Genomic DNA, 57,671 nt, shown 5'->3' on the forward strand with positions numbered 1-57,671 from the left:
CTGCTCTCGATTTTCTGCGTTCTTTACCAGCATTTTTATCACCCTACACCATTATACCGCATTTTCTCTCTCAATACGAGAAAAAAGGCCACCAAAAGGTGACCTTTTTCGACAGGCTGGGGGGGACGTATGTCCCCCTATTGTTTTGCCACCGCGGCCGGGGTTTTTGCTTGTGGAAAGAGCAAGCAGGGTGCCTCCGCGACCGCTCCCGGGGCTATCTGCTTCGCAGCATGCGCCCCGTCCGCTGCTTTTCTTCCACCGGCTGCGCCGGTTAAGGCCGTGGAGCTCTGCTCCACACCTCGCAAGCCTTTGAAAAGGCTTGAGCGAAACTTTTACGTTTCCTTTTCCCCCTCCAACCGGGATTTCTGGAAAAATCCCCGCCGGGGCGCTACACTTTTCCCGAAAAAAGTGGTATACTATCCTATAAGAAGAGAAATTTGAGGATGGCGCCAGGGGCGGCGCCCGCAGCCGGGCTTCGGCCATAGCGGCCCGGCAGGCGGCCCCCCACGGGACAAGGAGGTACCGGAAATGTTTCAGCCAGGAGAGTTTGTGGTCTATGGCAGCAGCGGCGTGTGCCGCGTGGTCCAGGTGGGGGCCCTGGAGGGCAGGGCCGCGGACCCCAACCGGAAGTATTACACCCTGCAGCCCCTGTTTGAATCGGAGAGAATCTACACCCCGGTGGACAGCGGCGTGTTTATGCGCCCGGCCATGACCCGGGAACAGGCCCAGGAGCTGATCCATGAGATCCCCTCCATCCGGGCGGAGATCTGCACCGAGCGCAACCCCACCACCCTGCGGGTCCACTATGAGGCGTCCTTGCAAAGCCACGAGTGCCGCCGCCTCATCAGCCTGATTAAAGGCATCCGCCGCAAGGGCGAGGAGACCGAGAAAAAGGGCCGCAAGATGGGCCAGGTGGACCAGCGCTACCGCAAAAAGGCGGAGAACCTCCTCCACGGGGAGCTGGCCATCGCCCTGGGCATGAGCCAGGAAGAGGTGGCCGAATACATCCGCAAAACTGTGGAGCAGGCCAGCTGAGGCCCGCCCCCCACACGCAGGCAGAGGCCCGCGGGGAACCTTCCCCGCGGGCCTGTTTCATGCCCGGGGCTCCTTGGGGAGGATGCGGTACTTGCCGTCGGTGCGCACGGTCATCAGGAACACCTGGCGCTCCGAAAGGCCCCGCTCCTCCAGCCTTCGGCGGACCCAGGCCTCCTCTTTGCCGCACAGGGCCAAGGACCGGCGGGAGAGCTCCCCGTCGCTGATGACGGCCACCTCCAGCCCGGGAAAGGGCACCTTCAGCCCCAGCTGCTTGGGTGTTACCGGATCTTCTTCGGGCTTGCGGATGACGCTCATGAGGCCGTTGGTCTCGATGATGGCCCAGGCCACGTCCTCCAGGTAGAACACGTTGTTCTGGCGCAGCTGCTCAAACAGGTCCTCGGTGGTCATGCGCAGGCGGCGCATCTGGCCCTGCAGCACCTTGCCCCGCTGGATGACGACCATGGGGCTGCCGCACACCAGCTTGCGAAAGCGCCCGCTCTTCAGCATGCCCCAAGAGGCCCCCAGCTCGCACAGCACCAGGGCGCACATGGGCAGCAGCCCCCGCCACAGGGGCAGGCCCTCCTCTTGAATGGGCAGCACCGCCAGCTCAGAGAGCAGCAGGGTGGCCACCAGCTCAGAGGCCTGCAGCTGGCTGATCTGCCGCTTGCCCAGCAGCCGCACCGCCAACAGGATGACCCCGTACATCAAAACTGTCCGCAGCAGAGATACCAACATGGCCCGCGCCCCTCCCTTTTTTTAGGGTTAGGTTTTCCGCCGCCGCCCCAATTATGTGCGCATGAACGGCCAAAAACAGGGAAGGCTAAGGGGAGCGGCGAAAGCGAAAAGGAGGCGGCTTGCATGGAACAGGCGGCAGAGCGGCGGCTCTCTAAAAACCTAGAGGTCAACGAGGAGTACTTCCGGGGGCGGTTTGCCGGCACCATGGATTTGATGGTGCGCCGGGTAGAGCTGGGCGGGCGCAGGGCCGCCCTGTTTGCCGTGGACGGCCTGGTGAACAAAGAGGCCATCACCTTTTCGGTGCTGGGCCCCCTGCTGCGGGAGCGGGCCTATCCCAAAGGCCCCCAGGAGATGCTGGACTACGTGGAGGGCCGGGTGCTGAGCACCGTGGACGTAAAGCGGGAAACCCGGCTGGAGGCGCTGCTCACCCTGCTGATGAGCGGCTTTGTGCTGCTGTGCCTGGACGGCTGCGCCGGGGGGCTGGTGTGCGGGGTGCAGGGCTTTGCCTACCGCGGCCCCCAAGAGCCCCAGAACGAGGTGATGCAGCGGGGCGCCAAAGATGGCTTTACCGAGTCCAACCAGCTGAACATGGCCATGGTGCGCCGCCGCATGAAGAACCCCGCCCTCAAGTTCGAGGCCCTGCAGGTGGGCGCCCGCAGCCACACCCCGGTGGCCCTGGCCTATCTGGAGGGGGTGGCCTCTCCGGCCATTGTAAAGCAGGTGCGCCAGCGCCTGCAAAGCTGCCCCCTGAAAACCGTGCTGGGGGCGGGGTACCTCACCGCCTTTTTAGAGCGGGGGCGGGTGTTCTCTGGGGTGGGCCAGAGCGAGCGCCCCGACGTGGTGTGCGGCAAGCTGGAGGAGGGCCGGGTGGCCGTTTTGGTGGAGGGCACCCCCAGCGTGCTGCTGGTGCCCTTTCTGTTTGTGGAGAACTTTCAAACCCTGGATGACTACCTGGCGCGGCCCTTCTACGGCACGTTCATCCGCTGGCTGAAGTATCTGGCCTTCTTTCTCAGCGCCTTTCTGCCCGGGCTGTATGTGGCCGTGGTGCTGCACCACCCAGAGATGCTGCCCGAAAGCCTGCTGCTGAAGATTGCCCAGGCCCAGGCCCAAACGCCCCTGCCCGTGCTGCCAGAGACCCTGCTGCTCACCTTTTTTTACGAGGTCCTGCGGGAGGCGGGCCTGCGGGCGCCCCGGTCCCTCTCGGCCACGGTGAGCATTGTGGGGGGCCTTGTCATGGGCGACACCGCCGTGGCGGCGGGGCTGGTCAGCGCGCCCTCCCTGCTGGTGGTGGCCCTTACCGCGGTGGCGGGCTACGCGGTGCCCCGCCTGTACGAGCCCCTCTCCCTGCTGCGGGTGGGCTTTTTGGCCCTGGGGGGCCTGCTGGGGGTGTGGGGCGCAATGGCCGGGCTGGTGGCCCTGCTGCTGGACCTGTGCGGCAGCCAAAGCCTGGGGGTGCCCCTGCTTTCGCCGGTGTCCCCCTACAGCGGGCGGCTGGCCTGGCGGGACGTGTTCCTGCGGGCGGGGTGGGGGCGCCTCTCCCGGGGGGAGGCCCCTGTGCAGGACATGCCCGGCAGCCGGGACGTTTGAAAGGAGGATGCCTGTGGAAGCCAAACAGACCGTCAGCGCGGCCCAGTTCTTTGGGATGATGCTGGTCGCGCGCAGCACCCTGACCATCTCGCTAAGCGCCCGTTGGGCCGCGGGGGAGGGCCTGCCCCAGGCCCTGCTCTCTTACCTGCTGGCAATGGCCCTGGGCTTTGGGCTGGCCCTGCCCGTGTGGGGGCTGCACCGGCGGTATCCCCGCCTGCCGGTGGGGGAGGCGGCCCGGCGGCTGCTGGGCCGGGCCGGGGCCGGGGTGGCCCTGCTGTACCTGCTGTACCTGGTGGTGATGGGCGGGGTGTCCCTGGCGCTGTTCCAGCTGTTTTTGCAGCAGGCCTTTCACCCGGACTTTCCCGCCTGGCTGATTGTGGCGGCAATGGCGGGGGCGGCGGCCTTTGGGGCCTGCCGCGGGCTGGAGGCCGTGGCCCGGTGCGCCGGGTGCGTGCTGGTGCTGCTGGCGCTGGGCACGGCCCTGGTGTTTGGGGCGGCGGCCCTGCGCTTTCAGCCGGAGAACCTGACCCCCCTCTTCCCGGCGCGGCCCCTGGCGCTGCTGAAGGGGGCGGCCCTCTTTCTGGGGCGCACCTCTCTGTTTGCAGACATGGCCGTGCTGCTGCCCTTTGTCAAGGGCCGCAAGGGGCTGGGCTTTGCCGCCTGGGCGGGGGGCAGCAGCCTGCTGGTGGGGTGCCTGCTGGCGCTGCTGGCCGGGTGCCTGGGGCCCTATGCCTACACCCAGCAGTTCCCGGTGTACGCCCTGGCCTCCCTGACGGGGGTGCGGTCCCTGCAGCGGCTGGACCCGGTGTTTGTGGCCCTGTGGATGACGGGGCAGATTGTCAAGGCCGCCTGCGACCTGTTCGCCTGCCGGGTGTGCCTTTCCAGCCTGGGGGCATCCCGGGGCCCCTGGGGGGTGCTGGGGGCGGGGGCGGCCATGCTGGCCCTGGGGATGGGCGCGGCGGTTTGGCAGCCCCTGCAGGCCCTGCTGCTGAACCCCCGCCTGTGGCTGGCCCTGACGGCCCTGGCCGGGGTGGGGGCGCCCCTTGCCCTGCTGGTGGCGGCCCGGCTTCGGGGCGAAAGGGGGCGGGGCTGATGCGCCGGGCGCTGCTTGTGGGCCTGGCCCTGTGGCTGGCCCTGGGGCTGGGGGGCTGCGGCGGCAAGGAGCTGCACCAGCGCTTCCTCATCCGGGGCATGGGGGTGGACTGGGACAAAGGGGCCTGCACCGTCACCCTGCGGGCGGCCACCGCGGCAGAGACTGGGGAAGAGCTGCTCACCTGCCAGGGGGAGACCCTGGCCCAGGCCCTCTCGCAGGTGCCCCTGCTCACCGGGCGGGAGGCGTTCTACTCCCACAACACGCTGGTGGTGTTTGGGCGCTCCTGCGGGGAGGGGGGCCTGGGCCCGGCGCTGGAGTTCCTGCTGGAAGAGGGCCGGGTGCGGCCCACGGCCCAGGCCTACCTGGCGGGGGGCACGGCGGCAGAGGTACTCTCGCTGGAGGGGGAGGGCGCCCTGGAGGAGCTGGAACAGCTCAGCGCCGCCGGGCAGGCAGAGGGCTGGGCGGTGTGCACAGACCTGCTGGGGCTGGTAAACGGGGCCCTGCGGCCGGGGTCCTCGGCGGTGCTGCCGGTGGTAGAGGTCCAGGGGGGCCGGACGGCGGTGACGGGCGCGGCCTATTTCCGGGGGGACCGGCTGGCGGGGGAGCTGTCCCCAGAGGAGGCCCGGGGGTATTTGGCGCTGGTGGGGGACCTGCACAGGGGCCCGCTGACGGTAAAGGCAGGGGGCCAGCCGGTGGACCTGACCCTGGCGGGGGGAAGCACCCGGCGGGAGGTAGAGCTCACCCGGGAGGGGGAAGGGGGGGCGGCGTTCTCCCTAACGCTGGAGGCGCGGGCCCAGGGGGCTGGCGTCTCGGAGGAGGCGAAGCGGGCGGCGGAAGAGGCGCTGGCAGGGGAGATGGAGGCGGCCCTTGCGGAAGCGCTGGGGGAGGGCTGCGACATTTTCGGGTTTGGGAACACGCTATCCCAGCGGTATCCCCGGTGGTGGGCGTCCCATTCCGCCGGATGGCAGGAGGGGATGGCCCGCTGCGGGTATGAGATTGCTGTAGAGATTCACTGCGGGTGACCGCCCAGTGCCTGGGCACTCAAGTCGCGCACGCCGCTTTAGGGCGGCGGGGTTTTCTGAGGGCCGCTAACTGGAAAGCCCGCGCTTGAGTTTAGGCGAGACAAGTAAAAGTTTTTAGTCAAGTTTTTTTCAAAAAACTTGCAGGGTGTGGGACAGCGTCCCACGGCCTTAGTCGCCTTCGGCAAACGCAGGAAAATAGGGAAACAGTCCGGTGGACTGTTTCCCGTAAGAAACCCTCGTCGGGGGTTTCTTGGGCGGGCCCACGGCCCGCAGAGGACTTCCGCAAGCCAGCCTGAAACCCGCCCCAAGCGCCCGCCGCCCTTTGGCGGAAGCGGCGGCGGTGTTTCAAAGCTGGGTGGCACAGAGCCCGCTCCCGGGGCTATCGCCTGCGGCGCGTGCGCCCCGCTCGCTGCACGTTTCCACCGGCTGCGCCGGTTAAGGCCGTGGAGCTCTGCTCCACACCTCGCAAACTTTTGAAAAAGTTTGATCAAAACTTTTACGCGCTTCGCGATTTATATTTCTAGGTAAATGTGATACCGCAGCAGCCAGGCATTCACCTGCAACAGATACGCCAACAGCTGCGGCCCTGCCATCAGCTGCCCAAACCAGGGCCTGCCATAGTCAAAGCTCTGGCGCAAAAGCCCCTGGGCCGCCTCTTCCGACAGCACCCGGTGGATGGGCTGGGCGCTGTCCCGCAGCACCTGGGCCAGCCGCTCCTTGATCAGCGCCTCGTACCCCGGGTTGTGGGTCTTGGGATAGGGGCTCTTCCTGCGGTGCAGCACCTCCTCCGGCAGCAGGCCCGCCGCCGCTGCCCGCAGCAGGCCCTTGGGCTCGCCCCCGGGGCTCTTCATCTCCCAGGGCACGTTGTACACATACTGGGCCAGCCGGTGGTCTGCGTAGGGCACCCGCACCTCCAGCCCGCTGTACATGCTGCACCGGTCCTTCCGCTCCAGCAGGGTGGCCATGAACCACCGCATGTTCAAATAGGCCAGCTGGCGCATGCGGCGCTCCTCCTCCCCCTCTCCCGGCAGGGTGGGGGCCTCTTTCAGGCTCTCCTCCAGGCGGCGGGCGGCGTAGCCCTCCAGGTCCAGCTCGCGGGCCAGCTCTGGCTTGAGCAGCGAGCTGCGCAGCCCCATGTCCCCGCTCCAGGGGAAGCGGCTGCCCTGCCACAGCTCCCGCCGGTGGAACCAGGGGTAGCCCCCGAAGATCTCGTCGGCGCACTCGCCGCACAGGGCCACGGTGTGGCGCTGCTTCACCTGGCGGCAGAAGTACAGCAGAGATCCGTCCACGTCCGCCATGCCGGGCAGGTCCCGGGCCAGCACCGCCTCTTCCAGAGAGTCCGCCAGGGCCTGGTTGCCGCACAGCAGGGTGCGGTGGTCTGTAGAGAGCAGCCCGCTCACCCGCAGGGCCCAGTCCTGGTCCCGGCCGGGCTGAAAGGCAGAGGGGGTGAAGAACTCCTGGTTGCCCTCAAACTCGAAGGAGTAGGTGGCAAGCCGCTGCCCCCGCTCTTGCAGCCGCTGGGCGGCGATGGCCGTCACCACGCTGGAATCCAGCCCGCCGGAGAGGAAGGCGCACAGGGGCACGTCGGACTGAAGCTGGCGCTCCACGGTTTCCAGCAGCAGCTCCCGCAGGTGAGAGACCGTGTGGGGATAGTCCTCCTCATGGGGGCGGGCCTCCAGCTGGAAGTAGGCAAGCTCCCGGTAGCCCAGGGGGTCCAGCAGGGCCAGGTGCCCGGGTTTCAGCTCCCACACGCCCTGGAACACCCCGCGGCCGGGGGTGCGGGCGGGCCCCAGGGCAAAGACCTCCCGCAGGCCGTCCTTATCCACCACGGGGCGCACGCCGGGCAGCTGGAGCAGTGCCTTGATCTCCGAGGCAAAGGCCAGCCTGCCCTGCCAGCGGGTGAGGAAGAGGGGTTTCACGCCGAAGGGGTCCCGGCAGAGGAGGAGCCGGGGGGCGGCGGGGTCGTAGATGGCGAAGGCGAAGATGCCCTGCAAGCGCCGGGCGCAATCGGGGCCCCAGGCCAGGTAAGAGGCCAGCACCACCTCGGTATCGCAGCGGGAGGCAAAGGAGAAGCCCAGGGCTTCCAGCTCCCCGCGGAGCTGGGGGGCGTTATAGACCTCGCCGTTGTAGGCGATGGAGACCTGGTGTCCCTGCCAGGGGAGGGAGAGGGGCTGCTGGCCGTGTTGGGGGTCCATAACAGCCAGGCGGGCGTGGGCCAGGACGCAGTGGGGGGAGAAGGAAGCGCCGTGGCCATCGGGGCCGCGGTGGGCAATGCGGCGGGCCATCGAGCGGGCCAGGTCCAGCCAGTGCTGTTGCTGGCCGGGGAAGGGCTGGGAGAAGTCGGCGAAACCGGCGAAACCACACATAAAAAAACTCCTTTCGTCCGTGACCGGACTGGACATGTCGCGCACGGCGCTTAAAGGCGCCGGAGCTGGCTGAGGGCGGCTGGCAAGCGGCCCGCGCTTGGGTTTGGTAGAGACAAGTAAAGTTTTCGCTCAAGCCTTTTTCAAAAGGCTTGCAGGGTGTGGGACAGCGTCCCACGGCCTTAGTCGCCTTCGGCAAACGCAGGAGGGTAGAAAAGGCTTCCTGCGGAAGGCTTTTCGCAGGGAACCCTCGTCGGGGGGCGCTGGTGCCCGGTGGGCACCGTTCAGCGCCGACCGAGCCGGCAGGCGAGACCCCTTGGGCGGGCCCACGGCCCGCAGAGGACTTCCACAAGCCCGCCTGCCCTGCCCGCGAAAGCGTGCGCCGCCCTTTGGCGCAAGCGGGCGGAAAGGGCAAGCACGGTGCCTCCCCCCGGGCTCTGTGGCACCCCAAGAGGGGGACATACGTCCCCCCTTTTTTGGAGTATGGGAAGGCGGTGGCTTCGCCCCCGCACCCCTGTAAGGTCTTGGGGTTTCACCCCAAACCCCACAAGTTTTTTGAAAAAAACTTGACTAAAAACTTTTACTCGCCTACGGCGCGGACGTGCGCTGGCTGTCAGCACAGGCGCGGCCGTAGCCGCCGCCCCATAGCGCGAATTGTCCCGCGGGGTCACCCGCTTGCAACTCTCTTTAATTTATGCTATCATAGAAAAGACTATGAGCAATTTCTTGGCAGGTGTCTCTTCATGGCGATCCTTACAGTCCACTCCCTCTCCCTCTCCTTCGGAGAGGTCCCGGTGCTGCAAAATGTCTCCTTCCAGCTCCAAAAAGCCCAGCGCGTGGGCCTGGTGGGCGTTAACGGCTCTGGCAAAACCTCCCTCTTTAAAACCCTTACCGGCGAGTATGCCCCCGATACCGGCTCTGTCACCTTCGGCAAGGATACGGTGCTGGGCTATATGGAACAGCATGTCTGCCGCAACCAGCAGATCTCCGCCTTTGAAGAGGTCCTCTCCGTCTTTGCCCCCCTCCTGCGCATGGAGCGGGAGCTGGAGGACCTCTCTGCCCTGCTGGAATCTTCCCCCGCCGGGGAGGAGCTGCAGGCCCTCATCCAGCGCCAGAGCGACCGCCAAGAGCGCTTTCAAGAGGCCGGGGGCCTCACCTTCCGCAGCCGTGTGAAAAGCACCCTGGCGGGCCTGGGCTTTGCCCCGGAACAGATGGACCAGCCCGTGGGCGTGCTCTCCGGCGGGCAAAAGGCCAAGCTCCAGCTGGCGAAAATGCTCCTTAGCGGGGCAAACCTCCTGCTGCTGGACGAGCCCACCAACCACCTGGATATCCAGGCCGTGGAGTGGCTGGAGGGCTTTCTGGCCGCCTATCCCGGGGCGTACATCGTCATCTCTCACGACCGGTACTTCCTGGACAAGGTCACCGAGCTCACCCTGGAGCTGGAGGCCTGCCGCCTCACCTCCTACAAGGGCAACTACAGCCGTTACCTGGAGCTGCGGGCCCAGCACCGCCTGGCCCAGCAGCGGGTGTATGAGAGCACCCAGCGGGAGATTCAGCGCATTGAGGGCATCATTGAGCAGCAGCGGCGCTGGAACCAAGAGCGCAACTACGTCACCATTGCGAGCAAGCAGAAGCAGATCGACCGCCTGGCCGCCACCCTGGATAAGCCCCCCGAAGAGCCGGACGCCATCCGCTTTCAGTTCCACGCAAGCAGAAGGAGCGGGGACGAGGTGCTCACCGCCCAGGGGCTCTCCCTCTCCTTTGGGGGGCCCAAGCTGTTCTGTGGAGTGGATTTGGAGATCCGCCGGGGGGAGAAGGTGTTCCTCATTGGCCCCAACGGCTGCGGCAAAACCAGCCTGTTTAAAATCCTGCTGGGGCAGTACGCCCCGGATACGGGCTTTGTGCGGCTGGGCGCCGCCCTGGACCTGGGGTATTACGAGCAGTCCCAGCAGAGCCTGCACGATGAAAAGACCGTGATGGACGAGATCTGGGACGAGCACCCCCAGATGACCCAAACCCAGGTGCGCAATGCCCTGGCGGTGTTCCTCTTCACCGGGGAGGAGGTGTTCAAGGCCGTGGGGGCCCTCTCCGGCGGGGAGCGGGCCCGGGTGCTGCTGTTAAAGCTGATGCTCAGTAAGGCCAACTTCCTGCTTTTGGACGAGCCCACCAACCACCTGGACATCTCCTCCCGGGAGGCCCTGGAGGAGGCCCTGCTGGGCTATGACGGCACCCTGTTCATCGTCAGCCACGACCGGTACCTCATCAACAAGCTGGCGGACAAGCTGTATGTGCTGGGGCCCCAGGGGGCGCGGCTGTACCGGGGCAACTACGACGCCTATGTGGAGCAGCGGGAGCAGGAAGAGGCCCAGTCCGCCCCCCAGGAGCAGGAGAAGCCCCAGGCCCTGGGTAAGGGGGGCGCGGCCTACAAGGAGCGCAAGGCCCGGGAGAGCCAGCTGCGGAAAAAGCGCACAGCCCTGCAGCGGCTGGAGGAGGCCATCGAGGAGAACGAAGCCCAGGCGGCCCAGCGGGAGGCAGCGCTGCAAGACCCGGCAGTGGCCGCGGACTATGAGCGGGTGACGCAGTTGAGTGAAGAGATCGCCCAACTGCACCAAGAGGGGGAGCGGCTGTTGGAGGAGTGGACGGAGCTGAGCGCAGAGCTGGAGTCCGTGGCCGGACTGGACGAGTCGCGCACGGCGCTTTAAGGCGCCGGGGTCTGCTGAGAGACGCTGGCCTAAAAGCCCGCGCCCAGGTTGGGTGGAGACAAGTAAAAGTTTCGTCCACCTTTTCAAAGGTGGCAGGGTGTGGGACAGCGTCCCACGGCCCTAAGGGGGTTGCAAGGGGCGCAGCCCCTGCCTTCCCCTACTCCAAAAAAGGGGGGACATACGTCCCCCTCTTGGGGTGGCACAGAGCCCGGGCCTCTCCCTATGCGCTGCGCGGTCTCGCCTGCCGGCTCGGTCAGCGCTGAACGGTGCCCACCGGGCACCAGCGCCGTGCGGGCGTTGCCCTGCATTTTTTCCACCGGCTGCGCCGGTTTCAGGTCGCGCCTTTTTGAAAAAAGGCGCCCGAAAAACTTTTACGCGCTCCGCGGTGTTCTCCTTCACTTTTCTTCTAAAACGAGGTGTTCCCATGAAAGTTAAACTCATCACCCTGGGCTGCAAGGTCAATCAATACGAGTCCCAGGCCATGCTGGAGGCCCTCCTCCAGGCCGGTTTTACCGAGGCTTCCCCCGCAGAGCCCGCCGGGGTGGTGGTGGTCAACTCCTGCACCGTCACCGCCCAAAGCGACCACAAGGTCCGCCAGGCCCTGCGCCGCGCCAAACGGGACAACCCCGGCTGCGTGGCCGTGCTCACCGGCTGCATGCCCCAGGCTTTCCCCGATGCCGCCGCCGCCCTGCCAGAGGCGGATATCGTCCTGGGCAACGCCCGCCGGGCCGACCTGGTCCCCCGCCTGCGGGAGTTCCTCGCCACAAAGCAGCGCCTGGTAGACGTGGCCCCCCACACCTCTGGCGAACCCTTCGAGCCCCTCTCCGTCTCGGCCTTTTCCGGCCGCACCCGGGCCTTTCTCAAAATCCAGGACGGCTGCAACCGGTTCTGCTCTTACTGCATCATCCCCTACGCCCGGGGGCGGGTGCGCTCTAAGCCCCTGGAGGACCTGCGCCGGGAGGTGGCCCAGCTGGGGGCCGCCGGGTACAAAGAGGTGGTGCTCACGGGCATCAACCTGCCCGCCTACGGCACGGACCTGGGCCTGCACCTGTGCGACGCCGTGGACGCCGCCTGCGGGGCCGAGGGCATCCAGCGGGTGCGGCTGGGCTCTCTGGAGCCGGAGCAGCTGACCCCCCCGGTCATCGCCCGCATGGCCAAGCAGGAGAAGCTGTGCCCCCAGTTCCACCTGAGTTTGCAGTCCGGCTGCGACGAGACCCTAAAGCGGATGAACCGCCACTACACCACAGGGGAGTACCGCCAGATTGTGGCGGATTTACGGTCCGCTTTTCCGGACTGTGCCATCACCACAGACGTGATGGTGGGCTTTGCCGGAGAGACGGTGGAGGAGTTCGAGGCGTCCTTGGCCTTTGTGGAGGAGATGGCCTTTGCGAAAGCCCATGTGTTCGCCTACTCCCGGCGTCCGGGGACGCGGGCGTACAGCATGGAGGGGCAGGTGTCCAACCGGGAGAAGGAGGCCCGCAGCCACCGGATGCTGGCGGTGGCAAGGGCCAGCCAGCAGGCGTTTTTGCGAGAGCAGGTGGGGAAAGAGGAAGAGGTGCTGTTCGAGCAGGAGAAAGCCCCGGGCCTGTGGGAGGGGTATACGAGGAATTATACGCCGGTGTTGTTGGCCAGTGGGAAGCGCTTGGCAGGGGAGCTGGTGCGGGTGAAGATAATGGAAACGCAGGATGAAGCGGTTATCGCGCGGAGCGAGTAAAAGTTTTTGGGGCGCCTTTTTTCAAAAAGGCGCGACCTGAAACCGGCGCAGCCGGTGGAAAAAATGCAGGGCAACGCCCGCACGCGCCCGCAGGGCGATAGGGCGAGGCCCGGGCGCGGAGGCACCGTGCTTGCCCTTTCCGCCCGCTTGTGCCAAAGGACGGCACACGCTTTCGCGGGCAGGGCAGGCGAGCTTGCGGAAGTCCTCTGCGGGCCGTGGGCCCGCCCAAGAAACCCCCGACGAGGGTTTCTTACGGAAAACAGTCCGCTGGACTATTTTCCTATTTTCCTGCGTTTGCCGAAGGCGACTAAGGCCGTGGGACGCTGTCCCACACCCTGCAAGTTTTTTGAAAAAAACTTGACTAAAAACTTTTAAGCGCTCCGCGGGGTCACCCGCCAGAAAGGAGATTTACTCTATGGACCACACAACCGACCACAAACAGGCCGCTTCGGCCATTGCCGCCTGGGCACGGGCCGGGCAGGGAAATCCCCTCCCCGCTTGGGACGACCTGCCCGCCATCCCCCTCTATATGGACCAGGTCATCCTCTACCTCTCCGAGAGCCTGCGCCTCTTCCAGCCAGAGGGCGAGCCCAGCCTGCTCACCAGCTCCATGATTAACAACTATGTGAAAAACGGCCTCATCCCCCACCCGGAAAAGAAAAAGTACCGCAAAGAACACCTGGCCGGGCTGATTGTGCTCTGCCTGCTGAAACAGGTGCTCCCCATCCCCGATGTGAAAGCCCTTTTCTCCGGCCGGGAAATGGACGCCGCCGCCTACCAGCTGTTCCGCCAGGCCCACAACGCCGCCCTGGAAAACACCTGCCGCGCCCTGGAAAACACCTGCCGCCAAGAGGAGGACCTGCAACAGGCCGCCCTGCTGCTGGCCGTGGAGGCCGCCGCCCGGCGCAGCGCCGCCCAGCGCGTCCTGCGGGAGCTGGAGGAGGCCCCCGGCGGGAAAAAATCCAAGGCAAAGCCCCAGCCCGGGGAAAAGCCGTGACCCCCGCTATGACCCCCGGCGTGAGCACCGCCTGCCTCTACCCAATGGAGACAGAGCGCGCCCTGGAGACATTGCTGCGGCTGGGGTACCGCCGGTTCGAGGTGTTTCTCAACGCGATGGAGGAGCTCTCTCCCCCCTTTTTGCGGGGGCTGGGGGAGCGGGCCCGGGCCTATGGGGCCAGCTTTGTCTCGGTGCACCCCTTTACCTCGGCGGCGGAGTCCACCCTGCTGTTCGGGGACTATCCCCGCCGCACCCGAGAGGGCTTCGATTTCTACCGCCGTTACCTGGCCGCCGCCGCCCAGCTGGGGGCCCGGTGGGTGGTCATCCACGGCCAGCCCCAGGGCCACGGCGCCCTTTCGGATGAGGGCTATTGGCGCCGCTTTGGAGAGCTGTACCAGCTGGGAAAGGAGGAGGGGGCCTTTCCCGCCCAGGAGAACGTGCGCCAGCACCGCAGCGCCCGGCCGGAGTTCATCGCCGGGATGGCCCGCTATCTGGGGGAGGACTGCGCCTTTGTGCTGGATGTGAAGCAGTGCCGCATGGCCGGGGCGCGGGTGGAGGACATGGTGGGGGCAATGGGCCCCCGGCTGGTGCACGTGCACCTGAGCGACGCCGCCCCCGGCCGCCCCTGCCTGCTGCCCGGCGCCGGGGAGGAGGACCTGCCCGGGCTGTTGGCCCTGCTGGGCCGGGCGGGCTTTGCCGGAACCCTGGTGACAGAGGTGTACCGCCGCAACTTTGGGGGGGAGGAGGAGCTGGCGGCCTCGCTGGAATTCACAAAAAACGCGGTGCGGGCGGCTTTTTCCTGACAAATTTCTTGCATTTGAGCGGTTTTTTGCGCTATAATAGTGGAAGCGAGTAGAAAGGGCCTTGGGCAGGCGTTGTCCGGCCCGCAATCCACCAGGAGGTGCTCACACGTGAAATGCCCCTATTGCGGCTTTGTGGAAAGCCGCGTCATCGACTCCCGCCCCACCGACGAGGGCGAGCGCATCCGCCGCCGCCGGGAGTGCCTGAAGTGCGGCAAGCGCTTTACCACCTATGAGGTGATTGAGAACGTGCCCATTGTGGTGATTAAGAAGGACAAGTCCCGCGAGACCTTCGACCGCAGCAAGCTGTTAAACGGGCTGCTGCGGGCCTGCGAGAAGCGCCCTGTCTCGATGGACACCTTAGAGCGCATTGTGGACGAGATTGAGTGTTTGCTGCAAAACTCTCTCGACCGGGAGGTTTCCTCCCAGCGCATTGGAACTTACGCAATGGAGAAGCTGAAGAACGTGGACGAGGTGGCCTATGTGCGGTTTGCCTCTGTGTACCGCCAGTTTAAGGATATCAACAGCTTTATGGAGGAGCTCTCCAAGATCATCAACACCAAAAACAGTCCGTGACCGGCGCGTGGCCCCGCGGGACATGACGCGAACGGCGCTTAAAGGCGCCGGGGTTTGCTGAGAGACGCTAGCTTTTATGCCCGCGCTTGAGTTTGGCAGAGACAAGGAAAAGTTTTTAGTCAAGTTTTTTTCAAAAAACTTGCGAGGTGTGGAGCAGAGCTCCACGGCCCTAAGGGGGGTGCGGGACCGTAGGTCCTGCCTTCCCATACACAAAAAAAGGGGGGACGTATGTCCCCCTATTGTTTTGCCACAGAGAGTGGAGTTTTGCTTGTGGAAGGGGCGGGCAGGGTGCCTCCGCGACCGCTCCAGCGGCTACCGCCTTCGGCGTATGCGCCGCTTGCGCTGCTTTTCTTCCACCGGCTGCGCCGGTTTTTAAGGTCGAAACTTTTTGAAAAAAGTTTCATCAAAAACTTTTAAGCGCTTCGCGGTGCGTACCCGCCGCGCTTGCCTTTCAGAGGGGAATACGGTATAATAGCCGCAGAAAATCAGAAAGGCAGCGAATCCATGAACACTTCCAAAGACGAATTGTGCCGCCTGCGCCAGCAGGTGATGGAGCGGGACTTCTCCCGCATGAACAGCCGCCAGCAGCAGGCTGTGTTCTCTACCGAGGGCCCCCTGCTGGTGCTGGCTGGCGCGGGCAGCGGCAAAACCACCGTGCTGGTCAACCGCATTGCCAACCTGGTCCGCTATGGCCAGGCCTACCACAGCCCCTTTGTCAACAGCCAGCTCTCCCAGGAGGATATCCATGCCTGCACGGCCTATTTGCAGGGTGCGGAGCTGCCCGATCCCCTGCGCGCCAAGCTGGCGGTGGCCCCCTGCCCCGGCTGGCGGGTGATGGCCATTACCTTTACCAACAAGGCCGCCGGAGAGCTGAAAGAGCGCCTGGCCCGCATGCTGGGCCCCCAGGGGGAAGAGGTGTGGGCCGCCACCTTCCACTCCAGCTGCGCCCGCATGCTCCGCCGGGACGGGGACCGGCTGGGCTACACCTCTCACTTCACCATCTACGATACCGACGACAGCCGCCGCCTGATGAAGGCCGTGCTGAAAGACCTGGATATCCCCGAGCGGGCCCTCTCGGTGCGGGGGGCGCTGGCAGAGATCTCCCGGGCCAAGGACCGCCTGCTCTCCCCCCAGGAATTCGCCCAAAGCGCCGGGGACGACTTCCGCCTGAAAAAGGCCGCCCAGGCCTATGACCTGTACCAGCGCCGCCTGGCCGACGCCGACGCGATGGACTTTGACGACCTGCTGGTGAACACGGTGCGCCTGTTCGAGGAGTGCCCCGACGTGCTGGAGTACTATCAGAACCGGTTCCGCTACCTGATGGTGGACGAGTATCAGGACACCAACCACGCCCAGTACCGGTTTGTCAGCCTGCTGGCCCAGAAGAGCGGCAACCTGTGCGTGGTGGGCGACGACGACCAGAGCATCTACAAGTTCCGGGGGGCCACCATCGAGAACATTCTGCACTTCGAGGAGGACTTCCCCGGGGCCCAGGTGGTGCGGCTGGAGCAGAACTACCGCTCTACCCAGAACATCCTGGACGCGGCCAACGCGGTGATCTCCCACAACCAGGAGCGCAAGGGCAAAACCCTGTGGACCGCCCAGGGCCCGGGCAAAAAGATTGGCCTGCACCTGGCCCTGAACGAGCAGGACGAGGCCGACACCATCGCCAAGGCCATCCTGGACGGGGTGGCCAAGGGCCGCAAGTTCTCAGACTTTGCCGTGCTGTACCGGATGAACTCCCAGTCCCAGGCGCTGGAGCGCATGTTCGCCAAGCAGGGCATCCCCCACCGGATTATCGGCGGCACCCGGTTCTTCGACCGGAAAGAGGTGCGGGACATGATCGCCTATTTAAGCGTCATCAACAACCCCGCCGACGAGATCCGCCTGCGGCGCATTGTAAACGTCCCCCGCCGGGGCATTGGGGAGCGCACCGTGGATTTGGCCGCGGAGATCGGCCAGCAGGAGGGGGAGACCCTGTTCCAGGTGCTCACCCACCCCAAGGACTTCCCCGCCATTGCCCGGGCGGCCAGCAAGACGGCCCCCTTCGCCGCCCTGATGGAGGAGTTTGTGGAGAAGAACCGGGCCGGGGAGCTGCCGCCCAGCCAGCTGTACGGACAGCTGGTGGAGCGCCTGGCCTATGAGGAATATGTGAAGCAGGACGACCCGGAGCGGGCCGAAGAGCGGCTGGAAAACGTGCAGGAGCTGTCCTCCATGCTGCGCCGGTACGAGGAGGAGGCCGGGGAAGAGGCCAGCCTCTCCGGCTTTTTGGAGGAGGTCTCCCTGTTTACGGACATCGACAACTACGACCAGGGGGCGGACTCCGCCGTGATGATGACGGTCCACTCCGCCAAGGGGCTGGAGTTCCCGGTGGTGTTCCTCCCCGGCTGGGAGGAGGGGGTGTTCCCGGGCACGGGGGTGCTCTACGACCCCGAGCAGGTGGAGGAGGAGCGCCGCCTGGCCTATGTGGCCATCACCCGGGCCCGGGAGGAGCTTTCTATCCTCCACGCGGAGAGCCGGATGATCTTTGGCACCACCAGCCGCAACCGGCTGTCCCGGTTCGCGGGGGAGATTCCCCCGGAGCTGTTGGAGCAGAGCCAGTCCCGCCCGTGGAGCAGGCCCGCCCCTGGGATGGGGGCGCGCCCGGGCGGGGCAAGCCCCCGCCCGGCCACGGCCAAGGCCCAGGCGGTGTACAAGCCCCATCCGGTGAAGCCCGCCCCGGCGGGGACCTACCGGGTGGGGGAGGGGGTCTCTCACAAGACCTTTGGCCGTGGGGTGATATTGTCGGCCACGCCAATGGCCAACGACACCCTGTTGGAGATTGCCTTTGAGAAGGTGGGCACCAAAAAGCTGTTCGCCAACTTCGCAAGGCTTGAAAAACGATAGGCCTTTCGGAAAGGAGTGCTTTCAATGAAGAAATGCCCTGTCTGTGGTTTGAACGTGGAGGACCGGGAGGCCTTTTGCCCCCGCTGCAGCGCGGACCTGAGCCATGTGCCTCCTATGCCGCCCCAAGCTGCGCCCCCGTACCCCTTGGCGTCGCCCCCGGTGCCGCCCTACATTCCCCGGCCTCAGCCGGAGCGAAAGCCCTTCAGCTGGGGGGATGTGGCCACTTTTTTGGGGTTCTGCTCCTCCATTGTGGGATATTTCGGGGCCAGCGTCCTATTTTTCCCCCTGGGCATTTTGGCCTCTGTGCTGGGCTTTAAGGGGGACCGTGCCCGGGGCCTGGCGGTGGCGGGCATTGTCATCGCCACTTTGGGGCTGCTGCTGAAGCTGATGGTCGTCCTGCGCCAGGCGGAGTTCCTTCCCGGGTGGTTCACCAGCGGCGTGTGGTAACCAACGCCGTGGGAAAACGGGAGGGGCTCGCGAAGCGGCGTATCGCGGGCTAGACTGGCGCGGGCTGTTTGCCGCAGGCAACCTGCGCCCCGCATCCTGCAAGTTTCTAAAAAAACTTTTCCTTGTCTCTCCCAAGCCTGAGCGGAGGGACCCGCCCTTGGGTCACGCAAGAAGGCGGCTTGTCCCGTCCGGCCACGGACCCAAGCGCGGGCTGCTTGCCAGCCGCTCTCAGCCAGCTCCGCCGCCCTAAAGCGGCGTTCGCGTCTTGAGAGCCCAGGCACTGGGCACCAAATCCTTTGGGGAGCGTATTATGGGAAGGAGAACCCCCAAAGGAGGAGATACTATGGCCGAAAACGAATGCGTCCCTGAGTACGACTGCAGGGAGTACTTCAAAGAGGCAGTCTGCATCGACGCCCAGCGGGTGTATGACTCCTGCTCGGATAAGGACTGCTTGGAAGACATACGGGTGCTGTTCCCCGCCGCCCGCCAGCCCCTGGTGGACAGCGCCACCAACGTGCGGGTGCGGGAGGTGCAGGTCATCACCGTGTACATCGACTTGCAGCCCATCCCCTTTAACAAGGGCTTTTACTCGGTGGATATGACCTTCTTCTTCGATGTGGCCCTGGACCTGTTCGGGGGCACGGGCTCTTGCCCGGTGCCTGTAAACGGGGTGGCCATCTTCAACAAAAAGGTCATCCTCTATGGCAGCGAGGGCAACGTGAAGCTGTTTGCCTCTGGCTGCTCCATCGACGAGCTGGCGCCCGAGGACTGCCGGGTGCTGCCCAAGGCCACCGTGCAGGTGGCCCAGCCCGTGGCCCTCTCTGCCCGCCTGTGCGACCACCCCGCCTGCGGCTGCGAGCCCTATTGCCGCATCCCAGAGGGCATCTGCCAGCGCTATGGCGGAGACTTTGACGCCTGCACCCCCAAAAACACGGTGTATGTCACCATTGGCCTGTTCACCATTGTGCAGATTGTGCGCAACGTGCAAATGCTCATCCCCGCCTATGATTTCTGCGTGCCGGAAAAGGAGTGCGTGGCCTCCAGCGACAACCCCTGCGAGCTGTTCCGGCGCATCGACTTTCCCACCGATGAGTTCTTCCCCCCCAAGGCCACCGACCTGCCCGGCGGCTGCCGGTAGCCCCCCATTGACAAGGCGCCCCCAAAGGAGTATAATGTTCGCATCCTAACAGTTCATGGGGGAGACAAAGTCATGGAATATCAGGAGGATTTGGGCTTTCAAATCCGCACCCTGTCCCATCTGGTGAAGCGCACGGTGGACCAGACGGCCTTTGCCGGAGAGGAAGACCACCCCACCGGCGTGCAGGGGTGGATTATAGGCTATCTGTATGAGAACCGAGGCAAAGAGGTCTTTCAGCGGGACATCCAGGCCCAGTTCTCCATCCGGCGCTCTACGGTGACGGGCATTTTGCAGCTGATGGAGAAGAACGGGCTGATCACCCGCAGCTCGGTGGAGCGGGACGCCCGCCTGAAAAAGCTGGAGCTGACCCCCCGGGCTATCCAGCTGCACGAGCGCATCGGCCGTAGCGTCCGCCAGGTGGAGGACCGCCTGAACCAATCCCTCACCCCCCAGGAGAAGCAAGAGTTCCTGCGGCTGTGCGGGAAGATCCGCGCCAGCCTGAAGGCGCTTTCCACGGACCGGTGAGACCCTGCAAAAAGCAAAAAAAACGCCCGGCCTTTCCCCCTTTGGGAAAAGCCGGGCGCCCTCTTTTTTTCTGGGAAATGGGGGGTGTCAGCCCACGTCCAGGCTGGCAATGGCCCCCCGCATGGCGGCGATGACGGCGGGGTCCTTCTCCCGCTCTAGGTAATAGCGGAGATGGGCGTTGGCGTGCTCGTTTTTCATCACGCCCAGGGCCTGGGCGGCGGCGGCCCGCACCTTGGGGTCCTCATCGGTCAGCATGTCCGGCACAATGGCGTTGAAGGAATCGTCCTTGCCAACCTTGCCCATGCCGGCAATGGCGGCCAGCTTTACCTCTTCGTCCTTGTCGTGGGCCAGCTTGATGAGAGCGGCCTCTTTGCCCTTTTCAATTGCCTTTTCCACCTTTTCCAGTTTGCTCATTTTGCAACAGACCTCCTGTAAATTGGAACAAACAGCCGGGCCCATCCGGCCCGATTGTTAGCTATCTAACAATTAGGATAGAGGAATTCTTTTACAAAATTGTAGTAAAAAAATGAATATGGTGTGAATCTTTGGAGGAAATCCCGGTTTTTGGGGAAAGAGGGCAGTAAAAAGGCGGCAAAAAGGGCCGCCCTGCGGACGGCCCCGAAAGGGGATGGGTCATCCCCGGGCGGCCAGCTCTGTGTAGAGGGGGCCCTGGGGCCGCAGCTGGGAGCGCAGCAGGCTCACCCGGCCGCAGGGCACAGAGAGGGGCCGGGGGAGAAGGTCCTGCCCCCGGAGCGCCGGGCCGGGAAAGGTCACCCGGCGGGCCAGGGTGACATGGGGCCGGAAGGGCCGCCGGGGCAGGGGAAAGCCCGCCCCCTCCAGCCGGGCGGCCAGCTCCCCCTGAAGGGCGAACAGGGCGGGGCACTCCTCTGGGAACAGCGCCCACAGGCCCTCCTCTGGGGAGAGGGGCCCCGCCTGGGAGAACCGCAGGGCCAAGGGGGGCGCGGGCAGGGCGGCCAACAGTTCCCCCAGCTGGGGCGCCCGGCCCTGTGGGGTCTCCCCCAAAAAGGCCAGGGTCAGGTGCAGGGTTTCCTCCCCGGGGTAGCGGGCGCCGGGGGCGAAGGCCCGCAGCCGCTGTTGCGCCTGGCGCAGGGCAGCCCGCGCCGCCGGGGAAAAGGTGAGGGCGAAGAACAGCCTCACAGCAGGGCGGCGGCCCACGCCGCCTCTTGAAAGCCCACCAGCACCTTGTCCCCCGCCACCAGCAGGGGGCGTTTCACCAGCATGCCGTCGGTGGCCAGCAGGGCCAGCTGTTCCTCCTCGCTCATGGCGGGCAGCTTGTCCTTCAGGCCCAGGGCCCGGTACTGCTGGCCGCTGGTGTTGAAAAAGCGCTTTAAGGGCAGGCCGCTTTGGGCGTGCCACCGGCGCAGCTCCTCCTGGGAGGGGTTCTCTGTTTGGATGTCCCGCAGGGTGTAGGAAAGGCCGTGGGCCTGCAGCCAGTTTTGGGCTTTTTTACAGGTAGAGCACTTGGGATAGCACAGAAACAGCATGGTTCATCATCCTTTCGCAATTCGCAGTGGGGCGGCCCGCTCAGGGCAGCCAGGTTTTCGAGAGCTCCTCTTCCAGAAAGTCCCGCATGGGGCGGGGGTCCCGGGTGTTGTCATAGGTGGTCAGGCACTGCAGGTAGCGCTCCTTGTCCTCAGAGAAGATGACCAGGGGCGGGTGGTCCCGGCACAGCAGGAAGAAGTTCAGCAGCACCCGGCCCGTGGCCCCGTTGCCCGCGGCAAAGGGGTGGATGTTCTCGAACCGGCAGTGCAGGTAGGCCGCGGCGGAGAGCAGCTCGGTCCCGCAGTAGCCGCTGACCTCCTCCATCAGCTGGTCCAGCTCCCGGCCCACCTCCCGGGCGGGGGCGCCCGCTCCCCCGCCATAGGCGGGCAGGTCCTGCTTTTTAAACTCTCCGGCCCGCTCCCCGCTGCGCAGGAAGGCGGGGTCGTTGTAGGCGCCGCTGTTCAGGGTGCGGTGCAGCTCCAGCACCAGGGCGGCGTCCAGCTCATCCCGGGCCAGCACCCGCTCCCGCAGGTACTCGTAACAGCGCTTCTGGTCATAGAGGCGGATGAGCATTTGGGGGTCCCCCGTAAAGTGAGAGACCGTTCCCGTTTGAAAGTATTCCCGGGCGGTTTCCAGGTCTGCCTCGCGGCCCTCCAGGCGCTCGGTGTGGTACACAAACAGGGGGTTAAACTCCCAGAGGGCCCGGTCCAGGTCGCCGGGGCGGCGCAGCTGGCGGGCGTGCCAGCGGGAGAGAATGCTATGGGAAAGAGGCATGGGCGGCCCCTCCTTTGCCAAAGGGAAATTATGGTAACTATTATACCTCCCCGGGCCGGGGGGCGCAACCCCGCCGGGGGATTTCTTTTGCATTTTTCCCCCGCTTGGGGTATAGTAGAGAAGGCCGCCCTGGGCGGCCCGGGGAAGGGGGTACTTTCCCCGCAGCGAAATGGAGGGACGAACATGCTTTTTCTGGTTCTTGCCACCCTGTCCAGCTCGGTGCTGGCCCTTGTGCTCAAGCGCCTGAACTCTGGCAACACCTATGGGGTGTACTTTTTCAACTATGTCACCTGCGCCCTGCTCTCCTTTCTCACCCTGGAGGACAAGGCCCTGTGGCGGGGGGACCCCCTGCCCCTGTGGCTGGGGGCGGTGGGGGGCCTGGTGTACCTGGCCTCTCTGGCGGTGTATGGGTACAGCATCCGCAAAAGCGGGGCGGTGCTGGCCTCTGTGTTCACCCGGCTGGGGGTGCTGGTGCCCATCGGCATTTCCGTGGCCTTTCTGGGAGAGCGCCCCTCTTGGCTGCAGGGGGCGGGCATTGCCCTGGCGGTGGCGGCCGCGGTGGTGATGAACGGCCTGCCCCGGGGAGGAGCCAGGCCCGGGGGAAAGCTGCTGCTGCCCCTGCTGCTCACCCTGCTGTTCAACGGCTGCAGCGACAGCATGTCTAAAATCTTCGCCTACGCGGGCCGCCGGGAGGAGGACGGGCTGTTTGTCTTTTTCATCTTTTTCTTCGCGGGGCTGTTCACCCTGGCGCCGTTGGCCCGCGGGGGAAAGGGCCTTACCCGCCGGGATTTGCTGCTGGGGGCGCTGGTGGGGGTGCCCAACTTCTGCGCCTCCCGGCTGCTGCTGGCCGCCCTTACCCGCCTGCCCGCCTTTGTGGTGTACCCCTGCTACAGCGTGGGGGCCATTCTGGTCATCAGCCTGTGCAGCGTCCTCCTCTTTCACGAGCGCCTGAGCCGCCGCCAATGGGGCGCCGTGGGCATGATCCTGGCCGCCGTGGCCCTGTTAAACCTGTAAAAAAGCACCGCCCCTTTCCGCGGCGCGGCTGGGGGGCGGTGTTCTCTTTAGGCAAGGGCCCGCACCACAGCGGCGATGTCCCCGTCCAGGCACAGGGCCCGGGGGCGCGCCCTGGCGGAAACAGGGGGAAAGGTTAGAACTGTGTTAAGAAACCGTTGAAACTGCGGGCCAAATATACTATACTAAGACGGAGTCAGGCGCGGGGGGAGAGTTCCCGCCCTGCCACACGAGGAAGGCGTATCGCAAGAAAACAAACAGGAAAGGATGCGGTTCCAATGAAACAATCCAACAGCGCGGTGGGTTACCTGCCGGAGGAGCGGCCCAGCTTTATCAAGCTGCTGTTCTACGGCATCCAGCAGGTGATTGTCATGTTCCCCGCCACCGTCACCGTGGCCCTGGTCACAGGCTTCCAGGTGTCCACCACCATTTTCGCCAGCGGCCTGGCCACCCTCTGCTTTCTCTTCATCACCGGCCGGAAGATCCCCCTCTACTACGGCTCCAGCTTTGCCTATCTCACGGCCATTGCCGGCATGTGCGCCGCCCAGGGCTTTGAGAAGGTGGACGGCATTCTGCCCACCGAGGCCATTCAGTACGCCCAGTTCGGCATCATCTGCTCGGGCCTGATCTCCATTGCGGCGGGCCTGCTGGTGAAGTTCTTCGGCAAAAAGGTGGTAGAGACCATCCTGCCGGCCTCCATCACCGGCCCGGTGGCCATGATTATCGGCCTCACCCTGGCGGGCAACGCCCTGGGGGACGCCATCCCCACTGTGGGGGAAGAGGTCAGCCAGGGAATGGCCGTGGCCTGGACCATTGTGGCCCTGGTCACCCTGCTCTCCACCATTCTCTATGCCCGGTACCTGAAGGGCTTTTTGGGCCAGCTGCCCCTGCTGCTGGGCGTGGTTACCGGCAGCGTGGTGGCCGGGCTCTTCTACGCCGGGGGGATCAACCTCTTCCGCGAGGTGCCCGCCGCCGCCCTGGACGCCTCCCTGTGGAAGCTGGGGGACGGCTCTATCTTCGCGGTGCCCGCCTTCTCCCTGCCCAAGGTCTCCTGGGCGGCTGTGGCGGCCATTATGCCCATTGCCATTGCCACCATTCCCGAGTCCACCGCCCACATGTACCAGCTGGACATCTACGTCAACGACGTGGCCAGGAAAAAGGGCAGCAAGAAGAAGTATGACCTGGTGGGCCTGCTGGACCGCAACCTCATCGGCGACGGCATCTGCGACATGATCTCCGGCGTGGTGGGCGGCCCGGCCGGCACCAACTACGGAGAGAACATCAGCACAATGGCCATTACCAAGGTGTTCTCTGTGCCGGTGCTGATGGTGGCGGCGGTCATCGCCATGATCGTCAGCTTCTTCACCCCCCTCATCCAGGTGATCTACGGCATTCCCCAGGGGGTCATCGGCGGCCTGGAGGTGTACCTGTTCGGCGCCATCGCCGCCCAGGGCGTGGCCATTATGATTGAAAAGAAGGTGGACATGTTCTCCTCTAAGAACATCGCCGTCATCGCCTCTATTATGATTATCGGCCTGGGGGGCCAGTATCAGTTTGGGGGCAACATCCCCTTCTTTGGCCTGCAGGTGCCCTGCATTGCCGGCGCCGCCATCTTTGGCATCGCCCTCAACCTGCTGTTGAGCATTGGGGAAAAGCGGAAAAAGACCCAGGAGTAAGCCTTCTGGAGAAAAGCGGAACGGGCCGTCCCCTGGGGCGGCCCTTTTCCGCGCCTTGCCCGCGTCCGATTTGGGAAAAGCCTTGCAAATCTTGAAAGAGTTGGTATAATATCCATAAAAGCAGCCGGGGGTTCTGGGGGGAAGAGTATGCACTTTTTTGTGCGGCATCCCAACAGAAGCGCCCCTGGCAGCAGGGAAAGAGGAAGGGTTGGGGACATATGAGCGAAGAATTGTGGATGGAATTGGCGTGCAGCCTGGGCAAGAACCTGCTGATCATCGGGATAGGGGTGCTGCTCTGTTTTATCGCCTCGCGCCTGCGGTTTAACTTGGACAACGTGCCGTCCCTGTATATGCTGTTCTCCTTCGTCCTGCTCACCTGCCAGTACGGCGGCGCCCTGTTCTACCAGGCCACCAGCGGCAACGGGAACCTGGGGGACGGCTTCCAGCTGATGGAGCCCGCCACCTGGAACACGAAGCACTGGATTATGATGGTTGGCGGCGGGGTGATCCTGCTGGGCCTGGTCCTTTACGCCCTGGCAAAACGCCATTTTGAGTGGCTTCTGGTGCTGGTGGGGCTGGCTTTGATGGAGTACTCCCTGATGGAGCTGATCCTGGTCCTGTTCAGCGAGGGCGACGGATTTTTCGTGGAAGTGATCTGGTGGGCCATCTCTTCGGCCTACAACCTGTATGTGGCGGTCGTCTGCGTGGCCTGCGTGTTTGGCCCGTTCCTCCCCAGAATCGGGGGTGGCGGCACGCCCAGGGCCGTGGCGGCGGGAGCCCCGGAAGAGGGGGAAAGCGGGTCCGAGAGCGCCCGCGACCTGTCCCGCTTGCCCAACATCATGTATGACAGCTCTAACAACCGCTGGCAGAAGGGCTGGACCAGCTATGACCATGTGACCTATCGCAACGACGATGGGGAGGAGATCACCATTTGGCACGCGGAGATCAGCGGCCACGGCGCCCTGACCAGCGAGGGCAATTTCCACTGGTGAGAAACGGCGGCTATGGGGGGAAGAGCCCCTGGAGGGCGAGCCCACGGCGGGCCCATCTCGCCGGACAGCGTGCGAAATATGCTCCGCCGGGTGCTGAAGCGGGCGGGGCTGCCTTATGTGCGGTTCCATGACCTGCGGCACACCTTCGCCACCTTGGCCCTGCAAAATGGGGTGGACGTGAAAACCGTCTCTTCCATTCTGGGCCACTTCAGTGCTGGGTTCACCTTAGACACCTACGCCCACGTCACTACCACCGCCCAGCGGGAGGCAGCGAAGAAGATGGACGGAGTGCTGGGACAGCAGCTATTATGAGGAAAAATCCAAGGGCTGGTATGCGGTGGTATCCGCTCCAGAGTTTGACCCAAACCCAGGGGGAAGCGGTATGGGTCAGATATGGGTCAGATATGGGTCAGGACGAAAAACCACCCCGGAGCCGAGAAGCTCTGGGGTGGTTCTTTACTGTCCGTTTTGGCGAAAAAACAGTGCTATCTATACAAAGGATATCGCCAAACTAGTCGGATGTGCCGGCAGTATCCCACAAAAAGGCAAGATAAAACCCCAGGTAACAAAACCTGGGGTCTTTGGTGCGAATAACCATAAGGGGCCTGGAAAAATCCAGTATTTATGCGGTTTGCAGCCACCGGCAACGTTACAAAAACATCAAAATTGGTCCCGTTGATTCGCACATTGGCAAAAATCCATTTTTTACTCTCTAATAAAACCAGCAGGGGGAAGAAGGTCCATCCCATGAAACTAACAGTCCGATTGGTGGATAGCCGCATCCATCTTGTCCGGCAGCCTGTGGCAACCCTGGGAGAGAACTACGACAGCGTGCTCCACGTTTACATCAATCAGATCACTCTGGCTGTCCAAGGACATCGTAGGCGAGAGGGCATAACCATCTATGGCCACTGCTATGTGGTGGAATCCACCAATGAGCACGACTACACGAAAACTGCCGCCAAAGAGACCTGGTTCTCCAGTAGCTGTGAGCTTCTGGAAAGGGGCGGCAGAGCGATTTCAATGAGCGCGGGGCCGGGAGGAATCCCGGCTTTTTTCCGTTTCCCACGGGGGAAGCGTTCGGAGAAATAAACTTGAAATAATGCGCAATCGCGCATATAATTGAATATGTTGAATGCACCAGGAGGGAAGAAAGCCATGGAGTATCTAACCGTAAAAGAATCCGCGAAAAAGTGGGGTCTCTCCATTCGGGCGGTGCAGCAGCTTTGCGAGCAGGGCCGCATTCCTGGAATCCAAAAATTTGGAAAATCCTGGGCGATTCCCGCCGAGGCTGAAAAGCCGGAGGGCGTCCGCTCGCGTAATGGAGAAAATACGGGGAGCCAAGCGAGCTCTTCGCAAGAAAGCCTGTTAATCGACACAGAGAACCTAATGCCCTTGATGAACAGCCCCTTCCAACCAGGACATTGCCTGGAAGCTATTGCGGCCATGCCCACTGGCCTCAAGCGAGACATTGCCATGGCGGAATACTACTATTTTAGCGGCCAAGCGGAAAAGGCGGTGCAGCAGGCGAAACTATTTCTGGACCACGAGGACCAGGGTGCCCAGCTCTCTGCCTGCTTGATCTACGCCTACGCCAACCTGTCTCTGGGTGAAATCCCCCGGGCGCGTCTGGCCCTGAGGGAGTTGGACGCCGCCATTTCCTCCGCGGTAGAAAAAAAGCCCCAGTTCCGCACGGCGGCAGCCTTTGTGGCGTCCGCGGCGGCGGTGCTGCTTCACCTGCCGCTGCCGGACAAAATGCCGGAGGCCAAAAGCTTTTTGGGCTTGCTGCCCTTGGGGACTAGGGCCTTTGCCATTTATGTACAGGCCCACTACCTTTATCTAAAAGAGGAATACGCCGTCAGTGTGGGGATGGTGGAGGCCGCCCTGGCTATGGGAATGGAAAAATACCCCATTTCCGCCATCTATCTTCACCTGATAGCCGTGATGGACTATATGAGCTTAAAGCAGATGGAACGGGCCAAAAAACATGTGCTGGAGGCCTGGAGGCTGGCCCGCCCGGACGATCTCATCGAGGGCTTGGGCGAGCATCACGGCTTGCTGGGCGGAATGTTAGAGGCTGTCATCAAACCGGAATGGCCAGAGGATTTCAAACGGATCATTTCCATAACCTATCGTTTCTCTGCGGGCTGGCGTAAAGTGCACAACCCCATCACCGGCCATGATGTGGCCGACGACCTCACCACCACTGAGTTTGCCATAGCCATGCTGGCCGCCCGTGGGTGGACCAATCAAGAAATCGCCAACCACCTAAAGATTTCGCCCAACACGGTGAAGCGATACCTTGCCACCGCCCGGGAGAAGCTCCATGTCAGTCGCCGGCAGGACCTAAAAAAATATATGCTGCAGTAAAGCGATCGCTTGCTGCCCACAGTGTGCCCACAGGGTTTTTACCCTGTGGGCACTACCCGTTTTAGGGGGTCAAACGGGTGATGTCAGAAGCGATGTTTCATGGTATAATACCTATAAGGTTATCTCTGATACCAGCGACAGATGAAAGAAAGCCACACGTCTCTTTTTTACGAAAATTCCAATAACGGAAAAACCAAGGGGCCATGGCCCCTTCCTCGTAAAGTACACTTTACGAGGAATCATGGATACACAGAACCAAAAGGGAGGAATACTAGAATGAAAAAGCGCGTATCACGTAGTGTATTGAGTTTGATTCTGACGCTTTGCCTGACATTGTCCATGCTGCCCAGTCCGGCTCTGGCCGCCGTGGGGGATCTGGTGGACAACGACCCGGCGGAAAACGAGAGCATTCTCTCCCAGTTGGAGGATTTCAGCGGCCAGAGCTATGAGGAGGCCTATACCCTGCTGGATTCTCTGGGCCTTCTGGACGAGGACGGCAATCTGGCCACCGACCAGAGCATCGTTCTGGACGGGGAGGAGTACACCCTGGAGGAGATCGAGGCTCAGCTCAATGACCCGACCACCGATCTGACAAAGGTGGCCGAGGTGGACGAGATGCCCATCGCCCTGGGCGACCTGAAAACCATCATCGCCATTGAGCGGGAGCTGCAGTATCTGCAGGAGAAGTACTTCACCGGAGCCACCTTCCAGGGGGAGGCTCAGGACAACCTGAACAGCTTGATGACCCAGCTCCAGACGGAGGGTATAACCCTGAGCGCCAGCAACAGCGCGGAGAACCAGATCGTCTTTGACACCAGCGAAGTGAAGAGACAAGATTATACATTAGGCGATGGCTCTACCTGTCCGATATATTACATTGAGGCGGGTGAAGTGTTCATCCCGGGGTGGACCACTCTCACGGTCAAGTTTAAGCTCAATTTCTCCGAAGCTCTGAACCCCGAGATTTCGGAAACTTTCCTTAAGACCAGGCCTGATGTCTATATATCTGATACGATAACAAGCAGTACCAACAAGGAACTCTGGCTGACTTCCACGTCAAACTCGGCAATCATTGACATTGAGAATGGCACCTCTAGGGAATATCGCCTGTCGATCCAAGCAAAATCTAAAGACTATAGAGGCCCACTGTATCTCTGCCTGCGAGGACCAACGTTTCAAAACCCTGGGACGCTGAAGTATGATGTGAATTTCGCCAAATTCTCATTTGGGGATCTCTGGCAGGCTGTGTCTTTCTATGATGCCGATGGCTTTTTCTTCCGGGACGGAGCAAGTGGCCCGCTGCGCGACCAGTGGAACGGCTATTTCTCTGTTTCATATGCTCTGCCGAACATGCCGTCCTCCGCGACATCCAGCGGAAGGACTAACAAAGTGGATATAGCCGGCTACACAACGTATAACTATATGTCGTTTCCGTTGGCGTATGACGCCGATCTCACCGAACTGGAGAATACGCTGACCTATCTGCAGCGGTGTATCGACGGGATGGGTCCCGACGAGTCCGACAAAGCGATACGCACCCACGTCTCTGCCACGATACAGCAAAATAATAGGGCTAACGTTAACGCCGGCACAATCCCGGAAGAGAGCCGGACGCTGATCGTACCGAAGGACGTCCTCCTCGGTAAGAACACCTACATTATCGACAACGAAAATTTAAGCGGTTTTCCGCTCAACCTCGCTTCCGGCAGTGGTACGGCGGACATCGGGTACGACATGATCTCCACATCGCCCTCCTCCGGCTCGAGCTCCTCCACCTTGACCTATCCCCTGAATTTTCTTCTGTACTTGTATTTCTGTAAGGATCAGAACGCGACATGGGATCTGGTCGGTTCCGACCGCAATGGAACCTACACTTACGACGTAAACACATATACGGTTACCACTTCCAATCTCAGTTATTCGCTGGTTGATGATGCAACTAAGCCCTCCCTTACCGTCTCTGCCTTAGAGGGCAACTATCGGAGCGGTGACGTGATCCCTATCACCATCACCGGCAACGAATTTATCAAAGTGGACAACCTGGACAACGCCAAAATCAAAATCAACGACGCAGAGTACTCTCTCAGCGACGTCCATGCCTCGTCCAGCGGCAAGTACATCTCCCTCTTCTACGAGGTTAAGGAGATCGACGCCGGTACCCTCACCGTGGGCATCCCCGAGGACACCATCACTGATTACTGGGGAAACGGGAACACTGAGGTGAACAACGAAACCGTTGACGGTGTCAACATCACCACTCCCGTGCTGAAAAACGCCGTCACCGGCCTCAGCGCCAGCTATAATGTGAGCACCGGGGAAGTGGAGTTTTCCATCGCAGTCAGTCAGGTCGAGCAATATCGCACCCTTTACACCAATACAGAAACCCCCTTCCAGCTGCTGGTCACTGTGGGGGACGATGATGCGCAGCCCGTTACGCTCACAATGGGTGAAGACTCCAATAAGAAGAACATCATTTTCACGGCGGAGCCCCTTGCTGTGGAGCGTACCACCGAAGATCAGTCCGTCACCGTCCAGATCCAGGCGAACGATGGCAGCGGCGACTGGGAAACCGTGAAATGGCTCACCGCCAACACCACCGTGCCCGCCCGAGTGCCGGTCACTGATGTGGAAATCGACGTGGCAGAGAAGCCGGAAGGATACAATTACCAGATCGCCCTAAGCGATACGGACATTCCCAAGCTTGAGGTAACAACCATCAAGCCGGACGATGCCACTTACGTGACCGGCTCCTGGCATAGCAATAATGAGGAGGTTGCCACCATCGACGCGACGGGTCAGATCACGCTGACCGGCAATGCCGTGGGAAAGGTTTCCTTTACCTTCACGGCGGACAACGGCACGCCGGAGACATCTGACGACGTCAAGTCCGATCCGCTCGAATTCACTGTCACCGCCGGCGATGAGCTGACCCTGGTGTTCCCCACCTACGCCCAGGACTCCCTGGTTCAGGAAGGCAAGGATGCCACGGTGAAGTGGAACACCAACGCCCTTGTCTATTATCCCGGTAAGGATATCACTTTCACAGTCAATCTGTACAAGCGACAAGACACCAACAGTGATCCGGTCTATACCGGAACCATTGAGAATGAGACCGAGCTTACCATCCCGGCGGAGTATCTGAAGGCGGACTATCCCCAAAGCCAGTACACCGTGCAGGTCAGCATGACCGAACCCGAATCGCGCACGGCCACCGCCTCCATCACCGTTCTCTCGCCGCCTACGGTCATGCGGGTCACGGCGGATAACACCTCCATCACCGAGGAGAATCCCCTATCCCTCAACTGCACCATCAGTAACGAAGACGCCAAAGGCACCCTGTCCGCCACCCGTGTGACGGAGAATGGGGCAACGTCCAATGCCGACGACTGTCTGGACAAGCACTCAGTCTCCGGCGGCAAGGGTACCGTAATTTTCACACCCAAATCGGTTGAGGAAGGCAGTCTTTACGACACCTACACCATCACCTTTACGGAATTTACGGAAGATGAAGAACCCAGCGACAACTTCACCCCCAGCACCGATTCCATTGTCATCACCGTTTACCGCTCCGGAGCGCTGGAGATTGAAGGCGACGATACCATCAACCTGAGCAATGTGAGCAAGGTGGAAGGCATGATCGCCGAGAGTACCTCTGAAGAAAACGAAATGGCTTCTGAGGACATTCTCGCCCTGCGGCAGGAACTGGGGCTCCTTGAATTCATCCGCGTCAACGCCGATGACTATAACTGGAGCAGCATCAGCGACGGTATCCGGTGGGTTTCTTCCAACCCTGACGCTGTGAGCGTCAACTATCGCCAGGGCGGATTGTGGGACAACATTGAGGATCTGCCCTATGAGACCTATCTGCCTGAGAGCCAGATGTCGGTCTCTGCCACCGCCGATGTGGAAGACGTCACCGTCACCGCTACCCACGCCGCCACCGGTATGAGCGACAGCGTGACAGTGAACGTGGATACCCTGCGCCATCAGTTCTACCTGTTCCAGGCGACTCCGGCGGAGAAGACCCAGGTGGCCTACACCAACGGCGACGGAGAAAGAGTCACTACCTATACCAATAAAGACGGCCTGCTGGCTCTCTATGAGCCCAGCGGCATTGACAGCAACGTGGTGTTCAGCTCCGGCGAAGAGAAGAATCCCAACCTGGGCACCATTCTGAAGGAGAACCTGGCCAGCGGGGAGAAGGACGCCGCCAAGCTGCAGCTTTACCCCCTGAATACCATCACGCTTCAGCCTGCTGCCAAGGCGGAGGTCTATCTGGTCGAGCCCGACGGTTCTCCCTATGTGGGCAATGTCACCCTCCGGGGCGGTGTGTACCTGGCCCGAATCTACTCAGACAACGCCCTGCTGGGCAACGCTCCCGGATCCCTCCAAAACGGCGGTGAAGACGCCACCTACACCACCGACCCTAACGGCAAGCTGACGGTGTATATGGACGCCACTCAGTTCCGTCCCGACGGGTACGGGGGGCAGCTCACCAACGCGGATCTGGACTACTGGTTCGAACTGAGCGACATTGACAACAATACATACTATCCCACGCTGGTGAACATTCAGGGGACCATGTCCCCGGACTACAAGCTGCGCACCGGCAGCGCCGTGGTCACCCTCACTAAGGTGCCCGACGGAGAAGCGGAGCAGCCTTTCCTCATCGCCCAAACCCTGTCCTATGCCAAGGAGAACGCCGACGAGGGGTTGCAGGTGCGCAGTGTGCTGGGCTCCACCGGCAAGGTGGGTCCCAACAGCACCTACAAATACACCGAACTCACCAGCCGCATCATGCTCTGGGGCGTGGACAACGACCTGGGTGAATCCAATGTTCTGATGACCGGCGAGGACGGTTTTGCCCCCGAGGCTCAGACCGTGGATGTGAACACCTTCCCCTTTGCCTCCATCCCCATCATCACCAACACCCTGGTGCTCACGGAGGATACCATGACCAATTCCGGCTGGCTGGAGGCGGAGACGCCGGAGAGCCTGTCGGCCAGCATCTACCAGAACGACGTGCTCATGAAGACCGTCACCATGCCCTTCCAGGTGGTGGATCTGACCAATGTGAAACTGGTGGACGATGATGCCCAGGCCCTGGTGTTGGAGATGACAGGCAGCTTCACCGACAGCGTCGGCAATAACCAATTCAGCCTTGGTACCGACAACAAGGTGAGCGACGCCTTCGGCGAGGACATCAGAGGTATGCTGAACACGCTTAACACCCTCCAGGAGACCGGCAATCCGCTGTTCCGGGTGCTCATCACCCCCTCTGAGGACAGCAGCGTATTCAACGTCCTCATCTGGGGTGGCTACAACAGCCTGGATATCGACGATTTTGATTACAGCACGAGCGGCTTTACCACGGGCAGCAGCCTGATGGAGGCAGAGCTGAACGTGGGTGTGCCGCCCCTTAACGACCTGAGCGACATGGCAAAGGGAACTTATGACCCCATCGGTTCCATCAACGAGGCCAAGTACAACCGGACCAACTCCGGTCTGGACATCGGCGCTCAGCTGGAGGGCTACTATGAAGGTCAGTTCTACTACGACCTTGATCAGGGTAAGTGGGCTTTCCGCACGGTGAGCGGCGGCATGACCGCCGGCGCCAGCCTGAGCTTCCAGGCCAACATCAACGCTTGGGTGGGACCCGTTCCCATTACGGCCACCTTTGCCGCAGGCATCGCTATGCAGCTGGACTTCAAGGCTGCCACTGTGTACAAAGATCAGGTGAGCGACACCTCCGGCTGGAAGGAAGAGCACTTGAAGGCCGACTCGGTGAATGACTATCTCACCACCCTGCGCATTCAGGGCTATATCGACGCCTTTGGTGGACTGGGCTTTGACTACTGTGTCCTTGCCTTGAAGATTGGCCTCTACGGCCGTCTTACCGGCGACACCACCAACACCTTCCTCTCCCGGACCTACCTTGCGAACGAGGATGACAGTCAGATAAGCGGCCATGCCGTGGGTGTCAACGGCGAAGTGGGCATTAAATTCTTTGCCAAGTTCCTGTTTGTCTCCTATGAGACGGTGATCGCATCGGGACACTTCAACGCTACGAGCTCTGATAAAAACTACCAAGATACCACTAGCTACTGGAATGGCTCTGGTGCCGCCGGCGCCAGCCTGACGAGTATGGGTGCGCCCACCCTGCTCAGCCGCGCTTACCTGGCGGCCTACGCCGGCAGCGCCTCCCAGCGTTGGAGCAACCCAGCATCCTTTGGTTCCCAAGCTACTGAGGTACAGAGCGATGCCAACCCCGGCTCTGAGCCTGCGGTGAACGATGACGGAAGTTTGTCGGTCTACATCAGCGACATGGGTAAGGAGGACTACTTTGCCAGCCGTATCATGGCCGGCAGTGTGGGTACCGAGGGCAAGGTCATTAATGACAATGGCTACGGCGATATGTCGCCCTCTATCTCTGGCAACAGAAACTTCACCGTGGCTGCCTGGATCCGGCTCTTTGAGAATCTGGACGAGAAGAATGCTGATGATGAGCTCTCCTCTACCGAGGAGAAGCAGCTGCTCAACAGCACCGAGATCATGGTGGCCACCACTGCGGACAACGGAGGAACCTGGACGGTCAACCAGCTTACCGAAAATGCTTCCCCCGACCTGGCTCCGGCTACGGCGGCCAACGGCAGCAATGCTATTGTGTTCTGGCGCAGCGCCTACACCTCCTCGGCCGATCCCTTCGCGGAAGGTGAAAATAACAAATTGAATTTCGACACCCAGGACAACATCTGGTTCCGCCAGTACAAGGGCGACACATGGGATGACGCCAAGATGATCTACAACGGCTCCCTGGGAAGTGTGGTGGGCTTGCAAGCTGCCATGCTCCCTGAAGGCACTGCTATCCTGGCATTCACCATCGACAGAACCGACGCCAATGATGCCACCGGCTATGAAATGGCCTACCGCACTGTGGCTTCCGACGGCACCCTGGGCGACCTGGTGGTGCTCACCAATGACAGTGAGATTGACACCAATCCCCAGGTCACAGCAGTCAACAAGGACGGAACAAACTATTTCGTTCTGGGCTGGTACAGCAGCCGCAGTGACGGCAACATCCGTCTCCAGGCCGTGAACGGCGCCGGACAGCTCTACACCGGACACAACCAGTATGCCGTGCCTGAGAGCACCAGCGCCATCATCGGGGAGTCCAATTTGGCCGTCAGCTCCGACTTCCGCTTCGCCAAGGGCGTCAGCCAGGACGTGGACGGACTGACCCTGGTGTGGGCTGAGACCGCGGATGTGGTGGCCGAGGACGGCACCGCCACGCCCGACCACAGCGTCCTCTACGGTGTCCAGCTGTGCGCGATCGACGAAACCATGTACCTTTCCAGCCCTCAGGCTCTGATCACCCTGCCGAATCGCACCCTCTCCAACTCTTTCAGCGCTTGGAAGGACAGCGGCACGGTTAATGCCTACATTTTCGGCACCTGGTACGATCCGGTGAAAATGGATCCCAACTACAAGGACCTGTCGGTACCCTTGGACACCGACAAGCTCCTCACCGGCGGCGGAAGCATGGTGCCCAACGCCGTCACAGTGGATCAGATCGTGGTGGACTACCAGAACCTGCAGACCCTTTCCTTCACGCCGGTGGTCTTTACCCTGCGCAACACCGGCACCACGAAGCTCACGAATCTGACCGTGGACGTGGGCGCCTATGCGGGCTCCCCTGTCACGCTATACCCCGGTGAGAGCGCAACCGTCACCGTGATGTACAAGACCGACGATTCCATCACCAATCCCACCTACACCATCGGTGCGGATGCTGGGAACCCGCTGGTAACCGACACGCTCTACCTCAATTACAACGATATCGGCATCAGCAGCATGGATGTGGTGTCTGAGGGCGAGGGCAAGCGCACCGTCCAGATGACGCTCTACAATGACGCTGCCGCCAAGCTGAAGGGCTCTGGCCGCACTGTAGAGCTGGGCTTCTACACCGACTCGGCCTACACCAAGCCCGCTGAGATCCAGCTGGTGGGCCAGCAGAACGGCGTGTCCCTCAGCAACAATAAGATCACCCTCAGCGGCGATGATGTCCTGGAGCGCCTCGACCTAGGCGTACTGACATTGCAGGTCACCTACAACCTTGCAAACTATGTGAACAATACGCTGAAGCAGGAGGAAGTACCTGGCAGCGGCGTGCAGCTCTACGCCATGGCCCAGATCCGGGATGACAAGGGTGTCATGCGGGAGTTTGCCACCGGCAACAACATGACCTCCGTCCAGCTCACCGGCGCCCTAGCCCGCACCGGGGAGACCACCACCCTGGATGTGACGCTGGACAACACCAGCGGAAAGACCAAGGCCACTGTGACCTTGAAGAACAATTCTCTCCGGTCTCAGCCCAGCGGGGGTACCCTGGTAGCGGTGCTGCTGGACGAGAACGGAAAATCTCTGGACAGCAAGGTAGTCACCACCAATTCCGCCCTTACCTGTGAGCAGACATTGGAGGTGGATATTGAGTTTGAAAAGCTGGGTGCGGACGTGGTAGTGCTCTACGACAACAGCACCGATTCCTCGGGGCTGCAGGAGCTTCGCTTCTCCGGCATTCCAGTGGGTCTTGGCGACTTTGAGCAAGCGCTGGATGAAGATGGACAGCACATCGCCGATCAGTATGTCCTCACACTGGATGACGATGCGCCCGCCTCCACCGTGGTGAGTTTCATCAGCGGTGATCCGGTGACTGTCAATGGCACGGAATACGACAAGGCAGGCAGCGCCGAGGTGGACATCCCCTACGGCAACGGTACCATCACCATCGTAAGTGGCGGTGTTACCTACATTATGAATCTGAACCGCAGTTATCCCTACTCCGGTGGCGGTTCCACTGGCTACAAGGTCAAAGTGGAGCCCACCGAAAATGGCACCGTGACCGTTTCTCCCACCAGCCCCAAGAAGGGCGACACGGTGACCATCACCGCCACCCCCGACAAGGATTATAAAGTGGGAACTGTCACTGTCACCGACGAGGATGGGAAAGCCGTGGCCGTGACCGGTGGGGACGGAAAGTACACCTTCACCCAGCCCGGCAGCAATGTGACCGTAGCTGTCAAATTTATTTGGGATAGCCCCTTTAGCGATGTGGGCGATGCCTGGTACACCGAAGCGGTCCACTATGTCTACGAAAATGGTCTGATGGCAGGCACCGGCGCCACCACCTTTGACCCTGAGATGAAGCTTACCCGCGCCATGACTGCCCAGATCCTCTACAACCTGGAGGGCAAGCCCCAGGTGACCGAGGATGCCACCTTCACCGACATGGACGTGGCCCCCACTTGGTCTTTGGACGCCATTGCCTGGGCCCAGGACACCGGCGTGGTCGCCGGCATGGGCAACAACCTGTTCGACCCCAATGCCAACGTCACCCGGGAGCAGTTTGCCCAGATGATGTACAACTACGCCAGCTACAAGAAGTTGGATCTCACCGCCACCGGTGACTTGACCCAGTTCCCCGATGGTGACCAGGTCAGCAATTGGGCCGAAACCGCCCTCAGCTGGGCCAACGGCAAGGGCCTCATCAACGGCCACGCCGAGTCTGGCCTGCTTGATCCTCAAGGCAACACCACCCGTGCTCAGGCCGCCAGCATCATTGCAAATTTCGACAAGAACGTGGCAAAATAAGATAGTTTGATGGAAAACAGCTCTGAAAGGGGCTGTTTTCTTTTTGCGTTGGATGAAAGACGGGCGGGGAAAGGGCGCTGCGGAGGGTTTTCACGTAACCGTCATCTCCCGCAACGCCTAGTATTGGGAAAAAGACATTGGAAAATATCGTAAAACTTCACCTGCGTGATGGCATCGAAACCCAGGATAGGTTCATCTCAAAGCACTACGCTTTTATTGCTCGCTGAACAAACGATTGTAGAAATCATCGTTTTCATACCAAGGGAAAGGTGGTTGAATGGCTTTTTCCCGTTCAGTGAGAAACGGTCCATTATTTCAGAAGCGGAGATAGACGCCTACACCAAAGACGAGAAAACTGAGAATCGGACAATTCTTCACCATCCTTAAAACTGAACCAACTGCCCCCGGCACAGCGAAAGGAGCGCGGCGCGAGCCACGCTCCTAAGGAACCGTTAAAAGGCGGAACGGGTTGGAGGATTTAGCTTTGGAGATCAAAGGCAAAATTTAAGCTTGGCTATCGAACTGACATTTGAAATAATTTGCATAGAGATAAAATCCTGTACTGAAAAGAGGGACAGAGATGATATGCTTTAGCCGAAACGCTTTAGAACGAATCGCTGGAAAAGTAGTCGCGGCGTATATGCGTTCTGTACCTGTTCGAGAAGAAAATGTAGACTAGATAGATCCCGAGTATGTGGCGGAAAACCGATTTCATCTTTCTGTGGAGCGTTTTCACCTTTCCCGCAATAGTTTCATCCTGGAAATGACTGCCCCTACGGAGTTTGGAGTGGAAGTGTTCCATGAGGATAGGAAGAGCTTTTTTATTTTTTGGACGGGAAAACCATTCTCATGGAGCAGGAACTGTTATCCGCAAAGGTGCGATTAACTATACGGCGATGCACAAGGTGGCCCACCAGATTCTGTTCTATGATTCTGCCCGACAGGGACAGAAGATTCCGTTTCGGCAATACCCGGATTCCCTTCTTTATGGCGCCGTACATTTTGGTTTGCCTAATCTTTTTGTTTATTCTCACAAGGATATACAAGACAAAGGAGTAAATATTGCTGGCGGAAAGGAGTACTTTGTAGAAGAGTACAAAAAGCTAGGAAAGGTCACGCTGGTTGAAAAAAAGGCAGCGATTTCGCTTCTGTTCCTGTTTCTTTTTATCCTTACCAGCAGTTGGCACGGGCTGGATACCCTGTTCGGATTCATTGCGGCCGTGGTTTATTTGTTTCTGCCAGGCATTAATGTAGGAAAAAAGGAAGCGGTTACCAAGGTCAATATGGGCACTATCGCGTTCATGGTCGCCTGTTGTAGCATCGGGACTGTGGGCAGCTCTTTGGGGTTTGATCAGCTGGTAACGGACTTGCTCTCTTCGCTGCTTCAGGATGCAGATGTTTATACCGTGTCGTACACCATCTTCGGCATGGGAATTATTGGAAAACTTGTGATGGCTCCCTTGGCCCTAATCAATTGTCTGGCAGCGCCGTTAGCTCAGCTGGGTGCAGACCTGGGAATGAATCCGTTAGGCCCGATCAATACTTTGCTGCTCTCCACCGATATGTATGTAATGCCCTATCAGAATTCCTGGACCATGGCATTCTTCGCAATGGGAATGTTCCGATTCAAGGATTTTATCAAATTGAATCTTCTAAGATGCGTCCTTCTTCTGGTTGCAATGGGGCTCCTTTTTATCCCCTGGTGGGGACTTCTGGGGGCACTATAATAACAAAAAAGCTGTTTTAAAAAGGAGATGGTTCCATGTTTGATGTAATGAAAGCTTTTCAGATGAACGGGAGAAATATCGCTGTAACCGGGGCTACAGGAAACCTTGGAATGCACTTTGCCGAGGGACTGGCGCAAGCTGGTGCAAATCTGCCCCTTATGGATATGCCGGGAACCGAAGAAAAGCTGAATGGACTGAAAAACAATTTTGAGGGGAACTACGGGATAAAAGTTTCTGTGTACGCTTTGGACATTGGCGACGAAGAAAACGTGAAATTGGTCAGCGAAAAGGCGGAAGAAGATCTCGGACCTGTGGATGGTCTTCTCAATGTGGCTGGTATCAACCATCATGGAACTGTATTTGATTACAGCGATGCGGATTTGGATCGGCTCATGCATATCAATGTGGTGGGAACCTATTCCTGCTGCAAGTGGTTTGGGAAAAAGATGTGTGAGCGCAAGAGAGGCTCTATTGTCAACATCGCATCCATGAGTGGATACATTGGCAACTACCCACCCAGAACGATGGCTGGTTATGGAATTTCCAAAGCAGGCGTTCATCACCTGACCAAATGCATCGCTGCAGAAATGGGGGCCTATAACGTCCGAGTCAACAGCATTTCTCCGGGTTTTTTGGAAAAAGGCATGAGTAATGTGAAGAATTTTATGCAGTTGACAGACCCGGGTATTGCGGAGCATAATTTGAGTGCAACTCCTATGCACCGTGTTGCTAAAGCCGAAGAGTTAGTTGGTGCAGCTGTTTACCTTCTCTCGGATGCTTCTAGCTTTACGACCGGCATTGATATCCTCATCGACGGCGGCTATATGCTCTGGTAAAATCCATCTACTTTCCAAGTGGATAAAAGAAGGAAAAAGCACTGATCGGTGCAATAGAAAAAGTCTGGCAGGAGCGTCCAACGGCCATGAAACGTGGGCTGTGACCAATGTAGACAAATCGATTTCGGGTCAATCCCAAAATCTGTGTGAACTCCAACTTGGGTGCAAATAGAGTAAAATTCATTCAGGACGGCAGCCGGGGAAATTCGGTTGCCGTCTTTTCAATAACATAACGACGGTGGGGGGCGGATGCCAAGGGGGACACAGCCGTTCAGCGTGTCCTTGACATCCTGTCTAAGCGGTGTTGCTCGGGCATATGCTCGGCAAAATAGATGACCATCTGGAGGTGGATTAGGCTCCAATTTTGCCGCCGTTCGCTCCATATTTTGGTAATATCCATCATGGCCAGATACAGCATTTTCAGCAGGCTACCAGCACTAGCAGGAATGCGACCTTCATATATGGCGCCGGGAAAAGAATGACAGCCCGCAGCAGGCAAAGCGAAAAATGTAGGAGAGAAGCCATCTGGCTGGCCGAAAAACCATACCGCCGATCCTATCCAATGGTATCCACCCCAGAATTTGACCCAGATTCCGGCCAAACCAAAATGGGTCAAATCTGGGTCAACTCCCAAAAGAAAGCAAAAACCACCCCAGAGTCGCAAGGCTCAGAGGTGGTTGTTTCCTGTCGATTTTCCAGAAAAAACAGTGCTATTTACACAACAGATACCGCCAAATCAAGGGAGAGTGCTGGCAGTATCCCACAAAAAGCAAGAGAAGACCCCAGGTAATAAAACCTGGGGTCTTTGGTTGTGGGGGCAGGATTTGAACCTACGGTCTCGGCTGCCGCCTCGGTCGGCTCGTAGCTTGCGTGCCACCGGCACGCACTCGCCCTTCGGGTTATGAGCGCGGGCCCCTAAGCGGAAAGGTCTTGGGCTCACATCGTGCTCCATAACAGAAAATCCTTGCCACCCCAGACGGGATAGCAAGGATTTTTGGTTGCGGGGGCAGGATTTGAACCTACGACCTTCGGGTTATGAGGGGTGGTTAGCCGTAACATACAGGCCTGTTGGGCCCTTTCCAGGGGTGTTGGCTGGCGGTTTTCGCAAGACATACCCCACATAGAGGTGGCTGTTCCACTGGCTGGTGACCGGTTCTGGGTCAGGGTATGGGTCAGAAAGTGGGTCAGGGGAGAGGAGCGGGAAAAAATGGGTCAACCGGCAGCGGCGCAAAATTTGCGCCGGTATAAACAAAGAATAGAGAAAGTCGAACCCCCGCCTTGTCAACGACAATGCAGGGGCTATTTTCATCCAACAAATTATTTGATTTCTTGCTCTAAATCTCGAAAGAGCTCTGAGTGAAAGAATTCCTCGATGGTGATGCCCAGGCCGTCACAGAGCTTTTTAATGGTGGACACAGTGGCGCTGTGATTTCGTCCGCTGATAATATTGTTCACAGTGGATTGAGTTACGCCGCTAAGTGTGCACAGTTTGTTGATAGAGATGTCTCGTTCTGCACAAAGTCCCAAAATGCGTTGCTTTACCGCTTCTCCAATGTCCATGGGCTTCACCTCTTTCTCTAAGAAAAAGGATACCCAGCACGTCTTGAAAATCTTACCCCTTTTGGGTTAATATGAACAAAAAAGTTGTTTTTTCATTGGCCATCGTGACACGCCAGAACATGTTTACCCAGCGTTGGAACAAGCGGTGGAGCAGCTTATCACCCAAGGCGTGACGGAGTTCTATGTGGGCAACCACGACAGCTTTGACCGCATGGCAGCTCGCGCGGTGATTGCGGCAAAACAGCTGCATCCCCAAGTGCGGCTGACAATGCTCTTGGCCTACCATCCCGGGGAGAGACCGGTCACCCTGCCGCCAGGCTTTGACGGCAGCCTGTATCCGCCGGGGATGGAGAACGTTCCCCGCAGGTTTGCCATTCCTCGTGCCAACCGCTGGATGGTAGAGCACTGCACACATTTGGTGGCTTATGTGACCCACCCCGCCAGCAACGCGGGGAAGGTGGTGGAGTGGGGAATTTTCAAAGACAAGAAAGTCATGAAATTGAAAGGGTCATAAAATCCAGGTACCGGCCAATAGTGCGCTGGAAAGCGGAAAGTTTGGAGAAAAACACAATATCTTGTGTTACTTCTCGCCCTGACTTATGGACATTTTCTGTGTGCTCTGGTAAAATAATAACAACAACATCGAAAAATGACTGAAAATCGGTCTTTGATAAAAAACATGCAATCGTTTTGGAAAACGCGGTGACGCGTATCTTTGGAGGAAAGTGCTATGCCCACCCTTGAATGGATCGGAAAAGATAAAGTCATCAACCACCACCAGGAGGTGCCCTTCCGGGTGCTGGAGCGCCGGTACAGCTATGACGAGGCCGGTCAGCACGACGAGGACAACGGCAGTGAGAACATGATCATCCGGGGCGACAACCTGGAGGCGCTGAAAGCCCTGCTGCCCCGGTATGAGGGCCGGGTGAAGTGCATCTATATCGATCCACCGTATAACACCGGAGAAGAGGGGTGGATTTACAACGACAATGTGAACGACCCCAGAATCAAAAAGTGGCTGGGTGAGGTGGTCGGCAAAGAGGGGGAGGACTTGACTCGCCATGATAAGTGGCTTTGTATGATGTATCCCCGATTAAAACTGTTATATAAACTTCTGTCGGATGACGGACTGATTGCGATTTCGATAAATGACCATGAGCTATATAACCTTGGAACGATTATGAATGAAATTTTTGGCGCTTCGCACAGGCTTGCTTGCGCTCCTTGGCGTTCCGAGCCAAGCGGGGGTAAGGATAAAACAGTTTTACGCACAGGCCATGAATATATTTTGTTCTATGTAAAAAATGACACTTCCAATCTTTGTAAAGAAGAAAAATCCACAGGGGTATTAGATTTAAAGGATTCCTTTGGGAAATACAGAAAAGGCCGTGAATTAAGGAAATGGGGAGCTGGTTCTTTAAGAGAAGATCGCCCTAACTTGTGGTTTCCCATTAAAGCACCAAATGGAGAAGATGTTTACCCTATTAAAAATGATGGGCAAGAAGGACGGTGGCGTTTAGGAAAAGATAATGAGTATATGGCTCAAATTCTCAAAAATCCAGAATATGCACACTGGGAAATGTGCCCTTATGATGAAGGTGTCATAGTTGATGGGAAAACAGAGCGGTTAGTTCCATTTGAAAAAATTAGAGATGCAAAAAAATCTTTTGGGTGGAATAGTTGGCTTGACGGATATGGAACAAACGCAGATGCTACAGCGGTAATTAAAGAGATTTTCGGGAGCAAAATATTCGAGACTCCTAAGCCATTACCACTAATCGAGTGGATTATATCACTACATAACGATGAAAACGCTGTAATTCTCGACTCCTTCGCTGGTTCCGGCACTACCGCCCATGCGGTGCTGAACATGAACCAGGCCGACGGCGGCAACCGTAAATTCATCCTGGTGGAAATGATGGACTACGCCGACAGCATTACCGCTGAGCGTGTTAAACGGGTGATTGACGGCTATGGAGAGGGCAAAAAGGCGGTGGAGGGCACCGGCGGCAGTTTCAGCTTCTACGATCTGGGGGAGCCGCTGCTAATCGGGGAGTGCCTCAACGAGTCCGTGGGGACGGAGAAGATCCGGGAGTACATCTGGTTCATGGAGACCAAAGCGCCCTATGCCCCGGCTGCCGGGGAGAACCCCTATTATCTGGGGACCTGCAACGACACCGGCTATTATTTCTACTACGAGCCGGAGCAGGTGACGGTACTGGACTATCCGTTCTTGTCCACGATCACGGAGAAAAGCGGCAATACGGTCATCTACGCCGACCGCTGCTCCATCGGGGCGGACAAGCTGGCCCAGATGGGGATCGTGTTCAAGAAGATCCCTAGAGACATCAGCAGACTGTAAGGGAGGTGGGCTTGGCATGGCCTTTCAATATTATCTGCCGGACGAAAATGGTAATAAGCAAGAATATGGAACGAGTTCTAACTCGCTCATTATTATAGGTGCAAATGGGTCTGGAAAAAGCAAATTAGGGGCATGGATCGAGCAGCAAAATATGGAGGATGTGCATCGAATCGGTGCTCAAAGAAATTTAAACTTCCAAGAAAATGTGCCGCTAAAGAGCTATTCCCAGGCAGAGGATTTTGTTTTTTATGGGACAGATAATAAAGCAAACCAAAAGGGCAAAGGGTATCGGTGGAACTGGGGAAAAGAATACACAACAAGGCTTATAGATGACTTTGATAATGTCTTAGCAGCATTAATTGCACTAAAGAATAATGATAACGAGAAATTTGTAAATCAATATAAAAATGCAATTAAAAATCATTCAAAAATCCCAACTCCACCCCTTACTGCAATTGACAGATTGATTCTGGTATGGGACGAAGTGTTTCCTCAGCGACAACTAAAAGTAGAAGACGCAAAGTTCTCTGCACTTCTGGCCCATGGTGATGATTTAATTTCATATAGTTCGACTCAAATGAGTGATGGAGAACGTGCTGTCCTATACTTAGTTGCACAGGTACTTTGTGTTCCGAAAAATAAAACCCTTATTGTTGATGAACCTGAGGTGCACCTTCACCGTTCGATTATGAACCGTTTATGGTCTGCTCTCGAAAAATATAGACCAGACTGTTTCTTCATTTACATTACCCATGATACACAATTTGCTGCAGCTCACGGGCCATCTGATAAAATCTGGATCAAAGAGTTTGACGGAACTCACTGGAAGTTGGAAAAAATTCTAGATAATGAACTTCCGGAGGAGCTTCTCTTTGATATTTTAGGAAGCAGAAAAAATGTACTGTTTGTCGAGGGAGAAAAGAGCAGCTACGATACACAACTATATACGATCCTATACCCGGATTATTATGTAATTGCTTGCGGCAGCTGTACTCAAGTGATTGCACGAACAAAAGCCTTCCGAAATAATTCTACACTGCACCATTGCGAAGTATATGGACTTATTGACCGTGATTACCGCTCTGACTATGAAATTAACAAATACAAAACAGAATTCATATATACGCTCGATGTTGCGGAGGTGGAAAACCTTTTCTTGGTGGAAGAATTGATACGGTTGTTTGCTACACATCTGGGACGGAATCCAGATGAAGTTTTTGCAAGCATAAAAGATTACATTGTTAATGTCAGATTTGTAAAGCAAATTGATAAACAAATTTGCCAAAGTGTAGTTGCACACTTGAAGTACCAATTGTCCTCTATCGAATTGTCTAAGAAAAGCGATGATGAGGCCAAGGCCAGTTTAAACGCTGCATTACAGACAATTGACTACGAAGAAACAAAATCCGAGCAGGAATCAAAATTTAGAGAGCCTTTAGATAGGGCAGATTATGCAGGTGTATTGCGTGTGTTTAATGAGAAAGGACTAATCAGCTCCATTGGGCATTTCTTTGGTTTAAATGATAAGGAATATTGCAGCACAATTCTGGCTTTGCTTAATGGAAATCTTCGCAATGAAATAGTAAAGGCTGTTGAAAAATATTTGCCCACTGAAATTCCAAGACAAGGAGGTGGCACACAATGGAGTTGAAAGCATATCAGAAGAAAGTCATTGCGGACTTGAATCGCTATTTACAGCTTTTGAATGAGACCCGGGACTATGCCGCCGCCTTCCGCTTTTTCTGGCAGGAGAAAAGCGCCCCCTCCCTGGGGCGGTATCAGGATATTATGCCCGGGGTGCCCAACCTCTGCTTCAAAGTGCCCACCGGCGGCGGGAAGACCTTTCTGGCCTGTAACGCCATCCGGCCTATCTTTGACGCCCTGCCCTTTACCAAGACGAAAGCGGTGGTATGGCTGGTGCCCTCGGACGCCATCCTCTCCCAGACGGTGAAGGCGTTGAAAGATCCGTCCCACGACTACCGCCAGAAGATCAATGCCGATTTTGGCAGTCGGGTGGAGGTCTACACCAAGCAGGAGCTGCTCAACGGGCAGAATTTTAACCCCACCGCCGTGACGGAACAGCTTTCCGTCATGGTTCTGTCCTATGACTCCTTCCGGGGCCGGGGCAAAGAGGGGCTGAAAGCCTACCAGGAGAACAGCAACCTGGAGCCCTTCTCCAAGGCGCTGGGCAAGCCGGAATTTCCCATTGAAAAGGCGGACGAGACCGCCCTGTTTCAGATCATCAACCAGCTCTCCCCCCTGGTGATCGTGGACGAGAGTCACCATGCACGCTCGGAACTAAGCCTGGAAATGCTGAAAAACTTCAATCCCTGTTTCGTGCTGGACTTGACTGCCACACCGAAAAAGGAGAGCAATATCATCTCCTATGTGGACGCCGTGCAGCCAAAAAAGGAAAACATGGTGAAACTGCCGGTGATCGTCTACAACCGGGACAACCAAGGCGAAGTACTGACCGACGCCATCGACCTGAGAAATCGGCTGGAGGAACTGGCCCAGTCCAGGTCGGAGCAGTCTGAGCAGTATATCCGCCCCATTGTGCTATTCCAGGCCCAGCCCAGGGGCAAGGAGGAGAGCACCACCTTTGAAAAACTGCGGGACAAGCTGGTGGAGACCGGCATCCCCGCTGAGCAAATCGCCATTCGCACCGCCGACGTCAACGAACTGAAAAACCGGGATCTGCTTTCCCCCGACTGCCCCATCCGATACATTATCACGGTCAACGCACTGAAAGAGGGCTGGGACTGCCCCTTTGCCTATATTCTGGCCTCCCTTGCCAATAAGACCAGCCAGGTGGATGTGGAACAGATTCTGGGGCGTATCCTGCGGCTTCCTCACACCACCCAGCACAGCCGCCCGGCGTTGAATATGTCCTATGTGCTGACCTCCTCCAACGACTTTGACCAAACCGTAAAGCAGATCATCTAGGGATTGAACAGTGCTGGTTTCAGCGATAAGGACTACCGCCTCTCCGACCCTGTTGCGCCCAAGGAGCCGGAACCCACGCCGGAGCAGTTGAAGATCCCGCAGCCGGCTCCCGAGGAATCCAACGACACAGAGGAGTTCCTGGACTTTGATCCCCAAGCTGTCGTCCAGGAGCTGGAGCGCCGCCAGACTGAGACAGGTCCAGCCGAGGCTGCAACCAAGGGCAGCGCCATGTTGGAACAAGCGGAGCGTGCCGGACAGGAGTACAACGCTGCGGTAAGCCAAACCGCAGGGGACCCCTATATGCAGGATTTTGCCTGGGAGGTGCGGGAGCAAGTGACTACATTCAAAGTAAAACCGGAATTTCAGCAGGATATTGAGACATTGATGATTCCGCAGTTTTTCCAGGTCGTCCCGGTCTCCCTGTTTAGCGATGGGGTATTTGAATTGCTGGAGAAAGACCAGCTTGCCGAGGACTTCACCCTGAAAGGGAAGGCCTATGACATTGACTTTTCCGCCGCCGATGACGAAATTGCGGAGATAGACGTGCGGGAAAAGGAGGGTGGCTTGCCCAGAGCATTTAAAATGAACGAGGCAGACCAGCGATATTTTAAGGAGCACTTCAACTCCCTGCCCCCGGAGAGCCGGATCAACAGGTGCAAGGATCTAATGTTCCACCAGCTCAACAAATTGAACATGGTGGACGCTGCCGAGCTGAGAAGCTATATTGACCGCATTGTGGGCGATATGGACAAAGATCAATTAGCAGGCATGGAAAAGGCCCCTCTGGGCTATGCGGCAAAGATCAAGGACAAGATCGACTCTCTGCTGACTCAACACTACCAGGAGACGTTCAAACGCTGGCTGGAGACCGAGCGAATCGTCTGCAAACCGTCCTACCGCCTGCCCATGTACATTCACCCCACTACCAGCACAAATATTTACGGCGGTTCCTTGTATCAGGCGGAAGAAGGTAACATGGACAAGCTGGAGTCGGCCCTGGTCAGAGAGTTGACCGCCCTGTCTAATGTCAAGTGGTGGCACAGAAATATATCTAAGCGAGAATTCCGTATCAATGGTTTTATCAATCATTACCCGGATTTTATTGTGATGACACACAGCGGGAAAATCATTCTGGTGGAGCCAAAAGGTAAACACCTGACAAACGATGAGAGCCGGAAGAAAATTGCACTAGGTGAGGCCTGGAGACACGCTGCCGGAAATCAGTACCGCTACTATATGGTGTTCCGAGATGGAGATAACCTCCTGCCAGGTGCCGTAAGCATGAGCCAGTTTGTGGAACTGATGAAAGCGTTGTAAGGAGAAGAAAATGAAATTAGCAACGAATAGTCAACGTATTTTAGAAGAACTTTTTCAACAAGATTTTGCAGACAATGTGGTATATACGGATCAATCACAATATTTTGAATTTTTTTCTACAAAAAACATTTTGAAGAATGTGGAATTGAGCGATGAAGAAATCGAAAGCGGTGTTCTTGGAAGTGGAAATGACGGCGGTTGTGATTCAATATACATTCTTTTCAATGGAACTTATGTGACCGAGGACATTTTAGAAAGTATTTCTGTAGGCAAGGAATCTGCTATAGAGTTGATGGTTGTTCAAGCTAAACGTGAAACCTCATTTGGGGAAGACGCTATAATGAAATGGAAAACAACGGCCTCAAATCTATTGGAAATTGGTATAGATGATTCTCGGTATCAAGCGAGATATAACGAGGATGTATTAAATGCATTTGCACTGTTCCGAAATTTATATGTAAAGTTATTGCGCTATACACCCAAAATTAATATTTCGTTTCATTATGCATCCTTTGCAAATGAAGTTCACCCCAATGTTGAGGCGCAGGCAAACGAATTGATTAAAATCGTGGAAAGCCTATATCCAAGCCCCAAAACAACCGTATTAGTTAAATTCTGGGGTGCAGAAAAGTTGCTCCGTGCTGCTCAAAGCCAACCGGAGCATAAACTTAATCTGCCGTTAGCTGAAACACCAATAAATATTGGTACGCACCAAGACTATGTAGCTCTGGTTAATTTGGAAAAATATTATCGGTTTATTGTTTCGGAGGATGGAACCCTGCGCAAGTATATTTTTGAGGCCAATGTTCGTGATTATCAAGGCCATAATGCAGTTAATCAAGATATACAAAATACGCTCGTCGATTCGACCGGTGAAGATTTTTGGTGGCTCAATAATGGTATTACATTGCTTGCGGACGAGGCAATTCTTGCGACCAGCAAAGAATTGGTGCTAACTGAACCAGCGGTTGTCAATGGGCTCCAAACCTCAAATGAAATTTATCATTTCTTTCAGGCCCATCCCGAAAAAACAGAAAATGAAAAGCGGAATGTTTTAGTCAGAATTATTGTGCCAGAAAGCGAGGATTCGAGAGATCGTATTATTTTAGCAACAAATAACCAAACTAACATCTTAAAATCTTCCTTGAGAGCTAATGACCCAATCCATTTGCAGATAGAACTTTATCTGAAGAGGCGGGGATTGTATTATGATCGCCGGAAAAATTATTATAGGAATCAGGGCAAAAAGAGCGCCGAAATAGTGAGTGTTTCATTTCTCTCTCAATGCATGATTTCCCTTATATTGCATAGGCCGGATTCTGCTCGAGCCAGACCGTCTACATTATTAACAAAAGATGAAATATATGAGGCATTGTATATAAAGAATCAAGACTTAGATGTGTTTTATAATGCGGCCAGACTGGGGAAGACAGTTGAACGGTGCTTAAAACAGTCTTCTACATATTCTCAAGCTCAAACCAACGATATATTATTTTATGTCTTGTATTATGCTGTTGCGAAAGATATAAATAGGTCTAATATCACTTCCAATGATATCAAATCTCTTGATGTATCCGCATACACTGACGAATATATCTTGGGTATATCCAAGACCGTTTTTGCTAAATATGAAAGTCTTGGCGGAGATAGCAAAGTTGCAAAAGGTACTGAACTTATAAAAGCTTTGGAAGAAACTTTTCGGTAAACCAGGCGCATCTGCAAAAAAGATAGTTAGGTAATATTTAGCAACTCATACTCTGTCCAGTTCATGTCAAAGTGCTAAAATCACAAAGGCTTTAGGATTTCCGGGTTTCTGGTCTGATCCTGCTGTGAGATATAGGAGTAACATAGCCTTTTCCAAATTGCGTCCTTTCCGAGTGTGCCCTTAAATGAACAAACTGTAAATTTTTCAGAAAGTCCGAAAAATGGCTTTCTAGTGCCCCTGTCAAAACTGACACCCTCCTTGACATAGCCGAAAACATGGCGGTACAATTATGGTAAACGAAACCTAGGAGGTGTGTTTTGAAAGAGTCCGCTTACAAATCCTATGAAGACCTCCCGCTGTTTCTGAACGCGGAGCTGGTGGCTCAGGTGCTGGGGATTTCCCAGGCCGGGGCGTACGACTTGCTCCACAGCGAGGGCTTTCCTGTCCTGAAAATCGGCACCCGCATGGTGGTTCCGAAAGAGAAATTCCGCCAGTGGGTGGAAAGAAACACGAGGCCGGAAAGCTGAAAACGTGGGGGACATTCCCGGGGCGTGACGTGAAGAAACGGTATTTCACCCTCCCCAACGAAATCTTTACGCTGGGGCTTGACCAAGGGGAAATCGCAGTGTACGCCTACCTCCTATTCTGCGAGGACCGGGAGACGTATCAATGCTGGCCCAGCTTTAAGCGAATCGGCCAATGCACAGGGATGAGCCCCAACACGGTGCGGAAGTATGTGCACCGGTTGGAGGAGAAGAGACTCATCGACACAGAGAAGACCACCGTCCAAGGGAGAGACGGCAAAGTAAAAAACGGTGTGCTCCTGTACACGATACGGCCCATCCACGAAGCCGTGGCGTACAGATTGGAGCAGGACAGGGTGGGGCAAGGTCGAGCAGCAGCTCGACCCAAGAGAACCTCTCGGACTTGAGAAGTCCGTCTTTTCCTTCGGAAAAGCACCGAGGTTCTCCCCCTAATAAAAGATGAGGTGATAGCTTAGAACCCGGCCCAGGACAGGCCGGGTTCGCTGTTTGTGTGCGAAAATACCGTGGAGCTTATGTTCTGGAGCCCGCCTTTGGCAGCGCAAAATCTGCGCCGCATAAACAAAGAAAAGGCCTTCACCCCACTGGGTTTGAAGAAACGCTTGCATGGGATGACGGACTTAACTGGTTCCATTTCAGAAAAGTGGGGCAGAGGTATTTTTTTCTTCTGCCTGAGTTCTTATACGGGATTGCCGAAAGGGAGGGTGATCCTCCTGAGATGCGCCAGGAAGCAGGCAAAAACCAAACTCGGCCCTATGAGAGCCTGTGTGCGATTTTGCGGGCCAGGTAGGGGAACGACACCAGCGAAACGGGTTACCGGCCCCGTTGAAGCGGTGTGAGCCAGCTGTGGAGGAATCTAGCAAACCGAGACAACCCGAATGGGAGAACAGACCAGCCCCTCCCCCTTTAGGGGGAGGGGTGAACTCGTTTTGGGACACAAACCCACAACTCGGCTTGTGAAGCGCTGTGTGCGGTTTTGAGAGCCGGGTAGGGAGCAACACCAGCAAAGCCACAGACCAGCCCTGTTGAAGCCGTGTGAGACCACTGTGGAGGTTTGGGTGGCAGCGGTAAAAAGCCACCGGAGGAAAGTCCTGAAAGGATGAAAAATAAAGACCTAGTAACCTAAGAGCATCGTCACAAAAATGTAAGAATAAAAAGCTGGACATATAGAGGCCGGTAGCGGTAGTGTAAAAAGCAGAAAAAACCTGCCTTTAGGCAGGGCAAGCATAGCGTCCGGCTATACGCCGGCCGCACTCGCCGGGCGCAGCCCGGCACCCCCTGGCCCCCTAAAGGGGGAGAAAGGTCAAGGACGTTATGCAGAAAAAAGGACAGAAAGGAGAATCGTATGAAAAAGAAAACCGCTATCCTTACCGCCAGGCTGACCCCAGCCGAAAAAGCTGCCATTGAACGCAAAGCGCAGCAGGCAAACATGACCGTCACCGACTACATCGTGAAGTGCGCCTTGGGTAAAAATGTCCGACAGACCGATGAGCTGGCCCCCGTTTTATCCGAGCTGAAAGCCCAGGGCCGCAACCTCAACCAGCTGACAAAACTGGCCAACATGGACCGCATCACACTGGTGGACGCTGAGAATTTCACCGAGGCTTACACAAATCTCTACGGACTCATCGAAGAAATCTACTGGGAGGGGGAGTGACTGTGGCAACATTCATTGCGATCCGTAATGTGAAGCAGACCCGCGGCGCGATGGCGGGAGCTATGGGCTATGTCGCCAAAGATGAGAAAACCTTGTGGCGTGGCATCTCGTTAGTGGCGGGTCATAACTGCGTTCCCCAATCGTCCTACATCGAATTCCTCACCACGAAGAAACGCTTTCACAAAACGGAGGGCCGTCAATTTTACCACTTTGTCCAATCCTTTGCAGAGGGGGATCGCCTGTCCCCACAGATGGCCAACGCCATAGGGGTGGAGCTGGCAGAAAAAGAGTTCCCCGACTTCGAAGTTTTAGTGGCAACACATATCGACACCGGCCACTTGCATAACCACCTGATCGTGAATTCCGTGAGCTGTGTGGACGGTAGGAAGCTCCACCAAAACACAGCAGACTTGCAGCACCACCGGGATGTAAACGACCAAATCTGCATGAAGTACCACCTGAGCGTGCTCCCAAAATCCCAGAAGCATAGTCGGAAGAAGCGCATGGAGCCTGGAGAATATCAGGCGGGGCTTCGGGGTGACAGTTGGAAACTGGAGCTGGTGTTCGTGCTCAACCAAGCCTTGCGGGAGGCGGAAGATAAGGAGAGCTTCATCGAATGGCTGGAGAGGGAGGGCTACCAGGTGAAGTGGTCAACCAACCGCAAACACATCACCTTCATCACGCCGGAGGGCTATCGCTGCCGGGATACCAGCTTGCATGACGAAACATTTTTGAAGGACAACCTGGAATACCTGTTCCTCTACCGCCAGCTGACGAACTTCGAACCCGGCAGGGAGGAACCCTCCTGTGGCTGGCTTTACGGCGTGACCTACAATGCAGAAGCCCTGACCCGCTACATGACGCAAGCCATGGACGTGCCGGACCCGCCGCCCATACCCGTCTGGACGGAAAGCAAACAGCGGCAACGTGAGGCCCTCAAAAAGCTGGCCCACGGCCAGCGGCTGGAAAATATCCAAGACTTTGAAGAGGATGAGGGCTACAGTTTTGGGATGTCCATGTGAGTTTTTCCCTCTGCCCATCATTATCGCATCCCACCTCAAAAATTGCGCTGCTAAACAAAGAATAGGCCTGAAGAAATTTCCCCGCCCCAGGCAGGTGTAAATCCACCAAAAGGCGGGGCAATTTTTCTCCGCCCCAGTTCGGAACATGGGGATGGACATAGGCCCTAGCTATCCAGTGGTGGTTGAAAAAACAATCTGAAGGGAGGAACCACCAACTATGCCACAAAAACAACTCATAACAAACGGCAAAGTCTTTCGGAGAACGGATAACTGACGGTAAAGTGTTAGGTCTAGTCGCAAGAGCATATCTGTGATGCCACGTGCTCAACGTGATATAGGGAACAATCATTCAGATATAGGTGCAGGTAGCTTTTTTGTTCATTCTGTGCGGGTTGAGGCGTGTAGTAAGAGGAAAACGAATAAACATCTGGGTAGTTTTGAACGGTATTTCCATCTACAATCAGCCGGGTTTCTTTTTCTTTATCAAAATGGGAATCTTTAAAGTATAACCGGTAAGCATCAACAAGGGTTTGCACAAAATGTTGGAGAGAAAAATGCGATGTACCAATTTGGTTGCGAAAAGTATAGATGCAGCCAATAGCATTGTGGATAAAATCTTTGATCAAACATTCATCGTACAAGACATCGCGAAGGAAAGCTATAGGGAAGTCATCTTTGAAAGCGCGCTTTTCTGCACAATCAGGGAAAAAACCTGAATTTTGACTAGCTGTATCTACCAGACAATGAGTCTGTAATCCTAAAATAACACCGGGGTTCCCTTTTTTGCAGGCGTAGTTCTCTTTTAAGTATTGGCAGTTACTTTCTCTGGAAAAAGAGAGCACATACCACCGGCCTAATTGACGGAAGCGGTTTTCACAAATCTTTAACTCTTGGGCTAGTTGCTTGTGAAATGCTGAATCAATTGTACCATCATTCTGGCATTCCGCAAAGAGTTTATACAATAGAGGAAAAATATGATATCCTTCTTTATCATCGAGAAACAATGTAATGTTTGTCAAACGAAGTTCCAACTGGCGTTTTTCGGGATGATAGATATAGTGTTCGTATGTTTCTTGATTGGTGTAGTGATATAGCGTTAAAGTGTGGTTTGGATCAGATAGATTAAAGTCAGGAAACAATGCAGTGTAGTATACTGCTTGATCAAAATCGCAAGCGTTAATGAATATATTTTCCATGATCTAATACCTCATATCGGTGATTGGTATATACATGATTTTATCAAAAGTTTTCGCCCTATACAAGGAGAGAGATGCGTGAGAAATTCGAAATCTTATGGGACTATTGTCTGTGTGCAAAAATTGCGCCGCATAAACAAAGAATAGACCCGTAAAAATCTCCCCGCCCCAGACAGGTGTAAATCCACCAAAAGGCGGGGCAATTTTTCTCCGCCCAGTTCGCAACATGGGGGTGGACATTGGGCAGTCCTCTAGAGTAGTGTTGGTGGTTGAAGAAAACCGAAAGGAGGCCACCAGCATGGCAAAGAAACGAGCCAACGGTGAGGGGAGCATTCGCAAGCGGAAAGATGGTCGCTGGGAGGGCCGTTACACAGCAGGCCACACCCCGGAAGGGAAAGCCATCTACCGGAACGTTCTGGGCAAAACCCAGGCAGAAGTGGTGGAGAAGCTCCGCAGGGCTATTGAGGAAACCAAGGGCCTAGACGTGGCCAAGGCCGGGCAGTATACCCTGGGCCAGTGGATGCGGGTGTGGTATGAGAACTACGCCACTATCAAGGTGCGGCCCAGCTCCCACGCAACGTACAGGGGAATCATCAAAAACCACATTGATCCAGCCATTGGGAACATCCCCCTCACCAAGTTGACCACCCTGGACTTGCAGAAGTTCTACCGGGACTTGCTCACCGGCGGGCGGGTGGAGCGGAAGGAGTCAGAGAAGAAGCCCAAGGGCCTTGGCCCCAAGACCGTGCGGAACATCCATCAAATCATTTCCTCGGCCTTGCAGCTGGCCATTCACCAAAAGCTCATCGCCCACAACCCAGCGGAGGGATGTGCCCTGCCAAGAGTGGAACGGAACGAGATGAAAACCCTCACGGCTGACCAACTCAGCGCTTTTTTGCAGGAAGCCAAGCGTACCGGCGTGTTCGAGATGTACTACCTGGAGCTGGCCACAGGCCTGCGCCGGGGTGAACTGCTGGGACTGAAATGGACGGACGTGGATTTTGGCCAGGGCACCCTCACCGTGCGGCGTCAGATTTCGCGAATCAACGGGCAAGTGGTGGAGGCCCCGCTGAAAACCAAGAACGCCTACCGGGTGATCCCCCTGGGGGAGCAGGCCCTGGCCGTACTGCAAAGCCAGCAAGAGAAAACCCACAGCGAGTATGCATTTCCCTCTCCCAATGGCGGGCCTATCTCGCCGGACAGCGTGCGGAATATGCTCCGCCGGGTGCTGAAGCGGGCAGGGCTGCCTTATGTGCGGTTCCACGACCTGCGCCACACCTTCGCTACCTTGGCCCTGCAAAACGGAGTGGACGTGAAAACCGTCTCTTCCATTCTGGGCCACTTCAGCGCTGGTTTCACCTTAGACACCTATGCTCACGTTACCACCACTGCCCAGCGGGAGGCGGCCAAGAAAATGGATGGGGTTCTGGGGCAGAGGGTGCCGTGAGAAAGATTCCAGGGGCTGGTATGGGGTGGTATCCGCTCCAGAGTTTGACCCAAACCAAGGGGGAAGCGGTATGGGTCAGATATGGGTCAGGACGAAAAACCACCCCGGAGCCGAGAAGCTCTGGGGTGGTTCTTTGCTGTCCGTTTTGGCGAAAAAACAGTGCTGGTTGCACAGCAACTGCCGAAATGGAGATGGTAGATATTGGCGATGTCCAACAAAAAACGAAAGAAAACCCCAGGTAACAAAACCTGGGGTCTTTGGTTGCGGGGGCAGGATTTGAACCTACGACCTTCGGGTTATGAGCCCGACGAGCTACCGAACTGCTCCACCCCGCGATATGGTGTGCTGCCGCTTTCGCTCTTCAGCTTAATTATTATAATACAGCCCATCGAAAAAAGCAAGAGGTATTTTTCGGTTTTTTAAAAATTTTTTGCGGGGGGAAATCCCCCGGGGAAAAAGCCGCTCTTTATTTTTCCAGGGGAATCGTTTATAATAGAAAAGAATGTAGAGAATTTTGGCTTTTGGACTTGGTGGCAGCCAGGTCCTCAGAGCTTTGAAAGAGAGGATGCATGCGCATGACGGAAGAGTATACCATCCCCCTGGCAAAGATTATCAAGGAGCTGGGCCTGCGGGCCATACACCTGCCCCAAAACGCGGAGGAAATTCTCATCCGCTCTCGGGATGTGATCCGCCCCGGATTGGAGCTTTACGGGTTCTGTGACTACTTCGACCCCCACCGCATTACCGTGCTGGGCCGTTCGGAAATGGCCATGCTGCAAAGCTTGGGGGAGGAGAAGAAGGCGACGGCGATTGAGCATTTCTTCGCCCTGCGGCCGGCCACAGTGATTGTGGCCCGGGATATCACCCCCAGCGAGAGGATGCTGGCCGCGGCGGAAAAGTATGACATTCCCCTGCTCTCCTCTAAGGATTCCACCTCTAACGTGGTGGCGGACCTGGTCTCCCTGCTGAACGTGGAGCTGGCCCCCCGCATCACCCGCCACGGCGTGCTGATCGAGGTCTACGGCGAGGGCATCCTGCTGGTGGGGGACAGCGGCGTGGGCAAGAGCGAGACCGCCATTGAGCTGATTAAGCGCGGGCACCGGCTTATCGCAGATGACGCCGTGGAGATCCGCCGGGTGTCCAGCAAGTCCCTGGTGGGCCGGGCCCCGGAAAATATCCGTCACTTTATCGAGCTGCGGGGCGTGGGCATCATCAACGCCCGGCGCATTTTCGGCATGGGCGCCATCAAGATGTCGGAGAAGATCGACATGTGCATCAACCTGGAGATTTGGGACGCCACCAAGCTCTATGACCGCATGGGCATCGACAGCGAGTACACCGAAATCCTGGGCATCCGGGTGCCGGTGATGACCATTCCCGTCAAGCCCGGGCGGAACCTGGCCGTCATCATCGAGGTGGCCGCCATGAACAACCGGCAGAAGAAAATGGGCTACAACGCCGCCCAGGAGCTGCTCTCCAGCTTGGGAGTGGATGTCAGCGAGCTTCAGGGCGAGGCTATCAAAAAGGATCTGGATATTTGATGAAACACGCATATACTATCATAGCCGACCTGCACACCCACACCCTGTTTTCCGGCCACGCCCACAGCACCTTCTCGGAGATGGTGGGCGCCGCCCGGGACAAGGGCTTGTACGCTTTGGCCGTTACGGACCACACCGGCGTCATGCCAGGCTCTCCGGTGGACTGGTATTTTTCCAGCCTGCACGAGCTGCCCCTGCACTATAAAGGGGTGCTGACCA

The 57,671-nt window shown here is 57.7% G+C and carries 43 protein-coding genes, 1 tRNA gene and 1 pseudogene (1 of these 45 running past the window's edge); 35 read left to right on the plus strand and 10 right to left on the minus strand.

All coding sequences use genetic code 11. The annotated features are described in order from the left end of the window. The first annotated feature begins 528 nt into the window (after nucleotides 1-528). Nucleotides 529-1,035: a CarD family transcriptional regulator gene (locus tag ODJ80_RS11875; protein WP_178863369.1), complete on the plus strand. Its 507-nt coding sequence runs from the start codon at nucleotides 529-531 to the stop codon at nucleotides 1,033-1,035. A gap of 57 nt (nucleotides 1,036-1,092) precedes the next feature. Here the strand turns inward: ODJ80_RS11875 and ODJ80_RS11880 are convergent, their stop codons facing one another. Next, complete coding sequence (locus tag ODJ80_RS11880) at nucleotides 1,093-1,770, minus strand: DUF421 domain-containing protein (protein ID WP_263042267.1); 678 nt, start codon at nucleotides 1,768-1,770, stop codon at nucleotides 1,093-1,095. Between the two features lie 123 nt (nucleotides 1,771-1,893). On the opposite strand from ODJ80_RS11880, the gene ODJ80_RS11885 reads away from it, so the two are divergent. Genes ODJ80_RS11885 through ODJ80_RS11895 form a run of 3 tightly spaced genes read left to right on the plus strand, consistent with a single transcriptional unit; the run spans nucleotide 1,894 to nucleotide 5,472 of the window. Next, nucleotides 1,894-3,357 carry a spore germination protein gene (locus ODJ80_RS11885; RefSeq protein ID WP_263042268.1) on the plus strand — a complete coding sequence of 488 codons (1,464 nt, stop codon included), beginning with the start codon at nucleotides 1,894-1,896 and terminating at the stop codon, nucleotides 3,355-3,357. A 13-nt stretch (nucleotides 3,358-3,370) separates the two neighbouring features. After that, nucleotides 3,371-4,450, plus strand: coding sequence for a GerAB/ArcD/ProY family transporter (locus tag ODJ80_RS11890; protein WP_263042269.1), 1,080 nt, complete (start codon nucleotides 3,371-3,373; stop codon nucleotides 4,448-4,450). After that, nucleotides 4,450-5,472, plus strand: a complete 1,023-nt coding sequence (locus ODJ80_RS11895) for a Ger(x)C family spore germination C-terminal domain-containing protein (RefSeq protein ID WP_263042270.1) — start codon at nucleotides 4,450-4,452, stop codon at nucleotides 5,470-5,472. The genes ODJ80_RS11890 and ODJ80_RS11895 overlap by 1 nt, the downstream gene beginning before the upstream one ends. Before the next feature lie 512 nt (nucleotides 5,473-5,984). Here ODJ80_RS11895 and asnB read toward each other — a convergent pair. After that, the gene (gene asnB / locus ODJ80_RS11900) at nucleotides 5,985-7,838 is read right to left on the minus strand and encodes an asparagine synthase (glutamine-hydrolyzing) (RefSeq protein WP_263042271.1); all 1,854 of its coding nucleotides are present in this window, start codon (nucleotides 7,836-7,838) and stop codon (nucleotides 5,985-5,987) included. A 740-nt stretch (nucleotides 7,839-8,578) separates the two neighbouring features. On the opposite strand from asnB, the gene ODJ80_RS11905 reads away from it, so the two are divergent. From ODJ80_RS11905 to ODJ80_RS11945, 9 genes are all read left to right on the plus strand, one after another. Next, nucleotides 8,579-10,537 (plus strand): ABC transporter ATP-binding protein, encoded by a 1,959-nt coding sequence (locus tag ODJ80_RS11905; RefSeq protein ID WP_263042272.1) that lies wholly within the window; start codon nucleotides 8,579-8,581, stop codon nucleotides 10,535-10,537. Nucleotides 10,538-10,961: 424 nt separating this feature from the next. Then, nucleotides 10,962-12,251, plus strand: a complete 1,290-nt coding sequence (gene mtaB / locus ODJ80_RS11910; protein ID WP_263042273.1) for a tRNA (N(6)-L-threonylcarbamoyladenosine(37)-C(2))-methylthiotransferase MtaB — start codon at nucleotides 10,962-10,964, stop codon at nucleotides 12,249-12,251. A 415-nt stretch (nucleotides 12,252-12,666) separates the two neighbouring features. Further along, on the plus strand, nucleotides 12,667-13,248 hold the full coding sequence (locus ODJ80_RS11915) for a DUF1836 domain-containing protein (RefSeq protein ID WP_263042274.1): 582 nt from the start codon (nucleotides 12,667-12,669) through the stop codon (nucleotides 13,246-13,248). 8 nt (nucleotides 13,249-13,256) lie between these two features. After that, on the plus strand, nucleotides 13,257-14,051 hold the full coding sequence (locus tag ODJ80_RS11920) for a sugar phosphate isomerase/epimerase family protein (protein ID WP_263042275.1): 795 nt from the start codon (nucleotides 13,257-13,259) through the stop codon (nucleotides 14,049-14,051). A 108-nt stretch (nucleotides 14,052-14,159) separates the two neighbouring features. Further along, complete coding sequence (nrdR, locus tag ODJ80_RS11925) at nucleotides 14,160-14,624, plus strand: transcriptional regulator NrdR (RefSeq protein ID WP_178864730.1); 465 nt, start codon at nucleotides 14,160-14,162, stop codon at nucleotides 14,622-14,624. A 504-nt stretch (nucleotides 14,625-15,128) separates the two neighbouring features. Further along, entirely contained in the window at nucleotides 15,129-17,510 is a 2,382-nt protein-coding gene (locus tag ODJ80_RS11930; protein ID WP_263042276.1) for an ATP-dependent helicase, read from the plus strand. Between the two features lie 24 nt (nucleotides 17,511-17,534). Continuing rightward, nucleotides 17,535-17,957 (plus strand): hypothetical protein, encoded by a 423-nt coding sequence (locus ODJ80_RS11935; RefSeq protein WP_263042277.1) that lies wholly within the window; start codon nucleotides 17,535-17,537, stop codon nucleotides 17,955-17,957. A 343-nt stretch (nucleotides 17,958-18,300) separates the two neighbouring features. Next, on the plus strand, nucleotides 18,301-19,095 hold the full coding sequence (locus tag ODJ80_RS11940) for a hypothetical protein (protein WP_263042278.1): 795 nt from the start codon (nucleotides 18,301-18,303) through the stop codon (nucleotides 19,093-19,095). A 72-nt stretch (nucleotides 19,096-19,167) separates the two neighbouring features. Beyond that, a complete protein-coding gene (locus ODJ80_RS11945) occupies nucleotides 19,168-19,620 on the plus strand; it encodes a MarR family winged helix-turn-helix transcriptional regulator (protein ID WP_178864733.1) in 453 nt (150 codons plus the stop codon). An 87-nt stretch (nucleotides 19,621-19,707) separates the two neighbouring features. Here the strand turns inward: ODJ80_RS11945 and ODJ80_RS11950 are convergent, their stop codons facing one another. The 4 genes from ODJ80_RS11950 to ODJ80_RS11965 form a co-directional block, all read right to left on the minus strand. Next, nucleotides 19,708-20,034 (minus strand): HEAT repeat domain-containing protein, encoded by a 327-nt coding sequence (locus ODJ80_RS11950; RefSeq protein WP_263042279.1) that lies wholly within the window; start codon nucleotides 20,032-20,034, stop codon nucleotides 19,708-19,710. Between the two features lie 219 nt (nucleotides 20,035-20,253). Beyond that, nucleotides 20,254-20,796: an RNA 2',3'-cyclic phosphodiesterase gene (thpR, locus tag ODJ80_RS11955; protein WP_263042280.1), complete on the minus strand. Its 543-nt coding sequence runs from the start codon at nucleotides 20,794-20,796 to the stop codon at nucleotides 20,254-20,256. Further along, nucleotides 20,775-21,125: an arsenate reductase family protein gene (locus ODJ80_RS11960; RefSeq protein ID WP_263042281.1), complete on the minus strand. Its 351-nt coding sequence runs from the start codon at nucleotides 21,123-21,125 to the stop codon at nucleotides 20,775-20,777. Before ODJ80_RS11960 ends, thpR begins: the two co-directional genes overlap by 22 nt. A 40-nt stretch (nucleotides 21,126-21,165) precedes the next feature. Then, nucleotides 21,166-21,897, minus strand: coding sequence for a Fic family protein (locus ODJ80_RS11965; protein WP_263042282.1), 732 nt, complete (start codon nucleotides 21,895-21,897; stop codon nucleotides 21,166-21,168). A gap of 183 nt (nucleotides 21,898-22,080) precedes the next feature. Here ODJ80_RS11965 and ODJ80_RS11970 point away from each other — a divergent pair, with 183 nt between their 5' ends. The 9 genes and pseudogenes from ODJ80_RS11970 to ODJ80_RS12015 all read left to right on the plus strand — a co-directional run bounded on the left by ODJ80_RS11970 (nucleotide 22,081) and on the right by ODJ80_RS12015 (nucleotide 40,157). Beyond that, nucleotides 22,081-22,911, plus strand: a complete 831-nt coding sequence (locus tag ODJ80_RS11970; RefSeq protein WP_263042283.1) for a DMT family transporter — start codon at nucleotides 22,081-22,083, stop codon at nucleotides 22,909-22,911. 275 nt (nucleotides 22,912-23,186) lie between these two features. Next, nucleotides 23,187-24,584: a uracil-xanthine permease family protein gene (locus ODJ80_RS11975; RefSeq protein WP_263042284.1), complete on the plus strand. Its 1,398-nt coding sequence runs from the start codon at nucleotides 23,187-23,189 to the stop codon at nucleotides 24,582-24,584. Nucleotides 24,585-24,802: 218 nt separating this feature from the next. Next, on the plus strand, nucleotides 24,803-25,576 hold the full coding sequence (locus ODJ80_RS11980; protein ID WP_263042285.1) for a hypothetical protein: 774 nt from the start codon (nucleotides 24,803-24,805) through the stop codon (nucleotides 25,574-25,576). Between the two features lie 45 nt (nucleotides 25,577-25,621). Beyond that, a pseudogene (locus ODJ80_RS11985) lies at nucleotides 25,622-25,888 on the plus strand (tyrosine-type recombinase/integrase); the annotation flags it as partial. 435 nt (nucleotides 25,889-26,323) lie between these two features. Continuing rightward, the gene (locus ODJ80_RS11990; RefSeq protein WP_263042286.1) at nucleotides 26,324-26,668 is read left to right on the plus strand and encodes a hypothetical protein; all 345 of its coding nucleotides are present in this window, start codon (nucleotides 26,324-26,326) and stop codon (nucleotides 26,666-26,668) included. Nucleotides 26,669-26,734: 66 nt separating this feature from the next. Next, the gene (locus tag ODJ80_RS14100; RefSeq protein ID WP_317619924.1) at nucleotides 26,735-27,946 is read left to right on the plus strand and encodes a helix-turn-helix domain-containing protein; all 1,212 of its coding nucleotides are present in this window, start codon (nucleotides 26,735-26,737) and stop codon (nucleotides 27,944-27,946) included. Nucleotides 27,947-28,222: 276 nt separating this feature from the next. Then, nucleotides 28,223-37,594, plus strand: coding sequence for an S-layer homology domain-containing protein (locus ODJ80_RS12005; protein WP_263042287.1), 9,372 nt, complete (start codon nucleotides 28,223-28,225; stop codon nucleotides 37,592-37,594). Between the two features lie 800 nt (nucleotides 37,595-38,394). After that, nucleotides 38,395-39,321 carry an SLC13 family permease gene (locus tag ODJ80_RS12010; protein WP_263042288.1) on the plus strand — a complete coding sequence of 309 codons (927 nt, stop codon included), beginning with the start codon at nucleotides 38,395-38,397 and terminating at the stop codon, nucleotides 39,319-39,321. Nucleotides 39,322-39,356: 35 nt separating this feature from the next. Beyond that, complete coding sequence (locus ODJ80_RS12015) at nucleotides 39,357-40,157, plus strand: SDR family oxidoreductase (RefSeq protein WP_263042289.1); 801 nt, start codon at nucleotides 39,357-39,359, stop codon at nucleotides 40,155-40,157. A 271-nt stretch (nucleotides 40,158-40,428) separates the two neighbouring features. On the opposite strand, the gene ODJ80_RS12020 is transcribed toward ODJ80_RS12015, so the two are convergent. Further along, nucleotides 40,429-40,773 carry a hypothetical protein gene (locus tag ODJ80_RS12020; RefSeq protein ID WP_263042316.1) on the minus strand — a complete coding sequence of 115 codons (345 nt, stop codon included), beginning with the start codon at nucleotides 40,771-40,773 and terminating at the stop codon, nucleotides 40,429-40,431. Between the two features lie 701 nt (nucleotides 40,774-41,474). After that, nucleotides 41,475-41,717, minus strand: coding sequence for a helix-turn-helix domain-containing protein (locus ODJ80_RS12025; protein WP_263042290.1), 243 nt, complete (start codon nucleotides 41,715-41,717; stop codon nucleotides 41,475-41,477). A 133-nt stretch (nucleotides 41,718-41,850) separates the two neighbouring features. On the opposite strand from ODJ80_RS12025, the gene ODJ80_RS12030 reads away from it, so the two are divergent. The 10 genes from ODJ80_RS12030 to ODJ80_RS12075 all read left to right on the plus strand — a co-directional run bounded on the left by ODJ80_RS12030 (nucleotide 41,851) and on the right by ODJ80_RS12075 (nucleotide 53,268). Then, nucleotides 41,851-42,231, plus strand: a complete 381-nt coding sequence (locus ODJ80_RS12030; protein ID WP_263042291.1) for a hypothetical protein — start codon at nucleotides 41,851-41,853, stop codon at nucleotides 42,229-42,231. Nucleotides 42,232-42,447: 216 nt separating this feature from the next. Then, nucleotides 42,448-44,079, plus strand: coding sequence for a site-specific DNA-methyltransferase (locus ODJ80_RS12035; RefSeq protein WP_263042292.1), 1,632 nt, complete (start codon nucleotides 42,448-42,450; stop codon nucleotides 44,077-44,079). Nucleotides 44,080-44,095: 16 nt separating this feature from the next. After that, complete coding sequence (locus tag ODJ80_RS12040) at nucleotides 44,096-45,730, plus strand: DUF4435 domain-containing protein (protein WP_263042293.1); 1,635 nt, start codon at nucleotides 44,096-44,098, stop codon at nucleotides 45,728-45,730. Further along, entirely contained in the window at nucleotides 45,721-47,025 is a 1,305-nt protein-coding gene (locus tag ODJ80_RS12045; RefSeq protein WP_263042294.1) for a DEAD/DEAH box helicase, read from the plus strand. The genes ODJ80_RS12040 and ODJ80_RS12045 overlap by 10 nt, the downstream gene beginning before the upstream one ends. 3 nt (nucleotides 47,026-47,028) lie before the next feature. Then, nucleotides 47,029-48,342, plus strand: coding sequence for a hypothetical protein (locus ODJ80_RS12050; protein WP_263042295.1), 1,314 nt, complete (start codon nucleotides 47,029-47,031; stop codon nucleotides 48,340-48,342). Between the two features lie 10 nt (nucleotides 48,343-48,352). Next, entirely contained in the window at nucleotides 48,353-50,047 is a 1,695-nt protein-coding gene (locus ODJ80_RS12055; RefSeq protein ID WP_263042296.1) for an AIPR family protein, read from the plus strand. Between the two features lie 317 nt (nucleotides 50,048-50,364). Then, the gene (locus ODJ80_RS12060; RefSeq protein WP_022335509.1) at nucleotides 50,365-50,574 is read left to right on the plus strand and encodes a helix-turn-helix domain-containing protein; all 210 of its coding nucleotides are present in this window, start codon (nucleotides 50,365-50,367) and stop codon (nucleotides 50,572-50,574) included. Next, complete coding sequence (locus tag ODJ80_RS12065; protein WP_317619927.1) at nucleotides 50,541-50,978, plus strand: helix-turn-helix domain-containing protein; 438 nt, start codon at nucleotides 50,541-50,543, stop codon at nucleotides 50,976-50,978. Before ODJ80_RS12060 ends, ODJ80_RS12065 begins: the two co-directional genes overlap by 34 nt. A gap of 956 nt (nucleotides 50,979-51,934) precedes the next feature. Then, nucleotides 51,935-52,246 (plus strand): plasmid mobilization protein, encoded by a 312-nt coding sequence (locus ODJ80_RS12070; RefSeq protein ID WP_263042297.1) that lies wholly within the window; start codon nucleotides 51,935-51,937, stop codon nucleotides 52,244-52,246. A gap of 2 nt (nucleotides 52,247-52,248) precedes the next feature. After that, on the plus strand, nucleotides 52,249-53,268 hold the full coding sequence (locus ODJ80_RS12075; protein ID WP_263042298.1) for a relaxase/mobilization nuclease domain-containing protein: 1,020 nt from the start codon (nucleotides 52,249-52,251) through the stop codon (nucleotides 53,266-53,268). A gap of 290 nt (nucleotides 53,269-53,558) precedes the next feature. Here the strand turns inward: ODJ80_RS12075 and ODJ80_RS12080 are convergent, their stop codons facing one another. Continuing rightward, complete coding sequence (locus ODJ80_RS12080) at nucleotides 53,559-54,464, minus strand: hypothetical protein (RefSeq protein WP_263042299.1); 906 nt, start codon at nucleotides 54,462-54,464, stop codon at nucleotides 53,559-53,561. A gap of 298 nt (nucleotides 54,465-54,762) precedes the next feature. On the opposite strand from ODJ80_RS12080, the gene ODJ80_RS12085 reads away from it, so the two are divergent. After that, complete coding sequence (locus tag ODJ80_RS12085) at nucleotides 54,763-55,911, plus strand: tyrosine-type recombinase/integrase (RefSeq protein WP_263042300.1); 1,149 nt, start codon at nucleotides 54,763-54,765, stop codon at nucleotides 55,909-55,911. A 258-nt stretch (nucleotides 55,912-56,169) separates the two neighbouring features. Here the strand turns inward: ODJ80_RS12085 and ODJ80_RS12090 are convergent. Further along, nucleotides 56,170-56,246 (minus strand) — tRNA-Met (locus ODJ80_RS12090). Between the two features lie 240 nt (nucleotides 56,247-56,486). Here ODJ80_RS12090 and hprK point away from each other — a divergent pair. Next, on the plus strand, nucleotides 56,487-57,452 hold the full coding sequence (gene hprK / locus ODJ80_RS12095; RefSeq protein ID WP_263042301.1) for an HPr(Ser) kinase/phosphatase: 966 nt from the start codon (nucleotides 56,487-56,489) through the stop codon (nucleotides 57,450-57,452). Continuing rightward, nucleotides 57,452-57,671, plus strand: the start of a protein-coding gene (locus ODJ80_RS12100) for a phosphatase (protein ID WP_178864760.1). The gene runs 530 nt beyond the window's last position; only the first 220 of its 750 coding nucleotides appear in the window; the start codon lies at nucleotides 57,452-57,454; its stop codon lies beyond the right edge, outside the window. Before hprK ends, ODJ80_RS12100 begins: the two co-directional genes overlap by 1 nt.

It is taken from the genome of Acutalibacter sp. LFL-21 (assembly GCF_025630755.1).
Classification (GTDB): domain Bacteria; phylum Bacillota; class Clostridia; order Oscillospirales; family Acutalibacteraceae; genus Acutalibacter; species Acutalibacter stercoravium.

What these genes read in the sequence shown, in the direction of transcription:
- ODJ80_RS12080 (WP_263042299.1), bottom strand. Translation starts at nt 54,464, where the DNA reads ATGGAAAATATATTCATTAACGCTTGCGATTTTGATCAAGCAGTATAC.
- ODJ80_RS12070 (WP_263042297.1), top strand. Translation starts at nt 51,935, where the DNA reads ATGAAAAAGAAAACCGCTATCCTTACCGCCAGGCTGACCCCAGCCGAA.
- hprK (WP_263042301.1), top strand. Translation starts at nt 56,487, where the DNA reads ATGACGGAAGAGTATACCATCCCCCTGGCAAAGATTATCAAGGAGCTG.
- ODJ80_RS11975 (WP_263042284.1), top strand. Translation starts at nt 23,187, where the DNA reads ATGAAACAATCCAACAGCGCGGTGGGTTACCTGCCGGAGGAGCGGCCC.
- ODJ80_RS12055 (WP_263042296.1), top strand. Translation starts at nt 48,353, where the DNA reads ATGAAATTAGCAACGAATAGTCAACGTATTTTAGAAGAACTTTTTCAA.
- ODJ80_RS12010 (WP_263042288.1), top strand. Translation starts at nt 38,395, where the DNA reads ATGAGGATAGGAAGAGCTTTTTTATTTTTTGGACGGGAAAACCATTCT.
- ODJ80_RS11895 (WP_263042270.1), top strand. Translation starts at nt 4,450, where the DNA reads ATGCGCCGGGCGCTGCTTGTGGGCCTGGCCCTGTGGCTGGCCCTGGGG.
- ODJ80_RS11935 (WP_263042277.1), top strand. Translation starts at nt 17,535, where the DNA reads ATGAAGAAATGCCCTGTCTGTGGTTTGAACGTGGAGGACCGGGAGGCC.
- mtaB (WP_263042273.1), top strand. Translation starts at nt 10,962, where the DNA reads ATGAAAGTTAAACTCATCACCCTGGGCTGCAAGGTCAATCAATACGAG.
- ODJ80_RS11875 (WP_178863369.1), top strand. Translation starts at nt 529, where the DNA reads ATGTTTCAGCCAGGAGAGTTTGTGGTCTATGGCAGCAGCGGCGTGTGC.
- ODJ80_RS11940 (WP_263042278.1), top strand. Translation starts at nt 18,301, where the DNA reads ATGGCCGAAAACGAATGCGTCCCTGAGTACGACTGCAGGGAGTACTTC.
- asnB (WP_263042271.1), bottom strand. Translation starts at nt 7,838, where the DNA reads ATGTGTGGTTTCGCCGGTTTCGCCGACTTCTCCCAGCCCTTCCCCGGC.
- ODJ80_RS11965 (WP_263042282.1), bottom strand. Translation starts at nt 21,897, where the DNA reads ATGCCTCTTTCCCATAGCATTCTCTCCCGCTGGCACGCCCGCCAGCTG.
- ODJ80_RS12045 (WP_263042294.1), top strand. Translation starts at nt 45,721, where the DNA reads ATGGAGTTGAAAGCATATCAGAAGAAAGTCATTGCGGACTTGAATCGC.
- ODJ80_RS11960 (WP_263042281.1), bottom strand. Translation starts at nt 21,125, where the DNA reads ATGCTGTTTCTGTGCTATCCCAAGTGCTCTACCTGTAAAAAAGCCCAA.
- ODJ80_RS12025 (WP_263042290.1), bottom strand. Translation starts at nt 41,717, where the DNA reads ATGGACATTGGAGAAGCGGTAAAGCAACGCATTTTGGGACTTTGTGCA.
- ODJ80_RS12040 (WP_263042293.1), top strand. Translation starts at nt 44,096, where the DNA reads ATGGCCTTTCAATATTATCTGCCGGACGAAAATGGTAATAAGCAAGAA.
- ODJ80_RS11945 (WP_178864733.1), top strand. Translation starts at nt 19,168, where the DNA reads ATGGAATATCAGGAGGATTTGGGCTTTCAAATCCGCACCCTGTCCCAT.
- ODJ80_RS11980 (WP_263042285.1), top strand. Translation starts at nt 24,803, where the DNA reads ATGAGCGAAGAATTGTGGATGGAATTGGCGTGCAGCCTGGGCAAGAAC.
- ODJ80_RS12005 (WP_263042287.1), top strand. Translation starts at nt 28,223, where the DNA reads ATGAAAAAGCGCGTATCACGTAGTGTATTGAGTTTGATTCTGACGCTT.
- ODJ80_RS11880 (WP_263042267.1), bottom strand. Translation starts at nt 1,770, where the DNA reads ATGTTGGTATCTCTGCTGCGGACAGTTTTGATGTACGGGGTCATCCTG.
- ODJ80_RS11950 (WP_263042279.1), bottom strand. Translation starts at nt 20,034, where the DNA reads ATGAGCAAACTGGAAAAGGTGGAAAAGGCAATTGAAAAGGGCAAAGAG.
- ODJ80_RS11930 (WP_263042276.1), top strand. Translation starts at nt 15,129, where the DNA reads ATGAACACTTCCAAAGACGAATTGTGCCGCCTGCGCCAGCAGGTGATG.
- ODJ80_RS11970 (WP_263042283.1), top strand. Translation starts at nt 22,081, where the DNA reads ATGCTTTTTCTGGTTCTTGCCACCCTGTCCAGCTCGGTGCTGGCCCTT.
- ODJ80_RS11885 (WP_263042268.1), top strand. Translation starts at nt 1,894, where the DNA reads ATGGAACAGGCGGCAGAGCGGCGGCTCTCTAAAAACCTAGAGGTCAAC.
- ODJ80_RS12035 (WP_263042292.1), top strand. Translation starts at nt 42,448, where the DNA reads ATGCCCACCCTTGAATGGATCGGAAAAGATAAAGTCATCAACCACCAC.
- ODJ80_RS11905 (WP_263042272.1), top strand. Translation starts at nt 8,579, where the DNA reads ATGGCGATCCTTACAGTCCACTCCCTCTCCCTCTCCTTCGGAGAGGTC.
- ODJ80_RS11915 (WP_263042274.1), top strand. Translation starts at nt 12,667, where the DNA reads ATGGACCACACAACCGACCACAAACAGGCCGCTTCGGCCATTGCCGCC.
- ODJ80_RS11920 (WP_263042275.1), top strand. Translation starts at nt 13,257, where the DNA reads ATGACCCCCGGCGTGAGCACCGCCTGCCTCTACCCAATGGAGACAGAG.
- ODJ80_RS12085 (WP_263042300.1), top strand. Translation starts at nt 54,763, where the DNA reads ATGGCAAAGAAACGAGCCAACGGTGAGGGGAGCATTCGCAAGCGGAAA.
- ODJ80_RS12015 (WP_263042289.1), top strand. Translation starts at nt 39,357, where the DNA reads ATGTTTGATGTAATGAAAGCTTTTCAGATGAACGGGAGAAATATCGCT.
- ODJ80_RS11990 (WP_263042286.1), top strand. Translation starts at nt 26,324, where the DNA reads ATGAAACTAACAGTCCGATTGGTGGATAGCCGCATCCATCTTGTCCGG.
- ODJ80_RS14100 (WP_317619924.1), top strand. Translation starts at nt 26,735, where the DNA reads ATGGAGTATCTAACCGTAAAAGAATCCGCGAAAAAGTGGGGTCTCTCC.